Origin of the sequence: Acidipila sp. EB88, from assembly GCF_003858395.1 — a bacterium.
In the GTDB taxonomy this organism is placed as follows: domain Bacteria; phylum Acidobacteriota; class Terriglobia; order Terriglobales; family Acidobacteriaceae; genus EB88.
The window spans coordinates 1-57,302 of the sequence record NZ_QWEV01000002.1; the positions used below are offsets into that span (position 1 = coordinate 1).

Consider the following 57,302-nt stretch of genomic DNA (forward strand, 5'->3'; position numbering starts at 1 on the left):
CACGTTCGCCCGCTCGTTGGCGATCGGTCTCGTGTTGTGAAAGCGTTCGGCCTTGTCGGCGTTGTTTTTCACTCTTGAGCTGCCGGAAATCTCCCCTTTGTGGCGGCTGTCGAACTCGGCTCTGACGTGGGCGAAGGTGGTTTCCCCCATGCCCCGGCGAAGCGCATCCCGCATCAGGGTCCGCTCGTCGATGACGGCCTCCCGCTCGAAATTGCTACTCCGTGCGTAGGTAACGGCTTCTTTTGCCCTGGCTTCCTGCTCGGGTGCCCGGTTTTGTGTCTGGGGTCGCTGTCGAGCCTGGGCCACGATTGTTTCCGGCTGGTTGCCGAACGATACGGCCATGGTCCGATGGGCCTCTAAAACCTGCTCGGGGGAGAGAATGACTTTCTTGTCGCGGGTTGCGTGGGCGGCAATCTGGGACGCTTCCGCTCCGGTGTAGCCGGTCTTCGCAAGATGCTCTTTGATCTGCTGGGACCGGGGCTGGAAGCGTCTAAATAGTCCTGAGAGTAGCCCTTGATTTCGGGCGCTCCACTCTTTCCCGCCTCGATGTCATACCCCAGGTCGCGAAGCTTGTACGTGAGCACCGATTGATACACGGCGGTCGCATAGTTCTGGGTGTCGAACATGCCCCGTTCCTGAAGGGCGCGGGTTGTACCGTCCTCCCGCTCGGTCACATTCATGATGAAGACGTGGGTATGGAGTTGGGGAGCCGCGTAACCTTCGACGGGGCGGGCGGTGTCGTGCTCGAACTTTGCAGCAATGAATTTGCCAGTGGTTTCGGCTGGGTTGTTACCGCCAATCCTGGCCTGGGTATAGCGCTCCAGCTCGGCGACGGCGGCGGTCACGGCGGTCGCGTGTGCCTCCCGGACTCGTTCGTCGCCGCCCACTAAAGCTGTAAGGGACACCGATTTGGGCGCCGAAAAAGTGGCGTCCCAACCTGCACGATGCTCGACCGCGCTGGTGGTCGATCCGTCTGGATTTTTGTAGTCCTGGGCGGTCCGATGCTTCACCATCTGCTCGCCGGTTTCGGGATGCTGGCCTTCCGTCAGACGCGTGAAATGCTCGGGATTGACTGCACCGGCGAGGCCCATTTCCGATGCGAGCTGGCCTTGCCATTCGCCCGCTACCGCGCCGTCTTGTTTGTAATAGCTCTGGGTGCTGGAGGTGAACTCCATGTGGTGATAGGTCTGTGCCTGGCCTGAATTGAGGGCCTTGGAAATAGTGAGCATGGAGTCCTCCTTCCTGGTCTATAGATCGCTACTGGGATGGGTGGCTGTGACCATCTCTGGCGGTCCAAAGGCGGGCACGTTCTCGGGTAGGGGCATTGGACTGACGGTCGGCTCCGTCGTGACTGGCGGGGCTTTCTTCTTCGCTGCTGGCGTGGCGCTCGGGGGTTCCGTGACGGCTTCGGTCGCCTTGGAGGGCGCGATCGCTACCTGCAGAGCGGCGGCGGCCGGCACGGGCGACGGTTCTGGTTTTGGCTTCGCAGGGGCGAGAGGATTTAGCCACATATCGCCTTCTGGAATGTCACGGGCGACGAAAGACGGCGCGATAAGGGGCCGGTCCATGTGGGGGAAGCTGAACCGTGTGACGTTGTTTCCCAGCTTTAGAAAAGCATGGAGGTCTTCAAGTCCAGCAATCTCCGAACTCATGACCAATGGCTCGATCTGCCGGTCCATGGTGAAGCTCTTGCCTGCCCGCTTGCCGTCCGCGACGGTCTCCCGAACGCGCTCAATCTCGATGTCTCCGATTAGCTCGGAAGCCCACTTTGCGGCCTTTGGCTCGGCGGTCTTGAGAACGAACTTGGAAGCCGGTTGGGACAACATCACCTCCGCAAGATGGCCGTAGATCACCTCTAGCTGGGCCTTGCCCTGGTAGCCGAAGATGATGGGGTTGTCGCTCTTGCGGCCTTTGGTCAATGCGGCGTGGAACTGCGGCAACTTCTGTAAGGTGGCGAGCTCGTCAAGGACAAACCATGCCCGTTTCTGTCCTGGCTGGGGCAGCGTGAGCAAGCGAAGAATGAGCAAGTCGATCCAAAGCGATTGGAGCGGGCGAAGCGCTTCCTGCTCGGCCTCGGTGCCGGTGAGGAAGATCCATCCTTCCCGTTTTTCGGACCACGCCGTAGCGCTCCACTCCTTACCGTGGGCCTGCTCCTTGGTGGGCAGGAGTCGCAAGCTGTCGGCTATGAGACCCAGGGAACCGAGTACGCCTTGTCGCTGATCGGGAGCGTCTTTCGAGATAAACGCCTCCAGCTCCGTACCCTCTACGCGGCGGTCGATTTCGTCCGGGTTCGACATCCACGAAACCAAGTCCTGAGACGAAGGACGGTACTTCATCAGGTGAGCGAATATCTTTTGCGGGGTCTCGGTAAAGAACTCACCGGGCTTGCCGTCCGCTGGCTGGTACAGGGACGCGGCGATGGTGCGAGCCTCTGCCGGGGTACGCAACTCGGACGATGGCGACCAATAAAAGGAACGAGCGTCTAGGGGATTCAGAATCACATCGTTCCGGTCTTCACGGTAGAAACGCTGGATGTACTCGCCTGCCGGGTCGTACACAATGGCCGATTCCCCGCGGTCTTCAATCTGTCCAAGCATCTGAATTAGTAGGGTCGTTTTCCCTACGCCGGTATCGCCCATCACCTGAACATGCTTGGCTTCCGAACGCAGCGGAAGACGGATGATGACGCCTCTTTCATCGGTCCGAATCCCCAGCCCCTCCCCTTTCAGAATGGCGTTGAATTGCTTGGGGGCCGACATCACCGGCCCGCGTAGCAGCCGCCCGTATTTCATTTTCTTGCCCCGTTTGAAGTCCAGCGGCACAGCGAAGCACAGAAGAAAGATCACCACCATTGCCGCCTCCCCGACGGCTAGACCGTAGGCGCTGAGAACATCGTCACCTCCGAAGATCGCGGCCTTGAACCATCCATAAAGGGCGTCGTCTGACATCTTGCGTTCCGGGGCGCGAACAAAGGTCGTGTAGCCTTCGGCTGTTGCCGCAGGCGACAACTGGACGTTCAGCTCCTTCCCGTTTGGAAGGATTGTCGAGCCTGGAACAAAGTCCTGGTGCTGTGCCACCCGGGGCGCTTTCTTCCCGCCTTGGAGAAAAATCAGACGGAAGGAACTGTGCATCTTGAACTGCGCCCCGGCTGCGCTTTTGAGGAAGTCGCCGGTGTATTCACGGGCGAGGAATGGCTTTGTAAAGTACATCCCGAGAAGCAAACACATGACGATTGGCACGGAAAGAATCATCGTGCCGATGGTGTAGACCGGCACTTGCGGAGGCCAGATAACCGTCTCTTTACGTCCCCATTGGCTTGCCATTGTCTAACGCTCCTTCGGTTCGGCGGCTGCGTATTGTTCCATCACATCCGTTGCTGCTTTGTGTTTCGTTGTCCGCACGGTTGTGAGCACGCCGCTGAACTCTTCGGCGGTCATTACCTTCCCGCAGGCGAGGGGTTTCAGCACGAGATTCAAGAGCATCCGCGTGGCTACAATCTCGGTAAATAGTGCGTCTCCGCGAGAGTTGCGAGCCTCACGTAGAAGCACCTCCCGCGCCCATTCTCCGAACAGCTTTCCCTGGTCGTTAGCCGCGCGATCAACCTCTGCCATTTCGGTTTGCGTAAACCGCACTCCAGTCATCTTGTTGCGTGTTGGCCGCCCTTTACGGCGGTCTAAACGATCCTCTAAGGACAGTGCCGGTGCTGCATCAATAGCTTCCATTTGCCCTCCTCAACGCTGTTTGCATATGTTTTCGCTCCGAAAACGTATGCAAACGATGTGCGGCTAAGTGGTTGTCGCTCAACGCGATAACATACGTTTTCGTTTTAGCTTGAAACTCAACCCTGGAAGGGATGGAGTGTCATCTTCTCCATGTGCGAAGCGCATGCCGTTGCTGTTGCTCTTGTCGTTGCTGCTGCATCTGCTGCTGTTCTTGCCGCTGATTTTGCTATTGCCGTTCCGTGACGCCGTGCGTCACTTCCTGCGAAGGGCGCCAGCCCCTCGCAGGAATGCACTTCAGCCTGCAGCTACGTGGTTGGCTGGCTTCGGCCCACGCCGCGCTCCTGTGGGCATCGTGGCGGGCCTCTTGATCCGCAGCTGCGAGGTGATCTTTGGGTCGGTCGAGCGGAACTTCTGGAAGTCGGAATCCTTGCCAAAGGTGTATTCAAGTGCCTTGTTAACCACCTCATCTGGAAGGCATTTGACGAAGGCTGCATACTGGTCAACCTGGATTGCGGTTGACTCTTCAAGTGAGCAGGTGATGGTGACTTTGCGGACTTGCTTGATGTCGAGCAGGGGCATTCTGTGTTCCTCCGGGCTTCTGGTTATGCTGCGTGGGTGGGGTTCGTGGTCGCTTCGGTGGCGTCGTCAGCGCGGAAAAGGTCTTCTGTCTCGAAGCTCTGGGTGGCAAAGTCGTAGCCGTTGACGGCGATAAGCTCTCGTACCCGTCGCCTGCCACTCGGTAGGCGTTCGCAGTACAGAACGAAGTCAATTGCATCGGCTGTTTCCGAGCGGATAAAGCTGTGATTGATATTCGGGCGTGCGCTTAGGGCAAGGTTCGACAATCTGCTCAATGCATCCCACGCTGATTTCGCGTGCAGAGTGGTGAGCGTTCCGCCGTGTCCTGTGTTCATTGCCTGCAACAAATCGTTGGCGCACTCGTCGCGTATTTCGCCGAAGATAATGCGGTCGGGCCGGTGTCGCAGTGCAGCCGCCAACAACGCACTCGGCAGGATCGCAACCTGGCCGGGAATTGCGTCAACGGCTTCCCAGCGGAGGGCATTCGGCTGAAGCACTCTAAGCTCTGCAACCTGCTCAATCACGATCAGCCGGTCAGTCACAGGAACGTGGTCGAGAATGGCTTTCATCAGCGTTGTTTTGCCTGAGCCTGTACCGCCAGCGATGATGCCGTTCTTCTTCTGCATAAGGAACTGGACAACTCTGTCCCGCGCCTCCCTAGGGAGGCTTCCCATTTCTATGAGTTGGTCGGTCGTAAACCACTGGTTGAATTTGCGGATAGTGAGTGATGGACCGCCGATTGCGGAAGGTGCTCCAACCACCGCCACACGTGAGCCATCCGGCATCCGGGTATTGAGTATGGGGTTCTGATTCGTGAGATCTTGCCCCATCAGTCTCGCTACGCGCCTGATGCCTGCCTCAAGTCGCTCAATATCGAACGCATCCGTTACCGGAATGTGCTCGATCACACCGCCCCGGTCGGCATAGACACCAGTCGTTCCGTTCACCATCAAATCGCTGATAGTCGGGTCAAGAATTAACGCCTGAAGGTCGTCCGAAAAGAACGGTAGAACCTTCTCCCATCCGCTTTCAACGCTCACCGGCTCACCTCTGGGCGGAACGTGGAGCCTTGGCCTACAAGCGGATCTACGGAGACGCGGTTCTCGTGGAATTCGGTGATGGTCAAACCGAGAGGATTGATCGTCTCGTATTGCGGGTTTGTCTTTGCCTGCTCGCTCACCTGGGCGGGATTCAAATAGTAGGTGAACGAAGCCATCCAGTGCTCCGTTCGCGGCTTGCTGGAGGTCCGCATCGGGTAGATGAGATCGAAGGTCTCAAGGGCCGTTCCTCGGGAGAGGATGGTGTTCTCAATCTTCTCCTGGGACATCGAGGTAATCGTCACATTGTTGACCTGCACCTCGCTCTGTTCCGTCTGCCCGCTCGTCACCTGGGTGATGAGGTGGTTCGCATTGTCCTGGCCGATGAGCTGGGCGGCGAGAGCTGAGGAAAGAAAGTAGTAGTTCATGGGGTACTTCTTCGCCATCGTCTCGCGATTGATCGTGTGTCGGTAGCCAGTCCAATCGGTGAGATAGGTGCGGATTTCACCTTCGCGTGGGCTGTAGTTCAGGTCGGTGTACTGGATCGCCTGTGCCCTGCCCGCCTCATCAATGCGGATGTAGCGGTTGACGACCGGACGGTGCGAGACAGCGACCAAACCGCCGCACAACAACAGAGAGATACCTGCGAGTGCGCTGATCGCAATCTTTGCCATACTGCGCTCGCTATACTGCGCGGAATAAACCTGATTCCCAATCTTGTCGGCCTCGACGTGCTGCCTCGCCGTGAGCGTGCTACCGGGGATTGCGACGTGTGTGGACATTCGTATTCCTTTCCTGAATTGCGTGAACGGCTTTGTGTACTCGAACAATGGTGGAAACAAAGACGATGAAGAGCACGGCCAGCGTCAACATGCGGACTGGCCAGGGGGCGCGTCGGTAGAGCACGATGAGAAACAGCATGGCGACTCCTAAAGACCTAATGCTGCGGCTGTGGCCGCCCTATTAGCCATCTCCCCAGCCCTCCCAGCCAGTCCAGCTCCACCGCCGAAAATCATCTGCGTGACGCTTGGGATAAGGAACATATTGAGGATGAAAGCAACGAAGATCGTAGTGAACGGAATGAGATTCGCGAGCCACATGGCAACGCTGTAATCACCGTGGAAGGTCTGCGTCATAAAGCCCATGAGGAATTGAGACCAGACGTAGATAAAGGCAGCTGCAACGGCGCGAATCATCGCGAGGGACAAAAGCACCTCAACGAAGTGCAGGAACTTACCACGGAATGTCTCAGTCAAGTACAGGGGAACCATCAGTGGGCCGAACAAAGCGGCCACGGCATAGAAGATGAATCCACTGCAATTGATGAGGAAGATGATGCCCGAAGCGAGCCCGAGCAGACCTTCGACGTAGTAGTAGCAAATGGTCTCCATCGGGGCGAGGATTGTGGGCATGGGCGTGTTGTGGCCCGCATCCGCCAGCAGTGCCGTCAACTGGTTCAACTGTGCTTGGTCAAGGATCTGTGAAATAGCAGCGGCAATGTAGGAGAACATGCGATTGAAGCCGAAGCTCGCACCTGGGAGATTGTTGACCCAGTAGTGTTCCACCACGAGGCAGAAAAGGAATCTGAATAGGAAGGTGCGCAGCTCATCCAAACTGACGGTGCGATGCCCTCCGAGATGCACCGACCATGACGACATCCGTACAGCGATGCCAATAAGGATCATGGTCGCAATGAAGGTGAGTAGGATCATCCCGAAGTTCGACAGGGCTCCACCGTTCTGCGTCGTGAGGTTCGTCAAATCCTGGGTGAACTGGGAGAGCCAATCGACCGCTCCGGGTGTGGGGTTCATAGGGTCACTCTCACGCTTGAAATGTGGAACTTGTTGTTTCGGGTTGAAAGGCTAGGCGCTGAGAGGTCCAGCGCCAGCCCCAGTACCGCATCTGGCTCAGTAATAGGTGGTCCAGGTGGTCGATCCATTCCCCAGATACGTGGGATTGTTCGCCTGCTGGGTGTACTTGAAGTCCGCGTCGTTGATCGTCATCGAAGCGACGTTGCGCTTCTCCATGTTGGCGACCGCTGCCTGTGCCGCCATGCACGCGTGGATTTGCCCCTGCGCGTGCTCTTCTTCCGCACGTTGGGAGTTGGAGACGTTCAACAAATTGAGCTGTTCGACCTCGCTGTTGGTCGCGTCGCTTGTGTCGTAGACCGACGTGTTGAGGGCGGTATTAGCTGCTAAATTGGCCGTTCTGCTGGCTTGGTATGCTCCGCTTGCTGCGAGGCATTGGCTTGATGCAGCATCCATTGCCTCGATGTGGGCGAGGGTAGAAAGCCGCTGGCTTTGTCCAACGATTTCCCCGCTCCAGAAGCTCGAAGATGTACCAGAGATCGCGAGATTCATGATCTTCCAGACAAGGCTTGAGTTCTGAGATTGGCCGTTCAATTGAGATTGAAGACCAGCCGTTTCCCCGTAGGTATTCTGCACACTGCTGTGCAGTAGGGCGTTCTCTGCCGTACTCCAAATCTGCTTGGAATTGAAATACTTCAGGTTGTTGACGATGGTGTTGTAGGTGGTGACCGATTGCTGATAGATATTCAGCGCGGTTGTGGCCATTTTGTAGTCGTTGTCGAGCTGCTGGAGGAGCGTAAGGTTCGTCTGCGAACCTGCTGCAACCTCCTGGGCCTGGATCGCAAGTCCCTTCTCTTCATTGACGATCTGCTGAATGGCGTGAGCCGATTGGGTTGGATCAAAGGTGATGCCGCCGAACTGCGCGTGAGCTGGGACCGCCATTGCGAACGCGGCGATTCCGCTAACGAGAGTGAGACTGCGGGCTGCGGTGAGCTTCTTCATGGATGGAAACTCCTAAAGCGTCGGGTTGACGCGATGATCTGCGTAGGAGGGGATGAGGATGTCTTTGCCGATGTAGACCCGCGCTCTCGAACCTTCCTTGAGCGTGATGATCGGCAGCCGATTGAGGAAGTGATTGAGTACCTGTTCGCCCTCCTGGCTGGTTTGCGAGGAGATGCCGTTGCGGATCTGGCTATCGGTTGTTAGAACGCTCCCGTTGTTGCCGATCTGCGCGAGTCCTCCCAGGCCCCCGATTGCGGCGGCAGCGGCAAACGCTTGCAGATAGCCATGGTCTACCTTGGTGGCAAGGCCGGTGGTCCCGATTTGATCGAGGCCAGCGTACTTGTCGATGTCGATGGAGAAGCCATCTGGGCAGACGGCACGGTGAAACACTACCGCGAGCTTGTGCTGCTGCTGATTCCCTACTGCTGTGACGGAGCCGATAAGCCGGGTCCCCTGAGGCAGGAGCAGGTTTTGCCGGTCGTGCGAGTAGTAGTCCGTGGTGAGCATGAGCAGGACCGGGCCTGCCATGCCGCCGTCTACGTGGTTGGTAACAACTCCCTCAAGAACGGTGCCCTCGAAGACGCGGTACAGCTTGCCTCCGTACTCATCGAAGTTGTACGCGGCCATCGCGTTCGTTTCCTTCTTTTCGCTTGGCCTGGAACCTTCCGGCACAGCCGGCGGCTCGCCGCCGCCGATGATCTGATTTGCTATGACGGTTGGCCCGGTGGAGGTCGGTACCTGGCTCGTCGGGATCTGGCCTGCCGATGTAGCCTCGTGGGTCTGGAAGTCAACAGCTACGGTGTCGCTGTTGAGGGCATCCACTCGGTGCTTCTCACGGTCTGCCGCCTTCTGTTTCGCCTGGGCGTGCGCCTCTGACTGGCCAGATGTCTGCCTGGGAGCATTTGCGCTTGTGCCGTAGATCGCGGCGCTCTGGGCCGGGGTCATGGGCGCTGTGCCGTCCGCTTCAGGCGGTGGGATAGGCTGTCCCATAGCCTGTTCTTGCGCCCGCATGCCCTGTTCCTGCGCGTTCATTGCTGCCATGGCCTGTTGAAGCTGGGCGTGCTCGGCGTCACTCTTCTGGAGCAATGCCTGCTGCTTCTGGAAGTTGCTTACCTGCTGCGTGTCGGCGGTAGACGGGCGAGCGGGCAGAGTGCTCTTAACAGCTTCCTGCTTGTGGCCGCTGCCGGTGATTACGTTGTAGGCAGTGGAAACCCCAATCAGGGCGACTGCTCCGGTCAAGGCAAGAACGATGGGCAAGGTCTTGCCGATAGGCGGCTTTGTGGATGGTGCTACCGGGACGGTTCCCATTAGTTGTTCTCCTGGCGGTGAAACTCAACCTTGGACTTGCCGATGGCGACGTAACCGTTCTGCAGGAGCTTGGGAACGGTGTAGAGGCCGTTTTCGAACTGGAAGTTGATGAGCGAGCCTTTCTTGTCCTTCAGCTCGTAGACCACCGGGGGCTCTTCAAACTTGCCCTGGATGTAGGTGAACTTTCCGTCATCCCAGATTTGCCGCACACCCAAAGCCTTCGCCTTCGGCTGGTCCCAGCTGTAATCGAAATGCAGGTTGCTGGGGTAGGTGCTCTGATACTTCTCCTGAGCGATTTCGGCCGTCTTTTTGTCGGCTGCTGCTGCGGCCTTCGCTTGGGCGACTTCCCTTTCGAGCCGGTCTTCCTTCTCCTTCACCTCTGCCGCTGGGAGGAATACCGGAGCATCGGCCATCTTCTTCTGGGCGTCCTGGTCGGTCTGCACCAGGAACACGGTGGCATCGAAGCCTCCGGCCTGGTCTGCCGACACCTCTTTCAGCTCAAGGGTGTAGTCGTTGCCGTGATCGGAGATGATGTGGACGTTGGTGCTGCTCTTCGCCGCCGCTGCCTTGGGTTTCACGCTCACGAAGCGGCTGGCGACGTGACCGGCATTGAAAATCCAGTCGTCGGTGTTTCCGCCGAAGATCGTGGCGACCTTCTCCTCCGCTGGAAGCTCAAGGAGCGTCGATTCATTGAGAAGGGTCCGAATCACCGGGGGCGCGGTCGTGGCGCTCACCTGGACAGTTCTGGGAGCCTTCTGTTGGGCATGGAGGCTGGATGCACCGTAGACACAGACTGCAAAGAACGTGCTCGCGGTGAAGAGTGGATGCGTTTTCATTGGGGCGGTCTCCCTGGCTGGTTGGTGGTGTAATTGCGAGTAATTAGGCGTCTTCGCCTGCGACGAAACGGGTGATACCGTCCTCCAGTCCCCATCTCTCGATCAAGCGGGCTCGACGGGCTCTATCCTTGGGCTTGGTGGAAAAGATCGCGTAGCTGCGGGGGTCTAGGTTCAAGGTCACAACTTTGGTGACTCCATCGCGGCGCATCAACAGGCCCTCACGCGGTCCAAGGCTCTCGAAGAGGTTCAGTTGCTGCTCGGTCATCTTGAACAGCTCGCCGTAGAACTCCCGGTTGAACGTGGCATCTGGGAGCAACAGGAAGGACGAACAGGAGTTCACAATCGAATCCGCGTTCTCTCCAAGGTCGTTGGCTGACTGGCCGATGAGAGTGACGCCACCGAGGTTCTTACGAACCTGCTTGATACTGGCAAGTGCGCCCTCCAGCAGTTGTTTGTTCTTCATGTTCGAGAAGATCTCCTCGATCACGACATGCTTGGGAACGCCAAGGTTCTTGGGGTCATACACCACGTCGTCAATCCGACGTAGCAGCCAAATCATCAGCGGTTCGATCAGGTCCGGGTAGTCCTTCGCCACACCCGCAAAATCCCAGCACTGGATGCGCGAGAGGCTAAGCGAGTCCTCTACGTTGTCGAAGATGGCGTTATAGACGCCTTTCTCAACCCATTTCGCGAGGTAACGCTTCAGGTGTAGCGGGAGAAGCAGATTGGAAAGTCTGCGAATCTTCCGGTCGATGAGGTACATACCCTGCACCTCTCTGAACACCGCGTCCTCGTCTTCAGGGCTGAGCACGGCTCCACTGTTGGTGAGGAGCATCTTCACGAAGTTGTAGAGGAATTTGACGTTCTTCTCGGTCGGCTCCAGGGCGAACGGGTTGACTCGCGGGCCGTCTAGCCCGATGCGGTCCACCTTGCCGCCGTATAGCTCCACCATGCTTTCGTAGCTGTTGCCTATGTCGAAAATGAACGTGAACCCGTGGTATTTCCGCTCCAGCGCAAGCATCTGGTTGGTGTGCACGGACTTGCCCGTACCGGGAGGTCCAATGGTGAGCTGCACCCGGACGCCGGACACGTAGGCGTCATGAAAGAACGGGGTTCCCTGCCGGGTCTCGAAGACGTTCAGGTATTCGCTGTCTAGGTCCTCCGATTTGGGATGGCCGATGGTTGGGGCGAAGACTGGCGAGAGGCGGGCGTGATGATCCTCTCCAAGCCAAAGGGAAAAGACGTTGTAGCGCTGATTGAAAGGAAACATCGCATAGAAAGCCGAGAGGTTGCCGATGGTCTCCTCGATCACCGTGGCCTGCGCGTCTACGAAGGTCCGGTGAACGAGCGGCGTGTTCTCCCTGAGTTCTTCCGCGCTCGCAGCCGAGAGGAGAAGCGTAACGGTGTACTTGCCCTGAGCCTTTTTACCCAGCTCCTTGACGACGAGACCTAGATCATCAACGCCTTCGGAAGCTGCCTTTGCACCGGCGCCCTGGTCGAGCTGGGCGAAGTTCTTCCCGGCCATGACGCGCTGGAAGATCCCGACTTTGAAGAAGTCGATCCACTTCTCCTGGGCGCTGATTTCCTTGCGCACTGTGGAGGACGCCTGCGGCCTCCATGTGGTGCAAAGCACACTGTCACAGGTCAGATTGGTGATGCTGTTGTAAAGGCAAGGCTGGGACGCGGCGGGCGTGCTCGACGCCGAGAACATCTGGACGTGGCGCTTTCCTACGCGCAGATGATCGTTGTGCCAGGAGACCGCGCTTGTGGCAATTTGCTGGTCTACGCCCTGGTCGGAAACAAGCGGAATATGACCGGCCCATTCTTCAAGGTTGAACAGCTCCGCGAAGAACTTGAAGGCTTTTTCCTTGCCGACAACCTTCAAACCGATCACGCTGCCCAGATGCGTTTCGAGGATGGTCGCCGCCTTCTGGAGCTGCGAGATGAGCCGGTCGTTCTCGTCGGCCTGATCCTTCGGTCTGGCCGCGAATGGAGACGCCAACTGGGGCTCCAGGGTGAGGCACCAATGAAGGTCGATCCGACGGAAGTTTGCAGTCTTCGCAAGAAAGTCCAGCCGATGATCCACAAAGGTTTGGGTGATGGGATCGGCATACTTCTTCTGGCGCGGGATCTCGAAACCGGAGGTCACGCGCATGTACTGGTAGAGCGCGAAGTCTTCTGTAAGGCCGCGCACGCCGCCTTCAACGCCTCGCATCTTGGAGGCTATCTCCGAGTCTGTGAGCCCTTCTTCATCCGCTCCATCGACTTCAAAAAGCAAGCCATAGCCGCGTGTTTTGCTCGCGAACACGGTAGGGGTGACGAAGCGAACGATGGGCATGATGCTGTTCGCGGCCCCAGCGTCGGTGAACCATGGATTAGCGTTTGCGCGGGTCATAGTAGCTCTTCTGGGTCCAGCTCAGGCCCCACAGTTGGAACATCTTTGGGTGTTTGCGCACGATCATCCAGCAGATAGCGGTAATCGCAATGAACATGACAATCGACAGAAGAAAGAACCGAAGCAGGAGAGCCATCAGCGAGGCAATCACAATGCCCATCCAGATAGGCAAACTCAAACCGAGTTTCTGCCGAGATTTGTTGAGGGCTTGATTGATCGCCAGTGGCTCTCCACGCTTGGTCATCTGCATGGCTAGAGGCTCTGTCCGGTGAGAGAAGAAACCCACTGCGGGGCGAAGCCGATGACGATACCAGCGAACAGACCGCCACCGATTGCCATAAAGCCACCGGAGATGTTGCGGCCCATGAACTGGAACACGCCGAACACGATTCCAATGACGACGGCGAGTGCGCCACCGAGCAAGCAGCTCGTCTCGATGGTCTTCATCGCGGAAGTGACACCCGAGACGTCCACCGTGCCCTGAGCGTGCGCGACGAGTGGGGAGATTGCGAGGGTAAGCAGAACCGGCCCAAGCGTGCGAGCGGCGTCCTTTGCCCGCTGCTTGGTGAAGGTTCTGGAGGCCATGGCTGTGAGGCGGGAATTCATCGTTGCGGTCAAGGGATACTCCTGAAAGTTGCTCGTTTGGGTATGGGTCAAGACACAGAGCCGCGCTCGCGGCTAGTGCACGTTTTCGGTGCGACTGGATTAGGGAGTTTGGGTTGTTGCCGAATCCTTGCGGCAATCTGTTCAGAGCCGGAAAGCTTCTCGCTTCAAAGCTACGGAAATGGCTTTCTGTAAAGACTCAAACGCTTAGTGAAGCCGCCTCCTTTCTGTCGTTCAGCAGAACTAATACACAAAACACTGCGGTGTAGTTTTGTGTATCCTCCACACCGCATTTATAGCGCAACGCCATGCACTTGTAAACACGTTTCTGTATGGGGGACTTTTGTGCATTCATACACATCCCGGTATGGTCGCGGGTTGTGAACGCACGAACCTGTAGAGAATTCGAGGTTGCAAGGCTGTTCAGTTGCTAAGATTTGGTGAGAGACCAACAATGCGAGGCATTTATCTGCGCCTCTGAGTAGCGAATGAAGAGGCCCACCAACATCCCATGCTGCGATACGACTATGAACAATTCCGGATTGCGCTGGGACAACGGATAAAGCAGCTCCGGAAGGAGCGCAAGCTGACGCATCGCGCTCTAGTAAGCGAGTACGGCTTCCACATGACACAAGTCGCCCGGATCGAGCGAGGAGAAGCGTTCTCTGTCCCAACATTGCTACGTTTGGCAGAAACCTTTCAGGTTCCGGTCGGTCAACTAATTGAAGGCATTGGCGAAGTGTCTGACGAAGAGGCCAACGCGCAAGCTGAACCGTCTCCAAAGAAGAAGAAATCGCAGTCCTGATGCGTTGACGACAGCTCAAACGCTGAAAGTTGGGATGTGTATTGTGCATCTACCTACTACACGTGTTGAGCGTCCCGTTTCTGGACACCATCCAATACTGAAATTGTTGAGAAGAGTGCTGAATGGGCTGGACGCAATTACATCTCGTGGACAGTGAAGGCATGGAAGTATTGCCCTCCATCAAAGCAGGCGTCGAATCAGCGTTCGGCTGGGTAGTGAGCACGTACCCGAATCTCGATCCCGCTGTCCTCGCAGAGTGGGCCGAGGAGATCGGAAGCGCGATGCAAGAGAACAAGAACACTCACGCGACACCGCGCCGTTATGCGTATGCCGCGATGCATGGAAGAGTGCGCGATTACCTGAAGACGCGCGCCTCAAAAGAGACGTCGGAAGGTAGCAGTCTCGAGCTTGAGAAATGGGCCGGAGTGGACGCTGACGCACAGGCCCGGATTGAGCGCAAAATTTTCTTTCAAGAGCTGGGGACGAAGCTGGAAGAGCGCGACCAGGCGATTCTTGCTCTCCTGCTTCAGGACGTCACAAGCGCCGCAAGTGTTGGCAAGGTCCTCGGAATCAGCGAGTCAGCTGCCGCTAAAGCCATCCAACGACTCAAATTACGTATTGCATCTTTTGTAGGTTCCAGCAGAATAAAGAGTGGCGACGCGGGCCATGACTTTCAAAATTTATGCGAGACGAAGGGTTAGGCAGTCTACTTGGACCTGATAAGGGATTACTTCCTGGATGCTCACCCAAACCCTGACCGAATCGGGTGTCCGGATGAGAAGACGCTGAACGACCTAGCGGAGGATCGCTTGCCTCTGGAACATCCTGCACGTCTGCATCTAGCTTCATGCTCCGAGTGCGTGGCGGAATATCTGGGATACCGGGGAGAGTGGAAGCAGGCTCAAGGTGAGCCTGCCAGCATGGTTAAGGCTGCCAGCCAGCCAGCTCCAACACCCTTGCGACCGCGCCAGAGCCTAACACTTGGCAAGTGGGTTTACGCGCTTGCCGCCTCAGTGTTGTTGATTGTCGGCGGGACCGCAATCTATGAGCTGAACTCTAAGCCTCCTCATGGCTCTATAGAAGTGGCGTCTAGCAATCCTCGGAACGCGGCGGTAGACCTGTTTGAAGCGACTACCGCACGCGGAATAGGCAATGAGGACGATGCCGCTCCGCTTCAGCAAGTCACCCTGCCTACTGCTGTGGTTCGTCTCTCCGTTACGCTTCCGCGTTTCAGCCAGATCGGTGAGTACAGGATCATGGTCTCTACCGATCGTGCGGGTAGCCATGTGGTTGCAACAGGCGTCGGCGTTGCTCAGGAGACTGTGGGCAAGGTCAGGGTGAACGTTACTCTGGACCTCCGCTCCGCGAAACCTGGGGCGTACTTCTTGGCCACGGTGCGGGGCTCTGATAATGGGACGTACTACTATCCTCTGCAAGTTGAACGCTAAGATCGCCGTTCTTGCTTATTAGCAAGGTAACAATTCAGTTTGCCAGATATTTACTTATGAACTAACCGCAGCATTCCGAGATAGCCGGGGGGCGTTGCGGGGTGTCCCCGCAGTGGGGGTGCCGGAAGAGGTGGGCCGGTCTTTTCGCCGGCGCACCTCTGGAGGCAGGGGGAGACTTCCCCCCTTTAGCTTGCACGTGTGTTTGCTGCAGAAACCTGCTTCAGCGCGGAGTCGAGCTGGTTGTCTCGTCCTGCCGTAGCGTCTGCAAAGGACCACGAAACTTCGACATCGGGCGTGATGCCCTTCCCTTCGATCTGGGTTCCCTTCGCGCTCACGTAAGCCGCTACCGGAATCACGAGGCGGTAGCCGAACCCGAGCTTGCTGGCTTTTCGAGAAACCAGTCTGCCCGGTGTTCTGGTGCCAACTATGGTGGCTAATCGGTTCTCTTGGGCGAATTGTGCAACCATCTCGGCTGCTCCGGTCGTATGTTCATTCACAAGAATGACCGTGCTTCCCTGATAAGCCTGAGTTCCCAGACCTTCCGTGTAGAGGTAAACAGAGGTCTTGCCCATAAACTTCAGAGCGAGACCCGGGATGGCAAGTCTGGAACGTGGAACCTTGCTGAACTTCGGGAAGGTTGACGGATCGATCCGTTTCTCAGCCATCTCGCGGTTCTTGCTGTAACCGACCGGAAGCCTGTCAGGTGTGAGGTAGCTCATCAACGCGAGCCCTCCAATACCCCCTCCTGGATTGCCTCGAAGGTCGATGATGAGCTTCTTCGATGCTGCGAAAGATCCGCGGAACAGCCGGTCCAGCTCGTTTGCAAAGTCTATGCCCACCTTCCCCTGGAAAAGGCTGACCCGTAGGTATGCCACACCGTTGATGTCGCGACTCGTTACAGCGGTGAGATCGGAATATGGGTTGTCCTTGTACTTTGGATTACCCGTATTGAGAGAAAGCGTGACGATATGGGAAGGCTGGCCGCGAGACACTGTGACTGGAATCGTGTGCCCCATCTCGAACGGCGGTTCAATCGCTTTGTCGGATGAAGGAAGCATCTCCTTTCCAGCCGCAGTGAGGAGAACATCTCCGGTCTGCACCCCAGCTTCCACGGCGACACCGCCCGGAAGGACATCCTGGAAGACCCACCGGAGACCACCTTCGATGGACTGTACCGAAAAGCTTGCGTTGATCGCATTTCGGGGATTGATCTTGGTCCTCTCTGAGAGAAGGCCAAGAGTCCGGGGCGAAAGATCGCTAAGCATCTCTGTGACTGCCTTCTCGAAGGTATCGGCGTCAGAGGCATCAACGACTGAGGAACGGTGTCGCTGGATAATCCTGTCCCAGGCGCTCTTGTCGAACGCTGGATCGAAGTATTTGTCGGACACCAAGGCTTGAATCTTTCCTAGGAGTGTTTCTCGTTGCTCTTTGTTGAGATCCATTTAGTTCCTTTACAGAGTGCCGTTGGGGTCACCAACGATTTGGAAGCTGGCCCAGAAATATGGCGCCAGCCCCTGATTGAGCATTTCGAGCTGAGCCGTACGTAAGGCGTCAACCTTCCGCTTGTGAGCAGCAAGTTCCATATAGAAGGCTTCCATCACATGCGGCGCGGCGTGGTCGTCCACCTCCCAAAGGGTGGACACTACCGAGTCCGCTCCGGCTTCGATAAAAGCATTCACAAGGTTTGTCACGCCTGCTTCACCAACGGGACCAACTCCCGTGTTGCAAGCGGATAAAGTGACGAGCCTCGCGTTGAGATGCAGCCCGCGAATCTCGCGAACTTGGAGCAAACCATCGTCCTCGCCCTCTGCACCATCAGGCGCGAAAACGAGTGATGATCAGTCTGGGTAATCCAGATCGACGTAGCCATGTAGAGCGAGATGAACAACCTCTGTGCTCGCGAGATCAAGGTGTTTGAAGTGGGTCTCAGTGGCGTCAGATCCTAGGAGAATAGTGCTTGGATGAGGGAGGTCCTTCGCGATTGTCTCCACTTCGGCCTGGCTCTCCGGTAAGGGAACCAGTTGACTTCTCTGTGGTCCTGAAATTGCACGGACAATGGGATTTCGGTCGTCTGTATGCTGGGTCCAGGCTGCGACACCTACGTATGGAAGTGAATCTAACGATTGCCCCTCCACGCGCTTATTGAGCAGATCGAAGACAGTTGCCGAAGGCGTTACATCGACGGTGTGTGTAGAAAGCACGTAGGAAGATCCGTCTTTCAAAGCAGCGAAGGGCAGCAGATGCAGGGCTCCATCCGGCACGATGATGAGGTCGGTTTTCGCGCTGTACTGCTTCACCGGCTGAAGCAGCTCCCCGAAGAGTTTCCCGGCTAGTGCTGTGTCCTCTTTCTTGGTTGCGATCTCCTTCCGGTAGCGATTGGCATCTGCCTCAATCGTGGCTTTGGACGGCAGGCTGTAGGGGGTTACCGAATCGCGTGTGATCGCGAAAGCATATGAAGCGGGTTCAGCCAGAACGTATTCGATCAGGACAGTGCTGGGGGAGAGCGCCTTTTGTACGGTTGCGAGCCGTACTGGATGAGTAATCGTCTGTTGGGCAAGTGCGCTCGGGCTGATTTGCAGCTCAGTGTTGTAGATCGCGTTTAGAAGACGGGTTCTTTCCTCTGGGTCCTCGGCCTGGATCAGAGCCACGTTCAGAGCGTTCAACTTTCGCTCGGCTGGTGTTGTCGCGTGGACTGGCTGAATCTCGTGGTGCTCGATCGCATCGGTTTCAATGCGCCCTCTGACCTTTTCCAGAGTTTGCAGTGCTTCGTCGTACCGTTTCTGTCCAGCTAGAGAGGCAAAATAGCCGGAATATACGTCGCTCATCTCGGCCAGGAGCTGACGTTGGTTGCCTGCGGTGGCGGCGTGCTGAAGCATGTTGTCAACGAGCGCCATGCTCTTCCGGTACAGCACGTCAGACTGTCTAGCGTTCCCCATCTTCAATGCAATTTCGGCCTTGATTGCGAGGTTTCGCGGAACGATATACAGCTCGTCAGGAATCTCCGTGTTGGCTTGGATTGCGTCGTTGATCGAGGCCAGTGCGCTAGACAGATTGCCTTGGTGTTCGTATGCCTGGGCGAGCAGTCCCGCTGCATCGGCAACTCCGCGCGGGTTGGTGATGCGGCGAGAGATCTTTATGGCTTCGGAGTAATCTGCTATCGAAGCGTCCCAGTGTTTAAGGTCGCGATAGATCGAACCTCTAGAGATGTAAACCTGGGTCTTATGGCCGTCGTAGACCGTTCCCTGGAGGTTCGTCAGGGACTCATTTGCAAGTCTGAGAGCCGCGTCGTATTGATGCAGACCCTCCAGCGCGTCGATCTTGCCGTAGATGGCGATGGTAGGCGATGCAAGCTCAGGATGTAGAGCGGCAAGCCTGATCGCCTCGTTCAGAGGCGTCAGAGCTTCTTTGTACCGCCGAACCTGAACCAATCCAACACCGAAAACGCTGGCATATCGCACTGTGGCCGCAGGGTCGCGCTCTACTTTGGACAAGCCCCATGCTTTCGTGACCTGATCTTTGGCCGTTTCTGTATCCCCAAGAATGAACGCGGCTATTCCTTGGTCTCCAACGGCGCGGGTCGCCTGAGCTAGATGACGTTGCTTCAAAGCAAGCCGTTCAACCTCCTGCCAGGTCGCCCGCGCCTGAGCTGCGTCATAGTCGATCTCGAAGCCTCCAAGAACCGTCAGAAGCCGAAGCCTTGTTTCGGGATCATGGGCAGCTGGAAGCTGCAAGGCTTCAGTCACACGGAGGATGTTGCTCCGAAGGCTCACTCTTTCGTCGGGCGGTAGCTGGCTGACTGCGGCATAAAGAGCCTTCGACTGCTCGTGCTGAGACTCGAAGAGATGCTCAGCCCTTGCATAAAGCGGCTGGGCATCCGTCCATCGGCTGTTCCATGCCAAAGCGTCTGCGCGGTCCAGTAAACCTTGGGCTGACTCCGGTGGAGCTGAGCTGTGGTGCGGCGAAACGGCGTAAAAGTACGCTCCAGCCGCCAGCCCGAATGTCACTCCCAAAGCTACGGCTACTTTCTTGGCCCGACTGCGTTTCGACATCTCTCGATTTTATGTTTTTTCTTCGCCCTTCCCCAGGCGGCGGAGCCCCTACAAACGTTTACGGGGTTAGTGAGGCACACCCATGCTCTCCGACGCGCTTCTTGATGCCTTTCTGGGCGATCTGGCACAGCTCTAATCGCAAGCCTCAACACTCTAAAGATCCCTGACCTCGTTCAGCAAAGTCATCTTAAGGTGACCTTGAGCCCTTCTCAAGTGGATGCATGGGCCCTAGAGGAAGGCTATGCGCGAAAAGGTCCCTTGCATGTCGGGGTTTGTTCTGTGTCGAAAAATGAACGGTGTCTGATCCACATCCATCGGCCTTCGAACATCGTGAAAACATCTTGAGATTTCCTGTACAACATGCAATCTCTTGCTTCCTTATTAGGCGAGACCGGGAAGTGCTGAATCTCAGACTGGGAGGTGCGGGCATTATGACCGGGAGGTGCAAGCACTGCGACTGGAAGGTGCGGAACGTGTGACCGGAAAGTGCTGGGAAATCTTGCAAAATCAACAACGGATTGTGGAAAAGAAAATCGTTGAGCAATCTTGCTTCACGAGTTGATTGAAAATGCAGCATTTTCTTAAGGCGACTCGAATTCAAACCCCACTATGACCGGGAAGTGCTGGCAAATGTGCCATGGGTAAGTGACCGGGAAGTGCTGGCGAAACGTGCCATGGGAAAGTGACCGGGAAGTGCTGGCCAACGTGCTTTAGGCAGGTGACTGGGAAGTGCTGCCAATATGCCTCAGGCAAATGACTGGGAAGTGCTGCCAATACGCCACAGGCAAATGACTGGGAAGTGCTGGTCAACTTGCTCTAGGAAGTGACCGGAAAGTGCTGACCAATGTGCTTTAGGGAAGTGACCGGGGAGTGCTACCAATGTGCCTCAGGCAAATGACCGGGAAATGCGGCTGGGAGGCTAGATGCAATCAATCTTGATTGTGGCAGCCGCGCACTTCCAGTCCCGAGACTACATCATTGCTGATCTCCGGATCGTGTCAAAGCATGCTCTATTTGCATGCATTCGGAAGTGCAACTATCCGCTAACCTCGAAGCGCTAACGCAAACTATTAACCTCCCCATTCGAGTGAGGTAAACGCACAAAAATGTGGTCCGATTAAGAGGAAGAACAGCCGGTAAATGGAGGCACAGCAATCCTGAAAACACCCCAACATCAACCCTATTTAGGCTAAGGAGTCACCGCTTTTAACAGATCCTGCAATTAGGGCATTGTGACTTCAGCGAACGCTTGAACCGATGACTGGGAAGTGCTGAAAGCAAAAGGAAACTGAGCTGCAAGAAAGATGTCATTGAAATGAAAGCCAAACCTGACCGGGAGGTGCTGCTACAACGCCTTCTTTGCCTAGTAGCTACATCGCACCAAAGACAAGTGACCTCGAATGAGCTATTTACAAAGCAGGGCTCAGATTTTCGGCGATTCTTCTGATGCAGATCAAGGTTCGCACAGGGAACATACCCGAGCCATTTTGACCGGGAAGTGCCGAGCTTTGACCCAGGAGTGCGGTTTGCTCCACTCACATAAGACTCTAAAACCGCAATTCTAGGCTAGGCTTCGTGCCGATTGGGTACTGGTAAACGGCGTGCCGCTCGGGCCTGGGGCAGGAAGTGCACGCCTGCCTTTGGGGGGCCAATTCGTAAGCCAGCTTTCTCGGCTTCAGCGTTGATCTCCGGCCAGATTGTCTTGAAAACCGTGATTGCTTCCTTGAACCTCGTGCGTATCCGGCTAGTCACACTGTCTTCCTGCCAAAGTTGCTCGCGAAGGCTTCCCCATGGGATCAGTGTTTCGGTTTGAGCGGAGAAGCTCCGCCAGTAAAGGAAGATGAGGTGGTCCTGAAGCTGCGATTTTTTCTTCGTAGCTTGGAGGAGTTCGAAAGGAACAGGTACGTGGTACTGCAATATCTCCTTGAAGATGCGCTCACCTAAGCGAAAGCCGAAGGTTGGAGTGTCGAGCAGCAGGAGGGATTGCCCGTTCTTGGCCGCCTTCATGTCTACGGAAGTCGGCAAGTGCGACTCTTCGATAAAAGGTACAAGCACGGTTGACTCGGTACTTCCCTTCCTGACCACTCCTATGGTCAGGCCGGTAAGCCGCAAATACCTCTGTTTCAAATCCTTGCGGTTCTTACCGCTGTCGGCCATCCCAACATCTTTAAGAAATTCTGTCGCTGTGTCCCAACTCACAATAGGAGATTTCGTCTTTATCGCCTTATCTATCATCCAGTGCAAAAGCGTTCGATCGGAGCCATATGGCATACCAATCCCATCAAGTCCTGCACTAAAGGTGACCGAAACTGTGGAACCATCGCCCAGCCTTGCCCGACGAACAATCTTTGTTTCAGCCGTAGGGCTATAAGGAAGGCCGCAAAGAACCATGGCTTGCGCAATTTGGGTCATCTGAATGCCGAGCGCGCCTGCATCCCGCTTCTCGCGTAGGCGCACAAGATCCTGAATAAACCGATCTTTGCTTTGGCTTTCCTCAGCCTGGCGGTCGCGCTTTTTCGCAAGACTTGGATCATTCTTTATCATGCGTTGATCTCCGATCAGAGGTAGCGCTGAAGATTCAAGTCGATTGCTTCATTGATTAGGTCTGTTTGGTTGACCTCGTGTTTCTGCGCTGCTAGCTCGAGTTTGTCCTTCAGGCTCTGCGGCATGCGAAAGCTGACCAAAACTGATCGTTCCCGCTGTTTCTTTTTTAAAAGCGAGCCATGTTGCCCAAAAGCAATTGGAGAGATGTCGACAGCTTCGCGCGTCTTGACCTGACTTCCCTGTGGCTGCTCGCCTTTCTCTTCAATCCTCGCTGACCCGGGCATGCTGTCGAGAAGACGAGCTTCTGCCTCAGCTGAGACCGTCGACCTCGATGGTTCTCGCATGATCGTTGGTCTAAGGTTGTGAAATGCAGATTTCACTGATGTACGGCTAGACATTTCGAAATTACCTCCTTGGTGAGTGAAAGTATCTCTTCTGCAGCTTTCGATGATGGTGCGAACTCTACTACTGTCTGCCCGCTGGCTGGCGCTTCCGCAAATGGCGTCCGGTCATGAACCTCCGAGTCGAAAATGGCAATGTCTATTCCCTGATCAGCAAACATCGACATCGCGCCTTCTTTAGCGCTCCGGCCAAGTCGATTGCTCGCGTGTTTTGCGTTCAGGAGGAGAAAAACCTTCTGCTCCGGCCGCACTGTAGCCACGTCACAAAGGACGGGAAGCATGATGGAGGTCGCGAGAAAGTCAATCGGTGTCGGCCGGGTGGGAATGATGACAAAGTCTGCAGCAAGCAGGGCAGAACGCGTCACAGTGCCGAAGCCTTTTTTCTCTGTTCCTGGGGGCAGTCGATGATCACTACTTCGTACGACGAGTTCGCGATCACCTTGGGGAGTTCTTTATGGATCGAAGGGGTGGACATAGCGATTACATCAAAGTTCAAGCGGCTATCTTCCGAGCGGTTCCGCCACTCAGTAGCACTCCCCTGTGGGTCTGCATCAACTACCAATACTCGAACTCCTGCCGCTGCAAGGCCGCCAGCAACGTTCATGCATGTAGTTGTTTTGCCGCAGCCGCCTTTTTGGTTTGCTATGGCTATCGTTATAGACATGAGAGATGTATAGCAGTAATGCTAGGTGTATGGGTAGACATACATCGCGCTGTACATCACCCGGGTACCAACATCGTTACTCCTTTAAGGCCGGAGTGTCCAAGATCAGGTCCCAGAGTGGGTAGCTACTGCCCGGCCTGACTGTTGATGTCTCTAGAGAGCTAGACGCGTGACTGTACAGCAAGACATATGTCCTGATGTACATAACATTGCACGCGCTGCTAAATGAAAGCTCGAGACAGTCTCCACAAGCCTCTGAGAACAGAGCGCCGTGCCTGCTGCCGTGTCGCAAGCTGATGGAGCTCCTAAATACCGCGAATCTAGGCTGGCCTGAGCCGCTAAAACAAAGATCCAGAAGGCGTATGTTTTTACGCGTATCTATGTAGCTAGATAGCCAGATACTAGTACAGCCTTTTAGGTATACGAGGATACAGCGGTATAGCAGCGAGCCAATACAAGCGGGTAGACAGCCGTACAGCCCTACAGCTATTTAAAAGTATCACACATACATATAGCCATATATCCAGACCGACATACGTCTGTACATCTATATGGTCGTACATCTTACACCCATTAGTCCGTTCTGCCATACAGCTGCGAAGCAGTACGGCAGTACAGCAGTACAGCCACGCCAGAGTATATAAATGCAGCCAGACAGCCAGACAGCCAGACAGCCACACAGCCAGACAGCCGCACAGCCAGACATACATCCATACAGCCATGTCGCCATGCCGCCTATGCTCAGCAAGAGTGTCTTAGAGCCACGCAGCACTACATTGCCAAGGCTATACAGCAACACAGCCAGCAGCGCAGCCATAAGGGCATGTGCACAGACATACATTCATCCATGAGGCGCCTGGATGTGGCGAAAGCTACCTTTTCTACATTGCCCCACATCGATCGCAGCAAGAACCGACTTGAAGGCCCGCCTAGTAGGCACTAGTGAAAGGCCGTACCTTTTAGCTGCCGAGGGCCGCTAGGCACCAAATAAAGCTGCGTTGGAGCTTTGATTCACCCAATCACTTCCAAAGTCACCCGGTGAGCCATACAGCGATCCATATTTCTAGACATACAGTTGTACGGTGGTTCGAAGACAGCTGGATGCAATGCGCTTTCTGCCGCTCGCACCGTCCTACGAGCCCCATCTTCTACAGCATGCACTTCTCCTAGACACAAGAATCCAGCCGCCTAGACCGCTCGTCCAGTCGCAATCGCTCGAACATTTCCTGCATTTCGTCTACTTCCGGAACCTGGCGGGGCACAGGGGGCGCCTCAAGGGAGGCCTCGATGGAGCCGAGATCCTGTTCCAGGGCCAGTACGAGCAGGTAGAGGTTCTGGAGCAGGGAAGCGGGATCGGCGCCGCGGATCTCGATCCGGCCGGGCTCGATCTGGATCTCAGGCGGAAGGTCGCGGAGCATCACGGCGTGGAGGTCCTCGGGGAGGTCGACCTTGAGCGACCGCGGCCGAGGCACAGGTTCGGCGAACAGGAGCCGTTCGCGGTGGGCAGCAGTGAGGTCGTCCGCAGAGTCGACTGCTTCCAGGTAGCGGAGCAGGGCGGCGCGGGAGACCAGGTAGGTTCCGCCGATGTTTTGGACCTCGCCGATGGCGCGCATGAGGGATTGGGCGGTGACGCGCTGGACCGCGAAAACCCGCTCGAGGTCGCGCCGGGTCCAGCTTTCCGTGACAGAATGCCGCACCCGCTCGGCGATCTCGCCGGCCCGATGCCGCCAGGAAACGGTCCTAGCCACGTCTTTTGCCTCCAGAGAGCACGCTTCGAGGGTACCCTATTGTTGGCTGACCTGCCGATAATGCATGTCGTGGATGCTGTAAACTGACCCACGATAAGAGATGCTTCTCAGGGGTCAGCGTGTTATGGTGCCTTTCAAGGTCAAAATAGGCCTGCCAAGAGGGAGTGCTGTGACCGATAAGGGCAACCAGGACCTAACCTTAAAGCTGAGTTCTCCAGGGCTGGGTTTTGCCAGCATAAAGCCCACCCTTCCGCGGCTCGCGCCCGACGATCCACTCTGGCGGACGGCCGAGGCTGCCAACCAGTACGTGCTGGCCGCGAAATCCCCCGCAACCCGTCGGGCCTACGCGGCAGACTGGCGTCACTTCGGGGCGTGGTGCCTCGAGCACGGTCTCCTGTCGCTCCCGGCGGAGCCCGCGACGGTCGCCCTCTATCTGGCCGCCCTGGGCGCGACCCATAAACCAGCCACGATCACTCGGCGGCTGACCGCAATCACCGCAGTGCACGGGGAGGCAGACTTTCCATCGCCCGCCAACCTTTCGCATCGCCTGGTTGCCGACACCCTGCACGGGATCCGCCGGACGCTCGGGACGTCCCAGAAAGCAAAAGAGCCGCTTTCGGTCACCCAACTCGTTAAAGTGCTCGACCACCTCGAAGGCGGACTGCTCGCCGCCCGCGACCGGGCGCTGCTCTTGATCGGCTTCTCCGGGGGGCTGCGCCGGTCGGAACTCGCCGCCTTATCTATAGAGAAGCTCGAGTGGCACAAGACCGGGATCACGATCCAGCTCGATCGCTCCAAGACCGACCAGGAAGGGGAGGGCAGGGAGGTGGAGATCCCGATCGGCATCCACCCGGAAACCTGCCCGGTGCGGGCGCTCCAAAACTGGCTTGAACGGGCGAACCTCAAGGACGGCCGGGTGTTTCGCCGGGTCGACCGCCACGGCAATGTCGGCGCGGCTCTCGACAAGGACTCGATCGGGGTCATCGTGCAAAGGTCTGTGAAGCGAGCCGGGCTCGCCGCGAAGCACTACGGCGGCCACTCGCTGCGCGCCGGCTTCGCGACCCAGGCCTATCTGAAAGGTGCGACTGAGCTCGAGATCATGCAGCAGACCGGCCACCGCTCCCTCAGCATGGTCCGTCGTTACATCCGCGAAGGTAAGAAACTGCGGCAGACTGCGGCCGGGAAGCTAGGGCTGTAGCCCACTAACAAGCGATCGAAGCAGAGCGTGTGACGAGTAACGTCTGCGAGGGCACGTCATCTCGGGTGCAAGCAGAAGACTGCCGCCACAGGGGACAACAGGTGGACCTCTAATAGCGCGGTAGAGTTGACTTGTCAGCTTTCACAAGGAGCCACTTTGCCGGATCGAAAGTCAGGCCTCGAAGTATCAACCGCATATCAGGCACTGCTGGAGAGTGTGTCTGACTTGCTCCTGAATGGTCGGCAAAGCGCTGCGAAATCAGTCAATGCCGTCCTGACGACGACTTACTGGTTGGTGGGTAGGCGCCTTGTTGAGTTTGAGCAGGGCGGCAAGGAGCGGGCGGCCTATGGCTCGGAACTGTTGAAGCGGCTGTCCGTGGATCTCCGAAATCAGCTCGGGCGTGGATTCTCAGAACGCAATCTGGAGCAGATGCGCCAGTTTTATCTTCAGTGGTTCAATCCGCAGACGCTGTCTGCGGATTCTGGTCATCACGTTGGTCGCGGCATTTCGCAGACACCGTCTGCGAAATCGAGTCCTGGACACGTGCCGACTTTTCCACTCTCCTGGTCCCACTATGTAAGGCTACTCTCTGTACCAGAGCTCACTGTCAGGCGGCACTATGAAGAAGAGGCTCTTCGAGGAGGCTGGTCAGTCCGCCAACTCGATCGGCAAATTGCAACGCGTTCCTTTCAGCGCTCCCGCACTGAGCAAGCGAAGGGCGAGCGTGCAGAAGGCAGTGTCAACTTCGAGATCAAGGATCCTTTTGTCCTCGAGTTCCTGAATCTGAAGGATGAATACTCAGAGGCGGATCTCGAAGAAGCATTGATCCGGGAACTGGAGCAGTTTCTCCTGGAGCTCGGCAATGATTTTGCCTTCATCGCCCGTCAAAAGCGACTGAAGGTAGGGACAGAGTGGTATCGAGTCGACCTGCTCTTTTTCCATCGCAGACTGCGAAGCTTGATCATCGTGGAATTAAAACTTGGCAAGTTTACACACGCGGATGCAGGTCAGATGAATCTCTATCTGAACTACGCCCGAGAGCACTGGACCAATCCGGATGAGAACCCTCCGATCGGTCTCATCCTCTGCTCCGAACAGGATGCCGCCGTCGCGCACTACTCTCTTGGCAATCTCGGAAATCAAGTGGTTGCCCGCGAATATCAGCTGACTCTACCCACGGAAGATGAACTCGTGCAGAGATTAGAAGCGAGGCGTCGGCAGCTTGCATTGTGAGCCATGTACGCGCATCACACTGGTCGTGTCCAAATCTTCCGAGCAGCTTGGGAGAGCGCCAGGTATCCATATGACCCAACAGCAGTTCGTTCCCAGCTGCTAACGGTTTCGTAGAGGTTGGGCTTTGTGGTTGCGTGCTTGCTGCTGGCTGACTTCTTCATGGGCGGCTTCGGCTCTGGAGTGGTTTGGCTGTGCTTGTTCTCGAACGCGCCTTGGCCTAGGCCACGCCTGCAGAGGTAGCAAGTGCAAGGGGGTGGATTCCTTTCAGGGAGAGCGGCCGCGGCCGCTCTGCACAAGCGAAGCGCGGAAGATGAAGGTGCCCCCTTGCGCGCGCGAGAGACAGCGTCTCTGAGCAAGTACTTTGTCATGTCCGGCCGCGCAGCGTTCCATTGCATTGTGTCGTTGTTGAGTCGGTAGAGGACTCCCCTCGCTTTTTCCGCATCGTAAGTGCAATGGAATGAGCGATGTAGGTCTCAGTTGTTCTTCTGAGAATAAGACATTCTCAGAGGTTGAGAGTGGTACAGTACGCAGAAGGCGTTTTGACGCATAAGGACGCTCAAAGCACTCGGGGGACCACTTTGGATGAGCTTGCGCCGCAGGAAGAGCACGCTTTGCTGGACGTACAGGTAGCCGCAGCTCTGGCGGCCGCACCCGACCCGCTGCTTGAACAGGCGGAGCTTTACCTCGAAGCCGCCAAAGCACCCTCGACCCTGCGGGCCTACCGATCCGACTGGGAACACTTCCTTGGTTGGTGCGAGCACCGCGGGGTCGCAGCCTTGCCGGCCGAGCCTGGCACCGTTGCCCTTTACCTGGTCGCGCTTGCCGCCAGCCACAAACCTGCCACCATCACGCGGCGGCTGACCTCGATCACCAAGGCACACGCGATCGCCGGGCATCCCACGCCGGCCAAGATGGAGCATGCCATTGTGGCCGAAACCCTGCAGGGGATCCGTCGGGAGCTGGGCACCCGGCAAACAGGCAAGACGGCACTCGTCACCGCCGACCTCATCCAGGTTCTGGCCCATCTCGACGAAGGGCTGGGAGGCGTACGCGACCGAGCGCTTCTGCTAGTTGGCTACAGCGGAGCATTCCGCCGTTCGGAGTTGGCCACCTTTCAGTTCGAAGACCTAGCGTGGGTCGACGAAGGCGCGGTCCTGACGCTCCGTCGCTCGAAGACCGACCAGGCTGGGCAGGGAAGAGCCGTCGCCATTCCGCGCGGCAGCCATGCCCAGACCTGCCCCGTCACTGCGCTCGGCACCTGGATCCGGGAAGCAGCCATCACAGGTGGGCCACTGTTCCGGCCGGTCAGCCGCAGCGGGCATATCCGCAACACAACGCTGCATCCGGATTCGGTCGGTGCCATCGTGAAGCGGGTGGTCGCCCGCGCTGGCTTCGATCCCTCGGCTTTCGCGGGTCACTCGCTGCGTGCAGGTTTCGCGACCCAGGCTGCTCGTAATGGGGCGACAGCCTTCGACATCATGCGGCAGACAGGGCACCGGTCCGTGAACACCGTGTCGCGCTACATCCGTGAGGCGCAGTTGTTCCGCGATTCTCCGGCCGGAAAGCTGGGACTCTAGCGAGCCGGGACTGCATGTCGAGGTGCGGTGCATGACAACCTGGGGCGCTTACGATAGTGGGAGCTGATGGCGAACGATCTGAATAAATCGAGTGGTGGTACGGAGAGCCTCCTTCATGATCTCCGTGCGCTCATCCAAAGCGCTCGTCAGAGAGTGCTGCGGGCCGTGGACGCAGTCCAGGTTCAGACATGTTGGGAAATCGGCCGGCACATCGTGGAGTTTGAGCAAGGTGGTTCCGTTCGCGCGGAATACGGCACTCGGCTTCTGCCGGTGCTGGCTGAGTCGCTCAGCCGAGAGTTCGGGAAGGGCTTCGATGTTTCGAACCTTCGGCACATGCGCGTCTTCTACCAGGCTTTTCCAATTCGCGACGCACTGCGTCCTGAATTGAGCTGGACCCACTACCGGACGCTGCTCAAGGTGGAGCAGGAAGCGGCTCGGTCCTGGTACATGGCAGAAGCTGCTACGCAGGGCTGGACCACCCGGGCGCTGGAGCGGCAGATCAATACCCTATACTACGAGCGGCTGCTTGCGACTTCCGACCGTCCGGCAGTGGAACACGAGGCAATGTGCGCGATTACACCCCTCCAGACTCCGAGAGATTTCGTCCGTGATCCAGTCATGCTGGAGTTTCTCGGGCTCCCAGGAGTCGGCCGTTTGCTCGAAGCGGATCTCGAACGCGCTCTGCTGGACAATTTGCGAGGGTTTCTCCTGGAGCTTGGCCGCGGCTTCGCGTTTGTGGGAAGGCAGTACAAGCTGAGCACTGAAAGCAAGGACTTCTACGTTGATCTGGTTTTCTAAACTTCCTGCTGGAGTGCTTCGTGCTGTTCGATCTCAAGTCCGGAGAGTTGACACATCAGGACATCGGCCAGATGGACATGTACGTTCGCATGATGGACGAGTTCAAGCGTGGTGCAGATGACAACCCAACTGTCGGAATCATCCTGTGCACACAGAAAGACGCCTCCGTGGTGCGCTACTCCGTGCTTCACGAGAGCGAACAGATGTTCGCAAGCCGCTACAGGCTAGTTCTACCCTCCGAAGAGGAACTGAGGATGGAGCTGCAGCGAGAACGGGATCAGCTTTCAGATGGATGACCGCTGCGTAGGCTTCCGGCTTCTCGGCTAAGCAGAATTGAGGAAGGTAGCCGCGACAGTTGCCCATCTAAAGCACAATGCTCAGCAATGTTGGTGATGCCATTCCACATAACTGGGAGGCCCGGCAGTGGGTGGCCATGGGTGACCCGGTTTTCAAAATACGGGACATCATCAAACGCGAGAACATCGCAGTCTTCTCCAGCAATTGTTCGCTTTACGGGAGCCTTTCGGAGAAAGTGTCTTCTACTTTGCTGTCGATGGTGCCCACCATCGAAACGTACTCTATAGATGAAAGCTTCCTGAACCTAGGTGAGTTCCGCGAAAGGGAAGTGGAATCTCTCGCGCGTGATCTTCGCGACCGCGTTCAACGTTGGGTGGGCATCCCGACGTGCGTCGGGATCGCCTCCACAAAAACGCTCGCGAAGGTCGCCAACTTCATCGCCAAGAAACGTCCGGGGTATGGCGGCGTCTGTGATTTGCGCTCGGCTGCGGTCTGAGCGGAGTTGCTGCCTACCGTGCCCGTCGATGAGGTCTGGGGCATCGGTGGAGCATCGGCGGCAAAGCTCTCCAGATTGGGTGTCCAGACGGCCGCCGACCTTGCTGCATTCAACCCGGATGATGCGCGGGCGTTGATGACGGTGACGTGTCAGTTGAGAAAATCTACGTCGTTTATATTTTGGAATTATCTGTCGTATTGAAGGATACGACCTTACGGTGGTGCCAAAGACCAGGCTCTCGCGAGCAGCGTCTACTGGACTCTGCTTCTAGGATCGGAGTTGGCGATAAGCTGGTAAGTGGTTCACAGATTAGAGCTTATTCCTCGTCTCGCTCGTACCGAGCTTTCCTTGTGACATTGATTGTGTCTCACTTCATAGTCCTCGATCCGCGTAAACAGAGACTTGAATGCGACAAACAATTCCAAAATATAGACGACAGAGATTGTCACAAACGACAGCATGACCAAGGGCGGCGAACTCGTCGTTGGTTGGATATTCCGTCCCGTACTCGGGCGTCGCTCCGTTTCGCCGGGGTTGCGCCAGCTCCTTGCAGTCGTGTCACTGCCCCAGAAAGACTGCGACCACGCCGAAGAGACGGAGACAACTTCAAACATTGAGAAGCCAACTTGCACCATCAAATTGGAACCAAAAATGTGAACTTACTGAAACAAATATGATCGTGCGCCTCAGACGTCGTTTGAGGCGCACGATGCCAATCGATTCAGGGAAATCTGGTACGGACTGACAGCAACGCTAAGCAAGCTCCAGATCTTCGGTCGATCAGCTTAGTTTCGCTGCTCATCTAATACGGTTTTGTGTTCGTTCTCCACGCTCATCCGGCGAATGATGGTTAAGCCATCGATCCCGAGAAGAAAGGTCGTGCCTGTGTCATCTTTCACGACGCGGTGCTTGACCTGTTTGACGGTGGTGAGCAGGGCTGGGCTCATCGGAGACGACGTGTCGACAACCTGGAAGTCGCGAGGCACAGCGCGAACATAGCTGTAGGGTTCGTCCACGCCTAGAAAACCTGTCTCGCCAAGGGACACGGTCTGTCCCGGGTCGACGAGTGCTGGCACCATGTGCAGGCTTGGCAGCTTTGCCTTATGCAGATCGAGAACCGCAACACCCTTCTCATCGCGAAAGCGGATCAGCTCAGCATCGCCATCAAGAGGGCGAACGAAGTCGAAAGCACCTGGGACGTTGAGCGGGGTCGAGGTCACGACTCGTATGCGAGCTGAGTCAGTGACGTCAAACACGGTGAGACGCGCGCCCTGCTGCTGCTCCACATACAGGTAGGTGTTGCCGGCCGAATCAGCATGGAGGAAGAAGGAATTGCCGGGAGTTTGAGCCTGCTCAGGAAGGTCATGCGGCTCCATGACAATAAGCTCCTTCGATTGCGAATGCAGCTCCGCTCGGAGGGGAAGAGCAGGGATACAGCAGGCAATTGCGGTGAGTGCGAGTGAAGCGATGGTGCGCATGCGCGTCTTGTTTGTCATGGTCGTTCTCCTTGTCGAGATCCAGTGTCAACCGCGCGCTAAAGCTGCGTCCAAGAAGTAAAAGTGATACCCCATAAGGAAAATTGAGAGCGGGTTCCACATCAAGAGCGGCTGGATCAAAGTTTTGCTTATGGCGTATTAACATTTGCGAATTCTCAGGAAGCTCAGAAGCACCTAGGTTTAAGCCATGAGCAGACGGCAGAGCAAAGTGATCGCGATCATCGGGGGCGGGGTAAGCGGCGCCCTCACGGCATTCCACCTCATCCAGCAGCGGGTTAACGCGCGTGTGTTCGTCATCGAACCGCGAGCCCAGCTGGGATTTGGCCTTGCTTACTCCACACCGACACTGCGTCATCTGCTGAATGTGCCAGCAGGCAAAATCAGCGCATTTCCTGCGGAGCCCGAGCATTTTCTGCAGTGGCTACGCACCCACTACGACCCGCAGGCGACAGCTGCGACGTTTGCGCCGCGTGCCGTGTTTGGACGCTACATCAGCTCTCTGATGGCAACCGTGCGCGGCGTGGAGCAGGTGCAAGCGGAGGTGGTCAGTTATCGCGATGCCAAGCCTGGAGCGGTTCTCACCCTGAGCGATGGGGCCACCCTGTGGGCCGATTTGGTTGTGCTGGCCACTGGGAACTTCGCCCCGGCACCTTTGCATGGCATCACGGACACCGCGCGTGCAACGGGAGCCTACGCGCATGACGCCTGGGGTGCCGCGACCTACAGCAAGCTTGACCCTGACTCGGGAGTGACGTTGATCGGAACAGGGCTGACCGGGGTGGATGTGCTTTTGCGGTTGCGAGAGGCGGGTCATCGCGGCACGATCACTGCGATCTCACGCCATGGTGTATTCCCGAAGCACCATGCCGCATACGAACCTTCCCTTGATTGTGCCATCCCTGACGGAACAACACCCACATGCCTCGAGTATTTACGAGCTTTACGTCAGGTGATCCGCAACGGGGTAGCCTGGCGCGCAGCGATCGATAGTCTTCGTGCGACGACGAACGATTTGTGGATGGAGTTGCCGCGCCACGAGCAGGTACGATTCCGCCGACACCTGCAACGTCGCTGGGATGTGGTGCGTCATCGCATGGCACCATCGATCGCAGATGTGATCGAAGCTGAACTAGCCGCGGGCACACTGATACTGCGAGAGGGACGTCTAGCTGGCGTGGAGAATCACGCATCCGGTGCGATAGTCATGATTCGCAAGGGCGGCGTGCTGGAGACGATCAAGACTGGTCGAGTGATCAATTGCACAGGTCCCAACATGAACTACAGGGGTGTCGACTCCGCCTTATTACAGAACCTATTCGCTCAGGGGCTTGCCAGCTCCGGTGCGCTGGGCGGTGGCTTCCATACGACCCGCCTTGGTGCCCTGATCGGCGCGGATGGCAAGATCTCAGAGAAGCTATTCAACTTGGGTCCGGGCCGCCTCGGCACGTTGCTCGAATCCATTGCTATTCCGGAGCTTAGAATGCAGGCAGTGGAAATGGCCGCGCTCCTTGCAGATCGCCTAAAAAGTAATTCCTCTGAGGATTCGCTGCTGATGGCGACCTGCCCCCATCTCACGAAGTCAGAGCAGGCAGCATAGCTTCGAGCTGCGCCTCATCACTGAGTGCGACGAATGTATAACCATCTCAAAGGAGAATGCAATGGCTGCAAAGATGGCACCCCATGACGCAAACCCGGGCCTCATCATCCGAGAGCGTGAACCAGTCAATCTCGAGTATCCATTCGATCAGTTGGACGAGTTCCTCACGCCGAACGATCTTTTCTATATACGGAGTCACTTCAAGGCTCCTGCGCTCACCCGAGACACCTTTGAACTGTCCATCTCAGGTGCTGTGCAGAGGCCTTTTTCGTTGAGCTATAAAGATTTGCTTGCCATGCCATCCGTGACTCGACCAGCGACGCTTGAATGCGCGGGCAACGGGCGGATCTTTCTTGTGCCGCAGGTAAAAGGTGCGCAGTGGCAGCTCGGTGCCGTCAGTACGGCGCAGTGGACCGGAGTGCCGCTTGTGACGCTGCTTGAACGGGCGGGACTTGACCCGGATGCATGCGAAGTCGTGTTTGAGGCAGCCGATAAGGGGAAGCCAAAGGAAGAGCCGGTACCACCCGGAGATACCCAGTACGCGCGAAGCATCTCGCTTGCAAAAGCAGCCGACACCGTGATCGCATGGGCCATGAATGGAGAAGAGCTTTCAGCTGACCACGGCTTCCCAGTGCGAGCGATTGTGCCAGGTCACTACGGCATGGCTTCAGTGAAATGGCTCACTGCCATCCGTGTTGTTGACAAGCCGTTCCAGGGCTATTGGCAGACCTCGGATTATGGATACTGGGAGTACCAGGATGGAAACCCGGTACGCTTGGCGCTCGGCGCGATGGCAATCAAGTCGGCGATTGCCCGGCCACGCACCCGCGAAGTGCTTACCGCAGGGCAAAGCTACATGGTGTCTGGCGCATCCTGGGGCGGTGACATCGTCACAGCGACTGAGCTTTCAGTTGACGATGGGACATCGTGGCAGCCGGTCCGTTTCCTGGACGAGCCGCAGCCATTCGCATGGCGCAGGTGGGAGTTTGCCTGGACCGTCCCAGAGGAAAAAGGCGTATACATGCTGCGATCTAGAGCAACAGACAACGCGGGCAACACCCAACCAGAGGAACACGACAAGCGTTTTGGCACGTATGTGATCCATCACACGTTCCCCATAGAAGTGGTGGTGCGATGACTCGAACAACTAGCGCCCACTGCTTTACTTGGAACAGCAAGAGAATGAAGAAGGCTGTTGTCGCGATCTGTGCGCTGTCCTATGCAGCGGGCGCTTTCGCGCAAACGCTTCACGTCTATGGTCCGGGTGGACCGCTTGCACCCATGCAGGCCTGTGCTGCTCAATACACGGCACAGACCCATCATCCTGTCATCGTGACAGGTGGCCCTGAAAAGCAGTGGTTTGCGGCGGCACAGATGGATGGAGACGTGATCTATGGGGGCGCGGAGTACATGCTGACCCAGTTCGACATGGAGCATCCCGGCTTTCTGCTGGCGGGTAGTCGCACAGATCTCTACAAGCGCACTGCGGGCATCCTGGTACGCCCTGGAAACCCTAAGCATATCCAGACACTCGCAGACCTTGCGAAGCCTGGTATCCATCTGCTCGATGTGAGCGGTGCCGGTCAACTTGGACTCTGGGAAGACATAGCCGGAAGGTCTGGTCTCATTGATGGCTTGCAAAGGAACATAGCTATGACGGTTGCTACGAGCGCCGAGGGAATGCATGCGTGGGCAACGAGGCCACAGCTTGATGCGTGGATCACCTATGAATCCTGGCAGCAGCGAATGCCACAAGAAGCTGCGCTTGTGCGCCTACCGCCGGAGATGCGCATCTATCGTGGCACGCCAATCGCCTTCACACAGCGGTCCACCTTAAAGGCCGAAGCGAAAGCCTTCCTTGCTCAACTCCGAACTCCCGCTTGTCATAGCGTGTTCATTCATGCGGGTTGGCAGTGAAGCTCTTCTCGGGATATTGGATCCATGCTCAGGCTTCACATGTCACTTTTGTATGCGCAGTGAAGACCTGGCACATTTATGCAGAAGAGGCCCTGAGATAAGACATGCCTGAAGCCCATGAAGATCCCAGAATTTACTTCGCGGCAGAACGTACTTTTCTAGCGTGGCTTCGTACTGGCCTTGGATTGATGGGCATCGGTTTTGCGGTGTCCCGATTCGGACTCTTCTTGCGCCAGATCCACCTCGGCTCCAATCTTCCGCTTCACTCCACAGGTGTTTCCGTGTATTCAGGCGTATCACTTGTCATGCTTGGCGTCATCGTAAACATAGCCGCAGTTGCATACCACGTCCGTACAATCCGCAGGCTGCAGACCGGAACGTGGGAACCTGGCCTTTCTATGAATGCGGTAGTGCTCGCGCTCTTACTTGCCGCCATTGGCCTTGGCATGGCGATCTTCCTTTTGGTCCTTCGTTAACGAAATTGCCCATTCGCGAGAGCTGCAAGGGATGAACGATCAAGCCTGATCAGCTGTTCGGCGCTTTTCCGTTTGAAACAGAACCCATGCGAAGTTCAGATCACACGCAGCAGACCGCTCCCAAGGTGCGGTCTGCTACGTTGCCAGCTATCGATGTATTCACTGGCTGGCGATGCTTTCCGCAGATCTAACGCCAGTACCCAGCGTGATACCGGTAGCCACCATGCCAGCGATCATAGTTGCCGGGAACCCAGATGGCGCCGGCACGGGGAGGGCGACCCCAACGTCCCTGTGTCCAGACATAACGCTGTCCATCCCACCTGTGATAGCCGCGCTGCCAGACGTATCCGGGACGCGGCGGGGACCATAGTGCTCGACAACTGGCGGCGGGGGGCCGATGCGGATCGCGACCTGCGCCTGCGAGGCGATGGGTACGAGCGAAGCAAACAGGACGACGGCGGCGACTTTCTTGAACATAACATACCTACTTTCCGGGTGAGGAGCTCGATTGCATGTGTTTCGTTTATGACACAGCACTGCTGCTGTAGTTGCGCACTGGAGGCAAACGTTAGCTGCTGGCAGGAGCACCGCTCGCCTTCATCTTGGCGGTACTGTGTATTGGCACAGCGGATGTGATCTACTCACTTCGCAAGACTGCTGTCAGGAGCGATGCGGTCATTTATGCCTTCCGCCAAAGATCGCATTTACTGGATACGCTGCGGGGACTAATGGTTCGATCTGCCCTGTCGCCGGCCAGCGGAAGCGACCGCGCCATGGATGCGAGCGAATTACCTGTAGCGCATCTTGAGGCTAACGAGGTTCTTGCAGAAATCGGCAAATCCCTCGAAGCAAGTGGCGAGGGAGCTACAAAGCAGCAGCTCACCGAACTAAAGAGTTCCATCGACGAGTACTGGGACTCTCTACCCAACATCCGTGAGCAGAACGGAAAGCTTCCACCGTCGGTACAGCAAGCGGCAGGGTCGACTGGCCGAAGGCAGATCAGGCACATCGCTCGCCAGATCAGCGCGTTGAACCGAGAACAGCAGGACCGTGCCGAGACACGAATTCAGGCCGAGCAGCATCGATTGCAAGGTGAAGTGCTTCTCTCCTCATCACTCTCGCTGGCTGTCGTGCTGGCGCTGATCGTTGGTATGTCCTACCGGATAAGAAGAACAGAGCGCTATGCCGAGACACAATATGCCAACGTTGTACAGGCTCGAACCGAACTCCGGCATTTTGCGACCCAGCTCGAGCATGCTCAGGAAGAAGAGCGGCGTACCCTATCGCGTGAGCTTCATGACGCATTCGGACAGACGATGGCGGCAGCACTCGTTGAGCTCAGTCGCATACAGAACGAAATGATCGACGACGACGGAACAAAGGCTCAGCTTGCGCGTGTCAAGTTGGAACTCGAAGGAAGTATGCGTTCGATCCGGGATATCGCCCTGATGCTGCGCCCTTCCATGCTCGACGACCTAGGCCTGGTTCCGGCCCTGCGGTGGCAGGGACGCGAGGTAGCTCGAAGATCGGGACTAGCTGTAAGGGTCAAAGCAGACGATAACAGCGAGTCGCTGCCAAATGCATACCGAACCTGTATTTACCGCATCGTGCAGGAAGCTTTGCACAACATCGTCAAGCATGCTTGTGCCGCATCTGCTGTTGTCGTGTTCAAGTGGGCAGACGATGCGCTGGTGTTGACGATCGAAGACAATGGCAAGGGATTCAGTCCGGCGTCAGAAAAAGGTATGGGGCTGCTTGGCATTGAAGAGCGAGTCGGACGGCTTTCGGGCCATGTGCAGGTAACGTCTCTTATGGGCAAGGGAACATACATCCATGTCACGCTTCCGCTCCCTGTGATGGCAGAAAGGGAATTGATGTGACGATTCATATCGCACTTGCAGACGACCATACCGTGCTTAGAGCCGGACTGAGATCACTTCTAGACCGCCAGCGTGACTTCGAGGTCGTCGGTGAAGCGGGTGACGGGCGCGAGCTGCTTCGGGTCGTGGATGATACAACTCCAGACGTTGTCGTCACTGACATCGGCATGCCGATGCTGAATGGGACGGAAGCTACCTCCCAGATTGTTTTGAAACATCCGAAGACACGCGTCATTATGCTTAGCATGCACAGTGACGAAGCCTACGTGCTTCGTGCATTAAAGGCAGGAGCGCGAGGGTATTTGGTGAAGGAATCCGCTGAAGCAGATCTCATGGCGGCGATCAGAACCGTCCATGCGGGAAAAGCTTTCTTTAGCCCGTCCGTCAGCGCGTTGCTGGTTGAAGATTACGTGCGCCAGATGCGTGATCGCGGTCTTGAAGATAGCTATGAGCTACTTTCGGCGAGAGAGCGGGAGGTGCTGCAGCTCATCGCTGAGGGCCAAAGCAACAAAGACGTCGCGGCACTGCTCGGCTTGAGCGTGTACACCGTAGAGACCCACCGCGGAAACATCCTGCAGAAGTTGAATCTTCACAGTGTCCCGGAGCTGATCCTCTATGCCGTGCGGAAGGGTGTCATTTCTTAATCGGGAACCTGATCAAAATCGGATTCAGGCGCTGTGTGACATTTGCGATAGACTAGCCCCACTGGACGGTTTATGAACGCATCCTCGACAGAGCGAAGATCCCTGCAGTCGCGCCTTCTCTTCGTCACTTTGATGTTGTTGCTGAGCTCTGCCGTCTTCAGTTGGGGGCTTCACTACAAGCTTTCTCTATACCATCCTACAACCCAGTCGTCTGCCCAAGAGCCTGCAGCTAAGCTGCTTTCTCCCGAAGAGCGCTTGACTACGCCGGCGCACCAACTGGCTCAGCCTACGCCTGTTCTGACTCCCATCCTGATCCTGTCAGCTTTGTTCGCTTTCGCGATATTTCCCACCCGAATTTTGGAAAGGGTGCGACTTACCTCCCGGCATAGCTTAATGAAGCCGAGCCGAGCTCAGGCCTTATTTCGGCGTCCTCCGCCCCCTGCATTCTTATACGTCTAGTGGCTGCGATCTAAAAATCGCTACAGCATCCTAAGTACAAGATTGCGAAGCAGTGCTTCGCCTATGGTCAACTCCTATGCGAACGATTCGCAACGCGTCTGTGTTGCGCTTTCTCCTGCCTCCAGCGGCCAGCATGCTGCTGGTCGTTGGTTGTCACTCCGATGCGCGCTCTAATAGCGCTCCCGAAGTTCCTCCAGCAGTGGCTGTGAGTGCTGTGCAGCGTGGCTCTATCTCTCATGTGCTCAGCGTAGCGGGCCAGTTTCAGCCCTACCAGGTGGTTGAAGTCCACGCAAAAGTTTCGGGTTACATCCGCCGCATTAACGTGGATATAGGCGATCGTGTCCATGCAGGCGAGACACTTGCAACGCTTGAAGTACCTGAGCTGAATGCGCAGTATCGCGGCACGCAGTCTGAAGCTCTACGTAGCCAGGACCAGATTGCACAGGCGCAGCATGATGTGAGTCGGGCAGAGGCGCAGCACGCGGCGCTGCAGGCTAACTATGACCGCCTTGTTCAGGCTGCAAGGGCGCAGCCCGGATTGATCGCGCAGCAGGAGCTCGATAACGCATGTGCGCAAGCCGACGCGTCGGCCGCGCAGGTCGACTCCGCGCAGGCTGGACTTGCGGCTGCTCGCCAAGGGGCCGACGCTGCCACCGCGGATAAGGAACGTGTCGGCGCACTTCAGTCGTATACCACCGTTACCGCACCGCTCAACGGCGTCATTCTCTGGCGCTACGCTGACACCGGTGCACTCATCCAGGCAGGAACGAGTTCGGACGTACAAAGCCTTCCCTTGGTCAAGCTTTCGCAGAGCGACCTACTGCGTTTACGTGTTCCTGTGCCTGAAGACGCAGTCGAGTACGTCCATGTCGGCGATTCCATGCAGATAAGGGTGGATGCGCTTGGCCGCTCCATCACGGGCAAAATCGTCCGGTTTACCCGTGACGTGAGCCTTGATACGCGCACCATGCAGACCGAGGTCGACGTGCCGAACAAGGACCTCAGTATCACGCCCGGTATGTATGCCAACACTTATCTGCAGCTGGCTCATCGCGAAAACATCCTGACGATTCCACTCGGCGCGATCCAGGGTGACGGGGCCACCGGCACGGTCCGCGTTCTTGACGCGACGAACCGGCTCGCGACTCGCAATATCCACGTCGGTCTTCGCGGCTCGCTACTGGCGGAGGTGGTGAGCGGTTTGCAGGAAGGAGATCGTGTCGTGCTCGGTGATGCAAGCGGCAACAAAGATGGAAAGCAGGTGACACCGCGGCTTGAGCATGAACCAACGAGCGACATCATGCATGAAGAAGGCGGCATGATTGATCCTCAGGCCGCGCAGCAGGCTTCGCAGCCAGCGACCGACCAGAGCGCACGGAAAGGGAGCGAGAACTAATGCCAACCTTTGCCCTTCGCTATCCCTTTTTCATCATCATGCTTTGCCTGATGGTGCTGGTCGTGGGCGTCGTGAACGTCACAACCATGCCGGTAGACCTGTTTCCCAAGATCGATATCCCGGTGGTTGTAGTTGCTACCTTTTACTCCGGCATGCCGCCACAGCAGATTGAAGCCGACATTACGGACACCTTCGAACGCTTCTTTACGCTTGGCGCGAACATCGATCATATCGAGTCACGTTCGCTTACCGGGGTCAGCCTCGTAAAGATTTACTTTAATCCGGGCACCGACGGAAATGCGGCGCTGAGCAACATCTCAAACCTCGCGATGGCCGATCTACGGAGATTGCCGCCCGGAACGCTGCCTCCTGTCGTTCTCGGTATGACGGCATCGAGTGAGCCGGTCTGCCTTGTCACCTTGAAGGGAAAAGGGCTGAACCAAACGCAGCTGAAGGACCTGGCGCAATTCCAGGTACGTAACCAGATCGCAAATGTGCAGGGGGCCTCGGTGCCGCAGCCGTTTGGTGGTCGATATCGACAAATACAAGTGTATGTCGACCCGCTCAAGCTGGAAGCACACAACATGAGCCTGATGGATGTGGTGGATGGTGTGAACCAATCGAACCTCATCCTCCCCGCCGGCGATGTTCGCATCGGCACGAAGGATTACAACATCTACGCCAACAGCCAGATGCCAAATGCGGAGGAGATGAACTCCATGCCGCTCAAGTCTGAAGGCAATGCATCAGTGCTGGTAGGAGACATCGGTCACGCTGAAGACTCAGGCGCGCTTCAGACCAACATCGTTCGTATCGACGGACAACATTCTGTGTATGTCCCGGTCTTGAAGCAGGGCGGCAAGAGCAACACAATCCAGATAGTGAACGGGATGCGGGCGGCCATCAAGCACCTGGTAGATATCCCAGATTCTCTTAAGACGGCTGTAGTGTTTGATCAATCCAAATTCGTCAAAACTGCGATCCATAATCTGTTGAAGGAAGCAGGCATTGGCCTCTTTCTGACCAGCATCATGATCCTGGTCTTTCTTGGCAATCCCCGGGCAACGATCGCAGTGCTTCTTTCCATCCCGCTTTCGGCGTTGACCTGCCTGCTGCTGATCAGCGGCATGGGTGGCACGATCAACACAATGCTACTTGGCGGACTGGCACTCGCCTTTTCGCGGCTCATCGATGATTCGGTGGTCGTTTTAGAAAACATCTTTCGCTTCATGGAGGAAGGAAAGGAGCCCGAGGAAGCAGCACGAGAAGGGGGCATAGAAGTGGCCCTGCCGGTGCTCGCCGCTACCTCGACGACTTCCATCGTATTCTTCCCGGTCTTCTTGCTGAGTGGAGTCAGTAAGTACATCTTTACGGACCTGGCACTCGCGGTCGTGTTCTCGATCTTTGCGTCCTACCTTTTCTCGATGACAGTGGTTCCGCTGTTTTGCGCCAAGTTCATTCGGATACACAAGGACGACAACGCCGAGAAGAAGCCAAATATCTTCAAACGATTCGTCGTATGGTTCAACGGCGAGTTTCAGCAGATGCTTGCGGCCTACGAGACGTTGGCATATCGCGTGCTCAGGCACCCGGGCTGGACAACTGCTGTGCTTCTCGGCAGCATTGCACTCATCCTGCTTGCGCTGAGCCCTTTTGTTGGCCGTTCGTACTTCCCGAGAACAGATCCAGGGCAGTTCGTGGTCAACGTCAAAATGCCAAGCGGTACACGCATCGAAGTTAGCGATCAGTATGTGGCGCGCATAGAAAATATCATTCGTCAGGTCATTGCTCCCAAGGACCTCGACATGATCGTCTCCAATATCGGCATCACTCCCGATCTCTCAGCGATCTACACGCCCAATGCCTCCATGGATACGGGCTTCATCCAGGTTTCTTTCAAAGAAGGTCAGACAGTTGGAAGCTATGCGTACATCGACCGCGTCCGGGCCCGGCTTGCATCGGAAATGCCTGAGGTAGGCACCTATTTTCAGGCTGGCGGACTCATCGATTCTGTAGTAAACCAAGGGCTGCCTGCACCACTCGATATCCAGATCAGCTCGAATAATCAGGACACAGCATTTGCCACAGCCAAGCAACTTGCCAACCAGCTGCGTAGCCTGAGCACTGTCAGTCAGGTATACATCCCCCAGGACTTGAAGTATCCGGGACTTGAACTCGACATTGACCGACAGCGAGCTAGTCTCATCGGCCTTTCCCCAAAGAACGTGGTCGACAACGTGATCACCGCGCTTACATCGAACGGCGTGATCGCGCCGAGCTACTGGATCGATCCCGAGACTGGCAACAACTACATGCTGACCGTGCAATACTCCACTAAGCAAATCGGCACGATGAACATGGAAGAGCTGCAGGACATTCCCCTGCGCGGAGTGGGCTCCTCTGCGTACACGCCTTTACGCTCGGTCGTTTTCACAAGAAAGATCGATACGCCCACGGAGGTCGATCACTATCAACTTCGGCGCGTGATCGACGTCTATGTGCAGCCGAAAACGGAAGCGCTGAACCTTATCAGCAAGCAGGTCAACCAGACGATCGCAGTAGCACACACGATCAAAGGCACGCGGATCACCGTTCACGGAGCGGTGCAAAGCATGAACAACTCGTTCGAGCGTTTTGGCTTAGGACTGCTGCTCTCCGTAGCCTTGGTGTACCTCATCCTAATGGCGCAGTTCAAGTCCTTTATTGAACCGTTCATTATTCTGATGGCTATCCCACCTGGGCTTGCCGGCGTGGTCATGATTTTGCTCTTTACCGGTGCGACTCTCAATGTCATGTCACTGATGGGTGTCATCATGATGACCGGCATCGTTGTCTCTAACAGCATTTTGATCGTCGAGTTCTCGGGCGTTCTGCGCGGCCAGGGAAACAACATGGTCGATGCCGTAGTGCAAGCCTGCAAGATTCGTCTGCGTCCAATCCTGATGACTTCGTTGGCCACTCTCCTTGGCATGATTCCGATGGCTCTTGGCCTCGAAGCAGGTAGCGAACAGTATGCACCCCTTGCTAGGGCGATCATCGGCGGCCTTGCTCTCTCCGTCGCGGTCACTGTCTTCCTGGTCCCGGCGGTGTACTTGCTGGTGCATGGGACGATAGAGCGTCGTGGCACCGCAAACCCACAGGAGTCAGCATAGCCATGGCGATGCGTTGCTTTCTCGTTCTTTTTCTTGCTTCCACCATAATCGACGTTGTAAGTGCGGCGGCACAGGCAATGTTCCAACTTCCAGCCGCTCCCTATGCTTCACTGGCTTCCAACACACTCAAGGGGACACTAACGACGTCGTTACCGAGTGTGCCTACTACGTTGACGAGTGAGGAAGCAGAGCAGCTTGCTCTCCGGAACAATCCTCGCGTGAGCATCAGTCATCTGCTTGCACTTGCGCAGCATCAGGTACTGCGTGAGTCACGCGCCGGCGAGTTACCGCAGGCCAATGGTAGTCTGACAGTTGTAGCAGCCAAGGACGGAAGCCGTATCGCCTCGGGCGCACTAAATGACTCACGCCTCTTTCAGCATGCCGGAGGTGGTGTGGAAGTCGATCAGCTCTTGACTGACTTCGGTCGCACTTCAAGCCTGGTGGCAGCCGCGCGTCTTGAGGAGCGCTCTCAGCAGGCCGGCGCGCTGGCCACCCGACAAGATGTGACACTTGTAACAGATCAGGCCTTTTACGATGCACTCGAGGCACAAGCGCTGCTCGAGGTTGCGCAGCAGACAGTGAACACCCGTCAGGCGACCAGTGGGCAGGTCGGTCAACTCACCAAGAACAATCTGCGTTCTACTCTCGATCTGACCTTTGCCAACGTTGATGTGTCCCAGGCGCAGCTACAGCAACTAGATGCGGTTAGCAATGCGAGCGCCGCTATGGCTGCGCTTGACGAAGTCCTGGGGCTCGACCACGAGATCAACTACAGGCTGCTCGATGATGGACAGGCACTTACTGCTCCACCTCCGGACGCTCAGATGCTGATCCAAACTGCGCTCGCGCAGCGTCCGGATTTGCTAGCAGCTGATCTTCACCGCCAGTCGCAGCAGGTGTTCAGCAAGGCACAAAGTGATCAGAATCGGCCCACCATCAGCGCACTCGGAACGGTCGGTGGAGATCCTGTGCGTCCAGGACAGTACTTCACATCCAGTTGGGATGGAGCTGTGGGTGCGAATATCAATATTCCTATCTTTAATGGATTTCTTTTTTCGGCGCAGGCACAGGAAGCGCAGCTTCGCGCCAATGCAGCGAGTGAGCAGACCCGTGAGCTTCGCAACAACATCGTGCGTAATGTCCAGACCGCTTGGCTCCAGGCAAACAACGCCTACCAGAGAATCAGCGTGACGGAGCAGTTTGTTCAGCAGACCAACCAGAGTCTCGCTTTAGCGAAAACCCGCTATCAGCTTGGGCTCGCGTCTATCGTTGAACTAAGTCAGGCGCAGCTTCAACAGACACAGGCGGCGATCAGCCATACGAATGCACAGTATCAGTACAGACTTGCACTCTCCACGTTGAACTACCAAACCGGAGTACAACCTTAGATTGCCTTGTGCATATACATTCTTTCTCCGAGCAGCCCCCGAAGCACGACCCAACTCCTCATCCGCCGTCGTGAGGTACTCACGGACTGTGTCGAGGTTGCCATTTATCCGAGCGAGATAAATCAGGTTCGTCACCGACTCCAAGGGATTGTTGACCTCATGTGCGATCGAGGCCGCCGAGCTTGCTCAACGACCCAGTTTCGAGCGCAAACAGACGTCCATGCGCAGGCGCGAGTTCAAGCCAGACTGCGGTGAGAATGCGAAGAATATGTGCATGTGCAAACAACGCGACCGTACCGCCTACGCTTAGGCATCGATCGATGACTGCCTGAGCGCGCATTCCGACTTCATCTACCGTCTCGCCTTGGGGCAGGTGACCGGTCCACACCGACCAGCCCGGCGTTTCCCTGCGTATCTCTGCAGTCGTTCTTCCCTCGTAGAGCCCGTAATCCCACTCACAAAGATTAGCTTCCACGTGGGCGTAGTCGGCAAGCCCCGCCAGGCGACAGGTCTCCTGCGCGCGTTGCATCGGACTTGTTAAAACCGTGCTGAACCTTCTGCCATTGAGGTGTTTGCCGATGGTCAGCGCTTGTTCTCGACCTCGTTCGGTCAGCGAAATATCTGTACGGCTGGTATGTGCGCCAGAGAGACTCCACTCCGTCTCGCCATGGCGTAAAAGCCAGAGCTGAATTGCTTTCTCATTCTGCATCTGGGTCATCCTTTCTTCTCGCTCCATGTCATGCATCGCCGTCCTAATCCAGCAAGTGCTCGGATCGCTCAATCCTGAGCGCCTCTTCAATCTCTTCTTTATCGATGGCAGCTTCTATTCGAGCTTCTTCCCCTCGCAGGAACATAATGCGAATGCTCTTTAGGTGGTTTTGGTTCCGCTTCAGAAATGTCTGTAGCAAGTCTTCCTCGCCTATCAGTTCAAGACACTGAGGCAATTTCGGCGGCGGTATTTCACTGTTGTCCATAACCAGCTGCTGATTCTTGAGGTAGCCACCGATCACTCGGTGAAGCAATGCTTGCTCGATACCTACCTCCTTCGCCTGCTGGAGCAGATATGAGCCAAGGTTTTGCGGCAGCATGCGACGCCACCATGAATCGTGTTTAAGAACCTCGGAGGCACTAAAGTAAAGGCGCAGTACTGCGAGATCAGCCATTTCAAATCCTTTTAGAAGATCAAAATCATCGACGTCAGCTAAAGCATCAATGTCTTCCTCCAGCCTGCCCTTTGCTACAAGGGCGAGGGAGAGGCCTTCCTCATACACAAGTGCAGAGTGCTTGCTTTGACCTACACGCTGAGCATGGTAGATCCCGGAATGCCCGGAGAACAGATAGCTCACCACGCAGGCAATCGCCGCGAAAGATCCGGCTTCTGGCCCAAACAATTCAACCGCCATTAGGCTGGAGGAGATGGGTGTATTCGCTGCGCCAGCGAACACGCCCACGAAACCCATTGCAGCGAGCAACGACGAAGGAAGCGGGAGCCAGTGGGAGAGCGCATTGCCAAGCGTGGAGCCAATAAAAAAAAGGGGCGTGACCTCCCCACCTTTAAACCCTGCTCCGAGAGTCAAAGCCGTGAACCCAAACTTAGCGGCAAAGGCGTACCAGGGCAGGCGGCTGGTAAAGGAAGCCACTATCGTTGGAATGCCAAGGCCGACATAGCGAGTGGTATGCGCAGCGAAAACAGCAGCCGCGACGAGTGCGCCACCTAAGAGAGGCCTTGCTGGACCCCAGGCAATATGCTTCTTAAACCAGTGCGAGATCGCATGCGTAGTCTTTGCAAAGAGCATGGCTGTAAGCCCAAAGCAAATTCCCGCAGTAATGGCGGCTATAAATGTGATGGGTGTGAGTTTAGAGACGCTCGAAACGACGTAGAGGGTATGGTGGACGCCCCATGCGTGGGTGATGTAGTCCCCAACAAAGGCTCCTACAAAGCATGGAAAAATCGCGTCGTATCCGAGTTTGCCGATCGCAAGTACTTCGATTCCGAAGATTGCTCCTGCAAGGGGGGTGCCGAAAACAGAGCCGAAGCCCCCGCTGATACCAGCCATGAGGAGAATACGGCGGTCTTTCGCATTGAGCCCGAAAAAGCGTGTCAATTGATCTGCGAGCGAGGCTCCAGTCTGGATTGCGGTTCCTTCTCTTCCCGCAGAACCACCGAACAAATGTGTCAAGAAGGTACCGAGCAGGATGAGTGGTGTCATTCGCAGCGGAATTGTGGCTTGCGGATCATGCACCTCTTCGAGAATGAGGTTGTTGCCTGCCTCGACTGACGAGCCCAAATATTTGTACAAGCACCCAACGAAGAGGCCAGCCAAAGGCAACAAAGCAATCAGCCAGCGATGTGACTCTCGCAGCTGGGTTGCCCAGGCAAGCGAGACGAGCAGCACTGCAGAAGCTGTACCTGCTAGAGCACCTGCAACTGAGGCGATAAAGAGCCAACGCACCAAGTCAAACAGGAGGTGCGGCTGCTCGAGTTTTGCCAGGTTTTTTCTGTTGAATTGCAAGCGAGCTCCTACGAGGAATCGTAGGAGTCATCAGCGCCGGCAGAAGCCAGAGCGGTTCAGGCGAACTCCATCACCTTGTGCTTTTGGAAATGGTAGGTGATCTCCCAGGCCACGTCAACAAACAGGAAAGTTCCTGAGGCGCTCCAGACGGCTCTGCAGGCTCTTGCCGATGCTTAGTTCCAAGTGGTAGCTTTCCCATTAGGTGATGGATTCCACCTTAACCGCCCTCAATCGACGGGCTAATGATTCCTACCGTCAGGGTGGGAATTTGTCTTCAGGCAGCTCCCACTCTCGAAAAAACTGTTTTGAGAGAGAAGGAAGCGTGTATGAACGACAAACTAGAAAGAACTACACCCTTTTGGAAGATAGCTGCAGCCTGGATTGTCGTGGGTGTCCCGTTTGCCTGGGGAGTACTAGAAACGACGAAATCGGCAATCCGGATATTTCTGAAGTAAGTCTTCGAACTTTCAGATATGGGAGCTGCGATCAATATACGTCTTCTGTTCAGGCAGCCTGCACGATTTTCGTTTGAGCCACCCGGCAAGCCTGAACATCTCTGTTCCTCTGCGATGTCTGGTAGAGACGATATGCGTTCAAGGATCTCAGTTGCTGCTCCTCGTATTGCATCGACCTCAGCAGGGGAAAGGTCGCCTGAAAACCTAGTGTAGAAATCAAAGTAGTTTGCCGAGACTCGATAGGAATAGTGTCTCCATTGATCCGCGAATTGCGGTCGCAAGAGTTTGCACGCTTCCCTAAACGGGCTCGGCGGCTCTCCATGAGAAGCCTGCACCGAGGAAGAGCAATGCGCGGCCCTGTGCTGCGTATGCCAAACCTTCTTCAAGTTTCACGTGCTGATCCTCCGATCAGGGATGTGCTCTTTGGGTATACCGTATCGCCACGTTGCATCATTGGCTGCAGCCTAGTGGCATAGGGTTGATTTTTGGTTTATGCTACAGGCAATGCCGAAAGTAGTAAAGCCTAATGCTACACATCACCCGCCGAAGGGACAGACGGTGGGGTACGTGCGGGTGAGCAGCTTTGAACAGAATGAGAGCCGCCAGCTCGAAGGGCTGGAGCTGGACCGTGTGTTCCTAGATAAAGCCTCGGGCAAGAACATTCAACGCCCGCAGCTCGAAGCATTGATGAAGTTCGTCCGGGAAGGCGACACGGTTGTGTGTCACTCGATGGATCGCCTGGGCCGCAATCTGGTGGACCTCCGAAAGACGGTTGGCGAACTGACTTCGCGAAAGATCGGTGTGCGGTTTATTAAAGAGAACCTGACTCTCACCGGCGACGATTCGCCGATGGCGACGCTACTTCTTAATATGATGGGCTCGTTCGCGGAGTTTGAAGTGGCGTGGAGTCGGGAACGACAGCGAGAAGGGATCGAGCTGGCGAAACGAGATGGCGTCTATAAAGGGCGCAAGCGCTTGCTGACGCCGGATCGGGCGGCTGAGCTGACTCGTCGTCTGGGTTTGGGTGAAAGCAAAGCGGCCCTGGCGCGTGAGTTCAAGTTGGATCGGACGACGGTCTACCGTTACATCGGACGGGCAAAGGCGGAACCTGGAAGGGCAGGGAAGTGACACGTCTCGTTCAAAGGGTGATGCACTGTCCGTGTGGGAATCCGAGGATCCTAGCGCTGGGATTGTGCTCGACCTGCTACACGCTGAAACGGCAGGATGAGGAGTATTTCGGCGGTCTACGGGAAGCGGTATTGGAGCGAGACGGCTATCGTTGCCGGGTTTGCGATGCTTCCGGTCGCGACAAACGATCCATCGTTGTTCACCACCGGGTACCCGGCAAGTCGGTCATGAACATGATGCTCTCACTTTGTCCTGGCTGCCATGCAAAGATCCACCGTACCAAAGCGGTGCTCTCGGCGATGCCGCCGCTGCTCCTGGAATTATGGCGAGAGCAGCATCCAAAGGGGCATGAACAAACAAGCCTGGTCTTCAATGTAAAGAAACCGGGTCCGCAGCGGGTACCGCTCTTTGATTTGAAGAAGAACCAAACGTGACTTGTCGCGCCACCCTCAGCATTCGCAGACCGCTCCCTTGCTGGCTTCCCTTGCTTCCTTCAGAACAATGGGCAGCAGAAGCAGCGCGGCCACCGAATCGGCCCACGAGAGATGGAAAAGAAAGTTTGCCAGAAGCCCCACGAGAGCGATCCACGACATATAGGCGCAGACGTTGCTTTGCGCGGCGTCGGCCTTGAGAGCATGGCTTCCGGTCTCATGGGCCAGCCTCCTCTTCGCTCTTCCGAGCAGCGGCATGATGATCGCAGCTGCAACCAAGAGCACGATGCCTAATCTGGACGGTTTTGGTTGAAAAGCTGGCCTGACGAGGCTTAAAGCAGATGTGGCAATGATGTACGTCGCGAGCAGGTACAGGAGTATGCCAGAAATCCTGGCAGCACGTCTTTCCGTTCCCGGTCCCAAAGCGAAACGCCGAAGAACAACAACAGCCGACATGAGTTCGATGGCGCTGTCTGCGCCGAAGGAGGTTAGCGCAACGCTATGGGCCTGGATTCCTGCGAACAATGAAACGCATAGTTCAATCACCATCCAGCCTATCGTGATGAGCTGCAGCCTTTTCACTGTGGAGGTTTGCTGTTCTGATGTGGCTGCGGCGACTCGTTCCATGGGCTTCCACCTGACTGTTGTTCTGGAAAGCTCTATGACAAGAAAGGCTTTCAGGTGCATCCTGCCGAGGATGCACCTGGGTTCGTTACCGGTCCATTCGTTCGAGAATAGGGCCGAGTAGGTATGCGACGAAAAAGCCTCCGCTCCAGATGAGAGCCGATCCCCAAAGGATAACCCGACTTAGCTTGCTGACTTCTCCGCAAGTGGTTGGGTCATCCGCCGCGCAGACTTCCCCTTGTTGGAGCCGGGGCGCAATGACATACGTCATCACAAAGCTGGCTGTGATGAGCGTTCCGGCGATGCTGAAAGTCCATATTTTGTGCCGGGAGAGACTTACAAGCCACGGTGCTGCTGAAAGCAGGGAAGCGACAGTCGTTCCCAATCCAAGCAGGACGAGGATAGAAGGCAGCGCACAGCAGATAAGTGTGCTGAACGAACTGAACAGAGAGAAATAGTTGAGCAGGGCGGCTCGTCTGGCCCTGCGTTCCGGCGCGAGAGGGAGAGCGGTCGAGGTCATTGCGCCTCCGCAATCGTCGTGTAACGCAAGGTATCCGGCACCTTGCCTTTCGCGGCCTGTGGAAGCGTTCCTGAGACCGTAACCATCTTTCCGAGCAGCGCGGCGATGTCACCAGGAGCAGCGGCTGGTTTTAGAGCAAAACGGTCCTGCGTCCCTGCCACCTCAAAGAAGGGCGCTGCTGAGGTGCCAGTCACCTTGCCTCGCGCAACGATAGTAGCGTCCTTATGGGTAAACCCGTTCTTCTCCACCGCTTCGTTGAACTGGTGCATGGAAGCGCTGCTGCCTGAGCTGAGCTTGACGGAAACGAGGCCGGTGTTGAGGTCTACATCGACCGTGTTCACTCCCTGGATGCCTTTCATGGAAACGTGAATGGCGTGGGCGCACGGCGCGCAGTCCATGCCGAAAACGGTGAGGTTCACCTGTTGATATTCCGCGTGAGCGGCGAGAGTAGAGAAAACGAGAGCGGCTGCTGCGAGAGTCTTTTTCATGGTCAGTCCTTTCAATGGGAGCTGTTGTGTGCGGAGAATTTGAGATAGCTGAGGTTGACTGCGAAGCGGACGTGCTCCCGGCCGTAGAGACTGTCGGACGCATCCCGGTAAATGGGCGCCTGGACTCCCGCTGAAATCGAAACGGTCTTGAAAATGGCAAGGATCGAGGGTCCTAGCCAAACCGTCGTGGTGCTGCTGTTCGGAAGGATCGCCCCAGCCGTTCGCACACCGCCGGTATGTTCTCCGGTCAATTCTGCAAAGCCTCGATAGTCCCACTGGTCGTATCCTCGGCGAAGCTTTGCCGGACGATAACCATAGACACCACTCCACGAAATCGTGTCGGGCCTGCGGCTCTGCGAGGCTTCCGCAAAGCGGGTGTAGCCTCCACCAACCCAAACATACTGACTCCTGGAAGCCAAGCCAGTGGCGAGAGATCCCGCAACACCGGGGGCTCGATGCACACCGGCAAGGACGCCGGAATCCTGTTGTGGCCCCGGCACCACCACCCCAAGGGAGGCGGTGGATTCGATCCGCTTGCCTACGGTCGTGACGGAATGAAGAAAGCGCCATGAGGCTCCGGCTGACCATTCACTCCCCGGAAAAATTCGGCTTTCAGGAAGTGATCCATTGCCGAACGTGGCCGGTAGAAAGACGTTCGCGGTTATGTGCGGCGTAATGCCGTAGCCGCACCCCGTGCCGGTGGACAATTGCGAACCTTTGGACCCACTTCGACCAAAGATTCCGGCATCGCAGCTCACCTCCCCTTGGGAGTTGACAGGCGTTGCATAGCTGAAGATGGGGCCATGGTCAGAGGCAAAGGCTGTGCTCGTCAGCGCGAACGCACTGGCGAGGACCAGAAAATACTTCATTTGGAAGCTCCTTCGTTTTGAACCGAATGAAACGCAGGCACACTTAGGTATGCAGGTCTCTGGTCAAAGGGAGCGATTCAAATGCGGAGAACGGTCAGTTCTGCAACTAGCAAACCTGGCGGGGAATGCTCATCGGGATACCGTAGAACCGATGGAGGGATGCTCTGGTCTGGCGCAAAGGACAATACAACCCACTGGACGAAGGCTTGAACAAAGCTGATGTCCGATGTCGCGACTGGAAGTTGCGGGTGAGTGTCAGCCCGAACCTCCATTTTGCAGCAGCCCGTTTTCGCCATCTCGCCGCAGTTGCCGTGCATGGCACGGCAGCAGGCACGCTCTTCGTGGCTCATCCCACTGCCTGTAGCGCAGGCAAGCACCGGCGCTGCCGTGATGAGCAGCAGGAAAATCGCAACGAAGCTGACGAGCCGGCGCACTGTAATAACTATATTCCTCAGAGCTTTGCCGTTCTTAGTCGCAAAGAGTTGGCAATCACAGAGACGGAACTGAAGCTCATGGCTCCGGCGGCAATCATTGGATTGAGTAGCAGACCGAAGAAGGGGAACAGCACTCCGGCGGCCAGCGGCACTCCAATCGCGTTGTAAATGAAAGCGAAGAAGAGGTTCTGCCGGATGTTGCTCATGGTTGCTTTGCTGAGGTGTCGCGCTCTAAGAATGCCGCGAAGATCGCCGGTGAGGAGCGTAATGCCACCAGCTTCCATCGCTACGTCGGTGCCGGTACCCATGGCAATTCCGATATTGGCCTGTGCGAGTGCTGGAGCGTCGTTCACCCCATCACCGGCCATGGCCACGATTGCACCCTGCTGCTGATACTTTTTGACGACTTCAGCCTTCTGCTGAGGAAGAACATCGGCTTCGAACTCGATTCCGAGTTTGTCCGCAACGGCCCGAGCCGTGGTCTGGTTGTCTCCTGTGACCATGATGACCTTGAGGCCTGCCGATTTCAGTTCGCGGATAGCTTCGGAAGTGGATTCCTTGATTGGATCGGAGACGCTGACCAGACCTGCGGGCTTACCGTCTATGGCAACCAGCATGACAGTCTGACCTTCTTTTCTAAGAGTTTCGGCTTGGGTGAGCATAGGTGGTGCCGGGTCAATGCCCAGCTCTCGAAACATCTCCGCGTTACCTACAGCGATTTGCTTGCCGGAGATGGTTCCTTTCACACCCTTGCCGGTGATGGAGCTGAATCCCTGCACATCCGTAAGGGTGAGCTTCTTCGCTTCGGCTCCCTTTACGATGGCCGCTGCGAGAGGATGCTCGCTCGAACGTTCAAGGCTCGCGACGAACTGCAAGAGGTCAGATTCGCTGGTGCCTGGTTGAGGAAGGACCGAAGCAAGGGTCGGCTTGCCTTCGGTGAGGGTTCCGGTCTTATCGACAATCAGCGTGTTCACCTTACCGAAGGTCTCCAAGGACTCGGCATCGCGAATGAGGATGCCAGCTCCGGCCCCCCGGCCCGTACCCACCATGATGGCCATCGGAGTAGCCAGTCCCAGGGCGCACGGGCAAGCGACGATCAGGACCGCAACGGCGTTCACAAGGGCGTGTGCAAAGCGGGGCTGAGGACCAACCAGATACCAGACGATGAAGGTGGCTACCGCTGCGAGGATCACTGCGGGAACGAAGAAAGACGCAACGCGGTCGGCAAGCCGCTGGATTGGCGCACGGGACCGCTGCGCCTGACTGACCATCTTGACGATCTGGGAGAGAAGGGTATCCGCACCGATCCGCTCAGCCCGCATGACAAAGCCACCTGTGCCGTTCACGGTGCCTCCGGTGACTTTGGCCGCAACATCTTTCTCGACAGGAATTGGCTCGCCGCTGACCATGGACTCGTCAATCGAACTATGTCCCTCCAGCACCACGCCATCGACAGGGACCTTCTCGCCCGGCCTGACCCGCAGCCGGTCGCCCACCTGAACGTGATCGAGCAGCACGTCGCTTTCGCCACCCTGTTCGTCCAGGCGTCTCGCAGTCTTTGGTGCCAAACCCAGCAGCGCACGAATAGCACTGCCGGTCTGACTGCGGGCGCGTAGTTCCATCACCTGTCCCAGCAGGACCAGCGCAATGATGACGACCGCAGGCTCGAAGTAGAGCGCGATCTCGCCACCTTCCGCATGAAACGATGGAGGAAAGATCTGGGGAGCTATCGTAGCCACGGCGCTATAAAGGAAGGACGCCCCCGTGCCAAGCGCGATCAGCGTGAACATATTGAGGTGGCGGTTCACGACCGATTGCCAACCTCGCACAAAGAACGGCCAGCCACACCAAAGCACGACGGGCGATGCCAGCGCGAACTCGATCCAGGCCCAGGTCCGGGCTGCCAGCATGTGCTGCAGCGGCATGGAAGGGAAGAGGTCAGAGACCATGAGCGCCAGCAGGGGCACGGCCAAAGCGACGCTGATCCAAAAGCGACGCGTCATGTCCGTCAGCTCGGGATTCGCCTCTTCCACGGTGGTCTCCCGTGGTTCAAGCGTCATACCGCAGATGGGGCAGTTGCCCGGCTCCTGCCGGCTGATCTGCGGGTGCATCGGACAGGTGAAATCGCTCCGAGTGGCCGGTGCCTTCATGGTGGCGGGTTCGAGCGCCATGCCGCACTTGGGGCAGGCACCCGGCCCCATCTTGTGAACTTCGGGGTCCATGGGGCAGATGTATTCGACGTTCTCCTGGCCCTTGGGCGGCAAATCTGCGGATTTTGCAACCGGTTGCAAATAGCTTTTGGGATCGGCCGCGAACTTTGTGGCACAGGAACGATTGCAGAAGTGGTAGGTCTTTCCTTCAACCTCCTGCGAGCTCACAGCGTCCTGCGGTTCAATCATCATCCCGCACACGGGATCGCGTACTAACTCAGCTTCTTGAACCTCTGCCATGGCTTGCTCCTGTAAAACTCCGGATGCGGCAGACTGGCAACACTTCGCCAGTTCACCGCCCCGGGCCTCTTACTTCACGAACTGCTGGGGGTTGGCGTCGAACTTGCGCTTGCATCCTGGGGCGCAGAAGTAGTACGTCTGGCCCTGATACTCGCTCTTGCCCGCCGCTTCGTTTGAGTCGATCTGCATCCCGCACACGACATCCTTCACCATTTGGCTCGTCTCCTTCGTTTTGGTTCCGCTGCAACAACACATGGGCTTTTCTCCTTACCCATGCAGACGCACGTGCCCGCTTTCTCTTACACCTGGCGTTTACAGGTGCAATCCAGGCATTTGTGATCTGCGCACGCACCGCAGACCTGGGTGAGCTTCTTCGCCGCCGCGCGGCGCGCCCGATGCAATCGGACAGAAGCGTTGTTCGGCGTTGTGCCCTCGGCTTGTGCGAAGTCTGCAATCGACTCGCCTCCAAGATCGATCCGCTCCAGGGCGGTCCGGTACTCCGGCTTGAGGGTCTGGACCACGCCTCCTACGCAGGCGCACAGATTCGCCTCGTCCTCGGTTTCGTAGCTCAGGGGAGCTTCCGCCACAAACTGGTCGTGGGCGCGGGTACGGGCAGCGTTCCTGCGGTAGTGGTCTACAAGGGCATTCCGCAGCATGCGATAAAACCATGCCACCACGCTTTCGGTGTTCTGAATCTGCCCGCCTTTTTCGAGCGCCTTCGTGTAGGCCGCTTGCAAAATGTCCTCTGCAGCTGCGGGATCGCCGACCCGTCGTGTCAGAAAGCCGAGAAATTCCGCCCGGTGCTCCAGAAGCTGCGCGAGGAGAGCACTCGGTTCCGGCGCGGAGAGTGCGACCATCTCGATAGCCTTCATGCCATCGCCTCTTTCAGTCCTGTTTTCACGAGGATGTAGTTCATGGGATACGCGGTGAAGAAGCCGGCAATCATGGCGAACTGCATCATGAACCAGTAGCCGGCCTGGTTGGGCTGAAGGTGCGGGTGCGGAAAGATCACGAAGTAGGTAAGCAGCATCCAGCCGTACATGCCGAGCTGCCAAGCGGTGATGGAGAATGTGTCGGCTTTGATTGCAGCCCAGATGCCTTCCCAGCCTGAGATGCCTCGCATGGGTGCGATGGTGAAGTATTGGAAGCCGATGCCGAGCAGCCAGGCCAGGATGTAGTCGATCACGAAGCTGGCCCAGAGGTCCGAACCCCACAGCGTGAGGGCAAAGCCGAATACGGCGAAGTCGGCGACAACATCCCCGAGGGCGCAGCCTGCACCGCAGTGGCTGGCGGCTACACCGGTCTGAGAGGGTTTCGGATGCTCTTTGGCCTCCTTCATCATCCTCTTGTGCTCCTCCTCGGACATGCTCTGCTGCGCATCCTTGGCCTTTTTACGGCCGATGCGGAAATAAGCCCAGAGCGCGAACACGCTTCCGTATAGAGCTGTCACCGGCCAGACGATATTCATCACACCCATCTTTTGAGGATGCCGCACGATATCGACTGCGATCACAATGGAGCAAAAGAATGCGATTCCGAGCGAAATCCAAGCTATCGTTTCGAACATGGGTCACCTCAATGGGAGTGGTCGTGGGGAGCTTCGCCGTGATCCATCGGCTCCTCCGTGTGAGTTAGCACCTTCTGCTCTTCGGCAGGGGTGAGTTTTGGCAGATGTCGGACGTAAGCGACCATCTTCCATGCGTGTTCATCGTCATCGCCGGGTTTCCCGAATGCTGGCATCCCCGACCAACGAACACCGTTCTTGATGACCCAATAGAGTTCGCCATCGGACATCTCCTGTGTCTCCTCAGAGCGCAGGTCGGTGGGACGGGGATACATGATGCCGTGAAACTTCGGGTTGCCGGTGCCGTCGTCGCCATGACAAACCGCACAATGCTCCTCGTAATGCCCTCCGGCTTCGATCAGGCTTATGCCATGTGCAGAAAGAGGATTCTGCAGCTCTCGTATCGCTCGGGAGTCGAGCTGTCGTAGGCCTTCATCGCGATGCTGGCTTCCATGTTTGAGGGCTCCGGCCGAGAGCTGAACCCCCCGTGCCAGAGCACCCCGAAAGCGACGACAACCACCACAACTCCTGCCAGAGCTGTGGCGGCCCAAACGTTGATCACTCGCTGCATAGTTCGCTGCCCCCTCGTCGGTTTCATCACTGGTCCGGTCCGGGCGCAGTCGGCAGGTTCATCGTGGTTGAATCCTGACCGATGCTCATGGGCTCGTCCAACCCGTTCATGAGCGTGTAGTTCTGAAGAGCAATCGCGGCTCGCCACTCCTCGTTGAGGGCCTGGATGTAGGTAAGCTGTAGCGTGAAAAGCATGTGCTGGGCGGCAAGGACATGAGGATACCCCTGTGCCATCTGTTGGTATTTTGTGACCTCCAACTGGTAAGCGCGCCGGGCGCGGGGCAACATTTCAGTGCGATACCGCTC

At 56.7% G+C, this 57,302-nt stretch carries 51 protein-coding genes, 6 pseudogenes and 2 riboswitches (1 of these 59 running past the window's edge); of the genes and pseudogenes, 22 read left to right on the plus strand and 35 right to left on the minus strand.

What is annotated here, in order from left to right; genetic code table 11:
- The 7 genes and pseudogenes from D1Y84_RS18770 to D1Y84_RS00480 form a co-directional block, all read right to left on the minus strand.
- Window positions 1-342: pseudogene (locus D1Y84_RS18770) on the minus strand (conjugal transfer protein); the annotation flags it as partial.
- A gap of 54 nt (window positions 343-396) precedes the next feature.
- A pseudogene (mobF, locus tag D1Y84_RS00455) lies at window positions 397-1,229 on the minus strand (MobF family relaxase); the annotation flags it as partial.
- Between the two features lie 18 nt (window positions 1,230-1,247).
- Window positions 1,248-3,323 carry a type IV secretion system DNA-binding domain-containing protein gene (locus tag D1Y84_RS00460; RefSeq protein WP_124846775.1) on the minus strand — a complete coding sequence of 692 codons (2,076 nt, stop codon included), beginning with the start codon at window positions 3,321-3,323 and terminating at the stop codon, window positions 1,248-1,250.
- Between the two features lie 3 nt (window positions 3,324-3,326).
- Entirely contained in the window at window positions 3,327-3,722 is a 396-nt protein-coding gene (locus D1Y84_RS00465) for a hypothetical protein (RefSeq protein ID WP_124846776.1), read from the minus strand.
- Between the two features lie 294 nt (window positions 3,723-4,016).
- Window positions 4,017-4,301 carry a hypothetical protein gene (locus tag D1Y84_RS00470; RefSeq protein ID WP_124846777.1) on the minus strand — a complete coding sequence of 95 codons (285 nt, stop codon included), beginning with the start codon at window positions 4,299-4,301 and terminating at the stop codon, window positions 4,017-4,019.
- A 23-nt stretch (window positions 4,302-4,324) separates the two neighbouring features.
- Window positions 4,325-5,338 carry a CpaF family protein gene (locus D1Y84_RS00475; protein WP_233580904.1) on the minus strand — a complete coding sequence of 338 codons (1,014 nt, stop codon included), beginning with the start codon at window positions 5,336-5,338 and terminating at the stop codon, window positions 4,325-4,327.
- Entirely contained in the window at window positions 5,335-6,117 is a 783-nt protein-coding gene (locus tag D1Y84_RS00480) for a VirB8/TrbF family protein (protein WP_124846778.1), read from the minus strand. The genes D1Y84_RS00475 and D1Y84_RS00480 overlap by 4 nt, the downstream gene beginning before the upstream one ends.
- Here D1Y84_RS00480 and D1Y84_RS17770 point away from each other — a divergent pair.
- Window positions 6,110-6,268, plus strand: a complete 159-nt coding sequence (locus D1Y84_RS17770) for a hypothetical protein (RefSeq protein WP_158615241.1) — start codon at window positions 6,110-6,112, stop codon at window positions 6,266-6,268. The genes D1Y84_RS00480 and D1Y84_RS17770 overlap by 8 nt on opposite strands.
- On the opposite strand, the gene D1Y84_RS00485 is transcribed toward D1Y84_RS17770, so the two are convergent.
- From D1Y84_RS00485 to D1Y84_RS00515, 7 genes are all read right to left on the minus strand, one after another.
- The gene (locus D1Y84_RS00485) at window positions 6,265-7,146 is read right to left on the minus strand and encodes a hypothetical protein (RefSeq protein ID WP_124846779.1); all 882 of its coding nucleotides are present in this window, start codon (window positions 7,144-7,146) and stop codon (window positions 6,265-6,267) included. The genes D1Y84_RS17770 and D1Y84_RS00485 overlap by 4 nt on opposite strands.
- Before the next feature lie 96 nt (window positions 7,147-7,242).
- Window positions 7,243-8,145: a hypothetical protein gene (locus D1Y84_RS00490; RefSeq protein ID WP_124846780.1), complete on the minus strand. Its 903-nt coding sequence runs from the start codon at window positions 8,143-8,145 to the stop codon at window positions 7,243-7,245.
- 12 nt (window positions 8,146-8,157) lie between these two features.
- Window positions 8,158-9,453: a TrbI/VirB10 family protein gene (locus D1Y84_RS00495; RefSeq protein ID WP_124846781.1), complete on the minus strand. Its 1,296-nt coding sequence runs from the start codon at window positions 9,451-9,453 to the stop codon at window positions 8,158-8,160.
- On the minus strand, window positions 9,453-10,289 hold the full coding sequence (locus D1Y84_RS00500) for a TrbG/VirB9 family P-type conjugative transfer protein (protein ID WP_124846782.1): 837 nt from the start codon (window positions 10,287-10,289) through the stop codon (window positions 9,453-9,455). Before D1Y84_RS00500 ends, D1Y84_RS00495 begins: the two co-directional genes overlap by 1 nt.
- A 43-nt stretch (window positions 10,290-10,332) precedes the next feature.
- On the minus strand, window positions 10,333-12,684 hold the full coding sequence (locus tag D1Y84_RS00505) for a VirB4 family type IV secretion system protein (RefSeq protein ID WP_124846783.1): 2,352 nt from the start codon (window positions 12,682-12,684) through the stop codon (window positions 10,333-10,335).
- On the minus strand, window positions 12,665-12,928 hold the full coding sequence (locus tag D1Y84_RS00510) for a VirB3 family type IV secretion system protein (RefSeq protein WP_124846829.1): 264 nt from the start codon (window positions 12,926-12,928) through the stop codon (window positions 12,665-12,667). Before D1Y84_RS00510 ends, D1Y84_RS00505 begins: the two co-directional genes overlap by 20 nt.
- 8 nt (window positions 12,929-12,936) lie before the next feature.
- Window positions 12,937-13,302 (minus strand): hypothetical protein, encoded by a 366-nt coding sequence (locus D1Y84_RS00515; protein WP_124846784.1) that lies wholly within the window; start codon window positions 13,300-13,302, stop codon window positions 12,937-12,939.
- 496 nt (window positions 13,303-13,798) lie between these two features.
- Here D1Y84_RS00515 and D1Y84_RS00520 point away from each other — a divergent pair, with 496 nt between their 5' ends.
- The 3 genes from D1Y84_RS00520 to D1Y84_RS00530 all read left to right on the plus strand — a co-directional run bounded on the left by D1Y84_RS00520 (window position 13,799) and on the right by D1Y84_RS00530 (window position 15,540).
- Window positions 13,799-14,092 (plus strand): helix-turn-helix domain-containing protein, encoded by a 294-nt coding sequence (locus tag D1Y84_RS00520; protein WP_124846785.1) that lies wholly within the window; start codon window positions 13,799-13,801, stop codon window positions 14,090-14,092.
- A gap of 122 nt (window positions 14,093-14,214) precedes the next feature.
- Window positions 14,215-14,793: a sigma-70 family RNA polymerase sigma factor gene (locus D1Y84_RS00525; protein WP_124846786.1), complete on the plus strand. Its 579-nt coding sequence runs from the start codon at window positions 14,215-14,217 to the stop codon at window positions 14,791-14,793.
- A gap of 9 nt (window positions 14,794-14,802) precedes the next feature.
- On the plus strand, window positions 14,803-15,540 hold the full coding sequence (locus D1Y84_RS00530; protein ID WP_124846787.1) for a hypothetical protein: 738 nt from the start codon (window positions 14,803-14,805) through the stop codon (window positions 15,538-15,540).
- Between the two features lie 185 nt (window positions 15,541-15,725).
- On the opposite strand, the gene D1Y84_RS00535 is transcribed toward D1Y84_RS00530, so the two are convergent.
- The 8 genes and pseudogenes from D1Y84_RS00535 to D1Y84_RS00570 form a co-directional block, all read right to left on the minus strand.
- Window positions 15,726-16,982: a S41 family peptidase gene (locus D1Y84_RS00535; RefSeq protein ID WP_124846788.1), complete on the minus strand. Its 1,257-nt coding sequence runs from the start codon at window positions 16,980-16,982 to the stop codon at window positions 15,726-15,728.
- A gap of 9 nt (window positions 16,983-16,991) precedes the next feature.
- Window positions 16,992-19,589 (minus strand): annotated as a pseudogene (locus D1Y84_RS00545) (CHAT domain-containing protein).
- A gap of 1,566 nt (window positions 19,590-21,155) precedes the next feature.
- Window positions 21,156-22,133: a replication protein RepA gene (locus D1Y84_RS00550; protein WP_124846791.1), complete on the minus strand. Its 978-nt coding sequence runs from the start codon at window positions 22,131-22,133 to the stop codon at window positions 21,156-21,158.
- Window positions 22,134-22,147: 14 nt separating this feature from the next.
- Entirely contained in the window at window positions 22,148-22,531 is a 384-nt protein-coding gene (locus D1Y84_RS00555) for a hypothetical protein (RefSeq protein ID WP_124846792.1), read from the minus strand.
- The gene (locus tag D1Y84_RS00560; protein WP_124846793.1) at window positions 22,510-22,899 is read right to left on the minus strand and encodes a ParA family protein; all 390 of its coding nucleotides are present in this window, start codon (window positions 22,897-22,899) and stop codon (window positions 22,510-22,512) included. The genes D1Y84_RS00555 and D1Y84_RS00560 overlap by 22 nt, the downstream gene beginning before the upstream one ends.
- Window positions 22,896-23,030 carry a hypothetical protein gene (locus tag D1Y84_RS18775; RefSeq protein ID WP_370245682.1) on the minus strand — a complete coding sequence of 45 codons (135 nt, stop codon included), beginning with the start codon at window positions 23,028-23,030 and terminating at the stop codon, window positions 22,896-22,898. Before D1Y84_RS18775 ends, D1Y84_RS00560 begins: the two co-directional genes overlap by 4 nt.
- A gap of 15 nt (window positions 23,031-23,045) precedes the next feature.
- Window positions 23,046-23,198 (minus strand): annotated as a pseudogene (locus tag D1Y84_RS18780) (ParA family protein); the annotation flags it as partial.
- 1,166 nt (window positions 23,199-24,364) lie between these two features.
- Window positions 24,365-24,946, minus strand: a complete 582-nt coding sequence (locus D1Y84_RS00570; RefSeq protein WP_124846795.1) for a hypothetical protein — start codon at window positions 24,944-24,946, stop codon at window positions 24,365-24,367.
- A gap of 169 nt (window positions 24,947-25,115) precedes the next feature.
- Here D1Y84_RS00570 and D1Y84_RS00575 point away from each other — a divergent pair, with 169 nt between their 5' ends.
- From D1Y84_RS00575 to D1Y84_RS18785, 6 genes and pseudogenes are all read left to right on the plus strand, one after another.
- Window positions 25,116-26,144: a site-specific integrase gene (locus D1Y84_RS00575; protein WP_158615242.1), complete on the plus strand. Its 1,029-nt coding sequence runs from the start codon at window positions 25,116-25,118 to the stop codon at window positions 26,142-26,144.
- Between the two features lie 156 nt (window positions 26,145-26,300).
- Window positions 26,301-27,377, plus strand: a complete 1,077-nt coding sequence (locus tag D1Y84_RS00580) for a YhcG family protein (RefSeq protein WP_124846797.1) — start codon at window positions 26,301-26,303, stop codon at window positions 27,375-27,377.
- A gap of 611 nt (window positions 27,378-27,988) precedes the next feature.
- On the plus strand, window positions 27,989-28,954 hold the full coding sequence (locus tag D1Y84_RS00585) for a site-specific integrase (RefSeq protein ID WP_124846798.1): 966 nt from the start codon (window positions 27,989-27,991) through the stop codon (window positions 28,952-28,954).
- Window positions 28,955-29,020: 66 nt separating this feature from the next.
- Window positions 29,021-30,048 (plus strand): annotated as a pseudogene (locus D1Y84_RS00590) (YhcG family protein).
- A 77-nt stretch (window positions 30,049-30,125) separates the two neighbouring features.
- Window positions 30,126-30,545 carry a hypothetical protein gene (locus D1Y84_RS00595; protein ID WP_124846799.1) on the plus strand — a complete coding sequence of 140 codons (420 nt, stop codon included), beginning with the start codon at window positions 30,126-30,128 and terminating at the stop codon, window positions 30,543-30,545.
- A gap of 18 nt (window positions 30,546-30,563) precedes the next feature.
- Window positions 30,564-30,746 carry a hypothetical protein gene (locus tag D1Y84_RS18785; RefSeq protein ID WP_370245680.1) on the plus strand — a complete coding sequence of 61 codons (183 nt, stop codon included), beginning with the start codon at window positions 30,564-30,566 and terminating at the stop codon, window positions 30,744-30,746.
- A gap of 584 nt (window positions 30,747-31,330) precedes the next feature.
- Here the strand turns inward: D1Y84_RS18785 and D1Y84_RS00600 are convergent.
- Entirely contained in the window at window positions 31,331-32,023 is a 693-nt protein-coding gene (locus D1Y84_RS00600; protein WP_124846800.1) for a hypothetical protein, read from the minus strand.
- Between the two features lie 226 nt (window positions 32,024-32,249).
- On the opposite strand from D1Y84_RS00600, the gene D1Y84_RS00605 reads away from it, so the two are divergent.
- The 4 genes from D1Y84_RS00605 to D1Y84_RS00620 all read left to right on the plus strand — a co-directional run bounded on the left by D1Y84_RS00605 (window position 32,250) and on the right by D1Y84_RS00620 (window position 36,031).
- Complete coding sequence (locus tag D1Y84_RS00605) at window positions 32,250-33,638, plus strand: FAD/NAD(P)-binding protein (protein ID WP_158615243.1); 1,389 nt, start codon at window positions 32,250-32,252, stop codon at window positions 33,636-33,638.
- Window positions 33,639-33,699: 61 nt separating this feature from the next.
- Window positions 33,700-34,776, plus strand: a complete 1,077-nt coding sequence (locus D1Y84_RS00610; protein ID WP_124846802.1) for a sulfite oxidase — start codon at window positions 33,700-33,702, stop codon at window positions 34,774-34,776.
- Window positions 34,777-34,820: 44 nt separating this feature from the next.
- Window positions 34,821-35,555 carry a substrate-binding domain-containing protein gene (locus D1Y84_RS00615; protein ID WP_124846803.1) on the plus strand — a complete coding sequence of 245 codons (735 nt, stop codon included), beginning with the start codon at window positions 34,821-34,823 and terminating at the stop codon, window positions 35,553-35,555.
- A gap of 104 nt (window positions 35,556-35,659) precedes the next feature.
- A complete protein-coding gene (locus D1Y84_RS00620) occupies window positions 35,660-36,031 on the plus strand; it encodes a YidH family protein (RefSeq protein WP_124846804.1) in 372 nt (123 codons plus the stop codon).
- Between the two features lie 187 nt (window positions 36,032-36,218).
- On the opposite strand, the pseudogene D1Y84_RS18790 reads toward D1Y84_RS00620, so the two are convergent.
- A pseudogene (locus tag D1Y84_RS18790) lies at window positions 36,219-36,353 on the minus strand (hypothetical protein); the annotation flags it as partial.
- A gap of 310 nt (window positions 36,354-36,663) precedes the next feature.
- Between D1Y84_RS18790 and D1Y84_RS00630 the strand changes: the two are divergent.
- The 5 genes from D1Y84_RS00630 (at window position 36,664) to D1Y84_RS00650 (ending at window position 44,950) form a co-directional block, all read left to right on the plus strand.
- Complete coding sequence (locus D1Y84_RS00630) at window positions 36,664-37,911, plus strand: sensor histidine kinase (protein WP_233580906.1); 1,248 nt, start codon at window positions 36,664-36,666, stop codon at window positions 37,909-37,911.
- A complete protein-coding gene (locus D1Y84_RS00635; protein ID WP_124846806.1) occupies window positions 37,908-38,555 on the plus strand; it encodes a response regulator transcription factor in 648 nt (215 codons plus the stop codon). Before D1Y84_RS00630 ends, D1Y84_RS00635 begins: the two co-directional genes overlap by 4 nt.
- Window positions 38,556-39,219: 664 nt before the next feature.
- On the plus strand, window positions 39,220-40,410 hold the full coding sequence (locus D1Y84_RS00640) for an efflux RND transporter periplasmic adaptor subunit (protein WP_233580908.1): 1,191 nt from the start codon (window positions 39,220-39,222) through the stop codon (window positions 40,408-40,410).
- Complete coding sequence (locus tag D1Y84_RS00645; RefSeq protein ID WP_124846807.1) at window positions 40,410-43,562, plus strand: efflux RND transporter permease subunit; 3,153 nt, start codon at window positions 40,410-40,412, stop codon at window positions 43,560-43,562. Before D1Y84_RS00640 ends, D1Y84_RS00645 begins: the two co-directional genes overlap by 1 nt.
- 2 nt (window positions 43,563-43,564) lie before the next feature.
- Window positions 43,565-44,950: a TolC family protein gene (locus D1Y84_RS00650; protein ID WP_124846808.1), complete on the plus strand. Its 1,386-nt coding sequence runs from the start codon at window positions 43,565-43,567 to the stop codon at window positions 44,948-44,950.
- A 157-nt stretch (window positions 44,951-45,107) separates the two neighbouring features.
- On the opposite strand, the gene D1Y84_RS00655 is transcribed toward D1Y84_RS00650, so the two are convergent.
- Window positions 45,108-45,659 (minus strand): histidine phosphatase family protein, encoded by a 552-nt coding sequence (locus D1Y84_RS00655; RefSeq protein WP_124846809.1) that lies wholly within the window; start codon window positions 45,657-45,659, stop codon window positions 45,108-45,110.
- Window positions 45,660-45,702: 43 nt separating this feature from the next.
- On the minus strand, window positions 45,703-47,463 hold the full coding sequence (locus tag D1Y84_RS00660) for a voltage-gated chloride channel family protein (RefSeq protein ID WP_199726322.1): 1,761 nt from the start codon (window positions 47,461-47,463) through the stop codon (window positions 45,703-45,705).
- Between the two features lie 14 nt (window positions 47,464-47,477).
- A riboswitch (Fluoride riboswitch) is annotated at window positions 47,478-47,547 on the minus strand.
- 108 nt (window positions 47,548-47,655) lie between these two features.
- Window positions 47,656-47,722, plus strand: a riboswitch (Fluoride riboswitch).
- Window positions 47,723-48,410: 688 nt separating this feature from the next.
- Here D1Y84_RS00660 and D1Y84_RS00665 point away from each other — a divergent pair.
- Together D1Y84_RS00665 and D1Y84_RS00670 are read left to right on the plus strand one after the other, a co-directional pair.
- Window positions 48,411-49,046, plus strand: coding sequence for a recombinase family protein (locus tag D1Y84_RS00665; RefSeq protein WP_124846810.1), 636 nt, complete (start codon window positions 48,411-48,413; stop codon window positions 49,044-49,046).
- Between the two features lie 62 nt (window positions 49,047-49,108).
- Entirely contained in the window at window positions 49,109-49,480 is a 372-nt protein-coding gene (locus tag D1Y84_RS00670) for an HNH endonuclease signature motif containing protein (RefSeq protein WP_233580910.1), read from the plus strand.
- 15 nt (window positions 49,481-49,495) lie between these two features.
- Here the strand turns inward: D1Y84_RS00670 and D1Y84_RS00675 are convergent, their stop codons facing one another.
- Window positions 49,496-50,104 (minus strand): cation transporter, encoded by a 609-nt coding sequence (locus tag D1Y84_RS00675; protein WP_158615244.1) that lies wholly within the window; start codon window positions 50,102-50,104, stop codon window positions 49,496-49,498.
- A 254-nt stretch (window positions 50,105-50,358) separates the two neighbouring features.
- Here D1Y84_RS00675 and D1Y84_RS17775 point away from each other — a divergent pair, with 254 nt between their 5' ends.
- Window positions 50,359-50,559 (plus strand): hypothetical protein, encoded by a 201-nt coding sequence (locus D1Y84_RS17775; RefSeq protein WP_158615245.1) that lies wholly within the window; start codon window positions 50,359-50,361, stop codon window positions 50,557-50,559.
- Window positions 50,560-50,617: 58 nt separating this feature from the next.
- Here the strand turns inward: D1Y84_RS17775 and D1Y84_RS00685 are convergent, their stop codons facing one another.
- From D1Y84_RS00685 to D1Y84_RS00720, 8 genes are all read right to left on the minus strand, one after another.
- Window positions 50,618-51,109, minus strand: a complete 492-nt coding sequence (locus D1Y84_RS00685) for a heavy-metal-associated domain-containing protein (protein ID WP_124846813.1) — start codon at window positions 51,107-51,109, stop codon at window positions 50,618-50,620.
- Between the two features lie 11 nt (window positions 51,110-51,120).
- Window positions 51,121-51,978, minus strand: coding sequence for a hypothetical protein (locus D1Y84_RS00690; protein WP_124846814.1), 858 nt, complete (start codon window positions 51,976-51,978; stop codon window positions 51,121-51,123).
- Between the two features lie 451 nt (window positions 51,979-52,429).
- Window positions 52,430-54,862, minus strand: coding sequence for a heavy metal translocating P-type ATPase (locus tag D1Y84_RS00695; RefSeq protein WP_124846815.1), 2,433 nt, complete (start codon window positions 54,860-54,862; stop codon window positions 52,430-52,432).
- Between the two features lie 69 nt (window positions 54,863-54,931).
- Window positions 54,932-55,075, minus strand: a complete 144-nt coding sequence (locus tag D1Y84_RS00700; RefSeq protein WP_124846816.1) for a YHS domain-containing protein — start codon at window positions 55,073-55,075, stop codon at window positions 54,932-54,934.
- 86 nt (window positions 55,076-55,161) lie between these two features.
- Window positions 55,162-55,734 carry an RNA polymerase sigma factor gene (locus tag D1Y84_RS00705; protein ID WP_199726323.1) on the minus strand — a complete coding sequence of 191 codons (573 nt, stop codon included), beginning with the start codon at window positions 55,732-55,734 and terminating at the stop codon, window positions 55,162-55,164.
- Window positions 55,731-56,330: a DUF4396 domain-containing protein gene (locus D1Y84_RS00710; RefSeq protein WP_233580911.1), complete on the minus strand. Its 600-nt coding sequence runs from the start codon at window positions 56,328-56,330 to the stop codon at window positions 55,731-55,733. Before D1Y84_RS00710 ends, D1Y84_RS00705 begins: the two co-directional genes overlap by 4 nt.
- Before the next feature lie 107 nt (window positions 56,331-56,437).
- Window positions 56,438-56,977, minus strand: coding sequence for a cytochrome c (locus tag D1Y84_RS00715; protein WP_158615246.1), 540 nt, complete (start codon window positions 56,975-56,977; stop codon window positions 56,438-56,440).
- 46 nt (window positions 56,978-57,023) lie between these two features.
- Window positions 57,024-57,302, minus strand: the 3' portion of a protein-coding gene (locus D1Y84_RS00720; protein ID WP_124846819.1) for a TolC family protein. The gene runs 1,383 nt beyond the window's last position; 279 of the gene's 1,662 nt are visible here — the last part of the coding sequence; its start codon lies off the right edge, out of view; its stop codon occupies window positions 57,024-57,026.

Bases quoted from the DNA above. Each gene is read 5' to 3' on its own strand.
- D1Y84_RS00460 (WP_124846775.1), bottom strand. From the start codon at position 3,323: ATGGCAAGCCAATGGGGACGTAAAGAGACGGTTATCTGGCCTCCGCAA.
- D1Y84_RS00465 (WP_124846776.1), bottom strand. From the start codon at position 3,722: ATGGAAGCTATTGATGCAGCACCGGCACTGTCCTTAGAGGATCGTTTA.
- D1Y84_RS00470 (WP_124846777.1), bottom strand. From the start codon at position 4,301: ATGCCCCTGCTCGACATCAAGCAAGTCCGCAAAGTCACCATCACCTGC.
- D1Y84_RS00480 (WP_124846778.1), bottom strand. From the start codon at position 6,117: ATGTCCACACACGTCGCAATCCCCGGTAGCACGCTCACGGCGAGGCAG.
- D1Y84_RS00485 (WP_124846779.1), bottom strand. From the start codon at position 7,146: ATGAACCCCACACCCGGAGCGGTCGATTGGCTCTCCCAGTTCACCCAG.
- D1Y84_RS00490 (WP_124846780.1), bottom strand. From the start codon at position 8,145: ATGAAGAAGCTCACCGCAGCCCGCAGTCTCACTCTCGTTAGCGGAATC.
- D1Y84_RS00495 (WP_124846781.1), bottom strand. From the start codon at position 9,453: ATGGGAACCGTCCCGGTAGCACCATCCACAAAGCCGCCTATCGGCAAG.
- D1Y84_RS00500 (WP_124846782.1), bottom strand. From the start codon at position 10,289: ATGAAAACGCATCCACTCTTCACCGCGAGCACGTTCTTTGCAGTCTGT.
- D1Y84_RS00505 (WP_124846783.1), bottom strand. From the start codon at position 12,684: ATGACCCGCGCAAACGCTAATCCATGGTTCACCGACGCTGGGGCCGCG.
- D1Y84_RS00510 (WP_124846829.1), bottom strand. From the start codon at position 12,928: ATGACCAAGCGTGGAGAGCCACTGGCGATCAATCAAGCCCTCAACAAA.
- D1Y84_RS00520 (WP_124846785.1), top strand. From the start codon at position 13,799: ATGCTGCGATACGACTATGAACAATTCCGGATTGCGCTGGGACAACGG.
- D1Y84_RS00525 (WP_124846786.1), top strand. From the start codon at position 14,215: ATGGGCTGGACGCAATTACATCTCGTGGACAGTGAAGGCATGGAAGTA.
- D1Y84_RS00535 (WP_124846788.1), bottom strand. From the start codon at position 16,982: ATGGATCTCAACAAAGAGCAACGAGAAACACTCCTAGGAAAGATTCAA.
- D1Y84_RS00550 (WP_124846791.1), bottom strand. From the start codon at position 22,133: ATGATAAAGAATGATCCAAGTCTTGCGAAAAAGCGCGACCGCCAGGCT.
- D1Y84_RS00555 (WP_124846792.1), bottom strand. From the start codon at position 22,531: ATGTCTAGCCGTACATCAGTGAAATCTGCATTTCACAACCTTAGACCA.
- D1Y84_RS00595 (WP_124846799.1), top strand. From the start codon at position 30,126: ATGCTCAGCAATGTTGGTGATGCCATTCCACATAACTGGGAGGCCCGG.
- D1Y84_RS00600 (WP_124846800.1), bottom strand. From the start codon at position 32,023: ATGCGCACCATCGCTTCACTCGCACTCACCGCAATTGCCTGCTGTATC.
- D1Y84_RS00610 (WP_124846802.1), top strand. From the start codon at position 33,700: ATGGCTGCAAAGATGGCACCCCATGACGCAAACCCGGGCCTCATCATC.
- D1Y84_RS00615 (WP_124846803.1), top strand. From the start codon at position 34,821: ATGAAGAAGGCTGTTGTCGCGATCTGTGCGCTGTCCTATGCAGCGGGC.
- D1Y84_RS00620 (WP_124846804.1), top strand. From the start codon at position 35,660: ATGCCTGAAGCCCATGAAGATCCCAGAATTTACTTCGCGGCAGAACGT.
- D1Y84_RS00645 (WP_124846807.1), top strand. From the start codon at position 40,410: ATGCCAACCTTTGCCCTTCGCTATCCCTTTTTCATCATCATGCTTTGC.
- D1Y84_RS00650 (WP_124846808.1), top strand. From the start codon at position 43,565: ATGGCGATGCGTTGCTTTCTCGTTCTTTTTCTTGCTTCCACCATAATC.
- D1Y84_RS00655 (WP_124846809.1), bottom strand. From the start codon at position 45,659: ATGCAGAATGAGAAAGCAATTCAGCTCTGGCTTTTACGCCATGGCGAG.
- D1Y84_RS00665 (WP_124846810.1), top strand. From the start codon at position 48,411: ATGCTACAGGCAATGCCGAAAGTAGTAAAGCCTAATGCTACACATCAC.
- D1Y84_RS00675 (WP_158615244.1), bottom strand. From the start codon at position 50,104: ATGGAACGAGTCGCCGCAGCCACATCAGAACAGCAAACCTCCACAGTG.
- D1Y84_RS17775 (WP_158615245.1), top strand. From the start codon at position 50,359: ATGACATACGTCATCACAAAGCTGGCTGTGATGAGCGTTCCGGCGATG.
- D1Y84_RS00685 (WP_124846813.1), bottom strand. From the start codon at position 51,109: ATGAAAAAGACTCTCGCAGCAGCCGCTCTCGTTTTCTCTACTCTCGCC.
- D1Y84_RS00690 (WP_124846814.1), bottom strand. From the start codon at position 51,978: ATGAAGTATTTTCTGGTCCTCGCCAGTGCGTTCGCGCTGACGAGCACA.
- D1Y84_RS00695 (WP_124846815.1), bottom strand. From the start codon at position 54,862: ATGGCAGAGGTTCAAGAAGCTGAGTTAGTACGCGATCCCGTGTGCGGG.
- D1Y84_RS00700 (WP_124846816.1), bottom strand. From the start codon at position 55,075: ATGGTGAAGGATGTCGTGTGCGGGATGCAGATCGACTCAAACGAAGCG.
- D1Y84_RS00705 (WP_199726323.1), bottom strand. From the start codon at position 55,734: ATGAAGGCTATCGAGATGGTCGCACTCTCCGCGCCGGAACCGAGTGCT.
- D1Y84_RS00710 (WP_233580911.1), bottom strand. From the start codon at position 56,330: ATGAATATCGTCTGGCCGGTGACAGCTCTATACGGAAGCGTGTTCGCG.